Source organism: Pseudomonas palleroniana (assembly GCF_003031675.1).
GTDB classification, from domain to species: Bacteria; Pseudomonadota; Gammaproteobacteria; order Pseudomonadales; family Pseudomonadaceae; genus Aquipseudomonas; species Aquipseudomonas palleroniana.
Map to the genome: position 1 here is coordinate 1 of NZ_PYWX01000053.1, position 56078 is coordinate 56078.

Genomic DNA, 56078 nt, shown 5'->3' on the forward strand with positions numbered 1-56078 from the left:
GAATTTCTTGACGACCATAGAGCATTGGAACCACCTGATCCCATCCCGAACTCAGCAGTGAAACGATGCATCGCCGATGGTAGTGTGGGGTTTCCCCATGTGAGAGTAGGTCATCGTCAAGATTAAATTCCGAAACCCCATTTGCGAAAGCAGATGGGGTTTTGTTTTGGGCGATCGAAAATGCGTAGAGGTCGATGAAGGCTAGAGTTCGGCCATTTCTATGCAATGGCTTTGCGCATGGCTATCATGCGTGCCTCATCGTGAGGCGATATGTGCATGTTGACGTTGTTAGAACTTCTAAAAGATGGCCGATTTCATTCTGGTGAGGCTCTGGGGGCCGCTCTGGGCGTAAGCCGCAGCGCTGTTTGGAAACAGCTTCAACATCTTGAGGCTGAGTTGAATCTGCCCATCCATAAAGTCCGGGGCAGGGGCTATCAACTCGCGTCTCCGCTGGCGTTCCTGAATGCCGAGGAAATTGCGGCGAATTCGGGCTCCACTGTATGGCCTGTCTACATTTCCGACTCTGTTGATTCCACTAATGCTGAAGCTTTGCGTCTTGTTGACGCCGGCAGTGCTGCGCCGTTCCTGGTGCTGGCCGAGCAGCAAACCGCAGGGCGCGGTAGGCGTGGTCGTAAATGGGTCAGTCCATACGCGCAGAACCTGTATTACAGCCTCGTGTTGCGCATTGAGGGCGGGCTGCGGCAGTTGGAGGGCCTCAGTCTGGTTGTGGGGTTGGCGGTCATGCAGGCCCTGCGTGAGGCGGGTGTGCAGCGTGCGGCCTTGAAATGGCCAAACGATGTTTTGGTTGAAGACAAAAAGATTGCCGGTATTTTGCTTGAGTTGGTGGGGGATCCTGCTGACATTTGTCACGTTGTGCTCGGTATCGGTATTAATGTGAATATGCAGAAGGCGGCTGATGTTGATCAGCAATGGACGTCGGTTCAGTTGGAGACTGGGTCTTCAGTCGATCGCAACCATTTGGTTGCAAGGCTGGGTTTGCATTTGCAGGGCTATCTGGACCGACATAAAAGCCTTGGCTTCTCTGCTCTCCAGGAGGAATGGGAGCAAAATCATTTGTGGCAGGGTAGGGCTGTGTCTCTCATAGCGGGCGTCAACCAAATTGATGGGGTGGTGCTAGGTATCGATCGCCAGGGTGCATTGCGCCTGAGTGTTGATGGTGTCGAGAAAACATACAGCGGTGGTGAGTTAAGCCTGAGGTTGCGTGATGATTCTTGAGCTCGACTGTGGGAATAGCTTCATCAAGTGGCGTGTACTTGGGCCGGATAAAGCGGGAGTCTTGGCTGAGGGTGTGGTTGGCTCGGACGCTTCATTGGTTGAAAGTCTGCTCTCACTTCCAGGTCTGTCGCTAACGCGGTGCCGACTAGTGAGCGTTCGAGCTGTCGAGGAGACCGATAAACTCGTGGAGGCGTTGGAGCGGGTGTTTGGCGTCAGCGTGTCGTGTGCGGCTTCTGCGCGGGAAATGGCAGGGGTGCGTAACGGCTATGAAGAATTTGAACGACTGGGGCTTGATCGTTGGTTGGCAATGCTTGGGGCATTCAAGTTGGGCTCAAGTGCTTGCCTGGTACTTGATTTCGGCACCGCAGCGACTGCGGACTTTATTGCGGCCGATGGTGAGCACCTGGGGGGCTTCATCTGCCCGGGCATGCCCCTTATGCGCAGTCAATTGCGCACGCATACGCGAAAGATTCGATACGACGATACCGCTGCTGAGCAGGCGCTGGAGCGGCTCTCTCCCGGCCGTACTACCGTGGAAGCGGTTGAGCGAGGTTGTACGCTGATGTTAAGGGGGTTTGTGCTGACTCAGCTTGAGCTTGCCCGAAGTTATTGGGGGGATGAGTTCTCGGTGTTCCTCACAGGGGGGGATGCGGGCTTGGTTGCGGAAGTCGTTCCGCAGGGGCGGCTCGTTCCTGATCTGGTGTTCGTCGGCCTGGCTATGGCGTGCCCTTTGTCCTGAGGTGTTTATGCGTTGGCTGTTTTTGCTTTTGCTTGTGCTCAATGTCTTCTACTACGTCTGGCATCAGCAAGAAGCTCCGTTGCGTGCGAAAGATGTCACTCCATTGAGTCTTTATAAGGGGTCTCAGCAAGATATTCGTCTGCTGAGTGAGTCTTCCGATGGCGTTGCCCGTCGTGATCGAGCCAAGGCTCAGGAGGCTCAAAATACCTGCTTATACGTGGGCGGGTTCTCAGATATGCGGCAGGCGCAGTTGCTTGAGCAGCGCCTCATGAGCTTGGATATAAAGGCCAAGATCCAAACCTTGAACGTTCCTGATGCTTTCGGTTACTGGCTTCGCGTGTCTCCGGAAAGCAGGCGTCTGGCTGATGATCTGCCGTTTGAAAACCTTGCTAAGGAATTCAATGAGTTAAAACATAAAATAATGTTGTGCGAAGGCGTTGCAAGTCTCGAATAGTTTGCATAGAATGGCGCCCGCTTCGCAGTGAAGACCTTTACGGTCTACAGTGTGAAGCGAAGGTCAACGCAGCTAACCTCATATTTTTAAATGAGAAAATGCTTGACAGAAGGTCGGCGTAATGTAAAATGCCGGCTCGCTTAGGAGGGGTTCCCGAGCGGCCAAAGGGATCAGACTGTAAATCTGACGTCTACGACTTCGAAGGTTCGAATCCTTCCCCCTCCACCATTTTTAGCGTGAGCTGCAAGCTCCGCGGGTATAGTTTAGTGGTAGAACCTCAGCCTTCCAAGCTGATGATGCGGGTTCGATTCCCGCTACCCGCTCCAAGTTTGCAGGTTGTGCAAGGTGTTTCGCTCTTGTAGCTCAGTTGGTAGAGCACACCCTTGGTAAGGGTGAGGTCAGCGGTTCAAATCCGCTCAAGAGCTCCATATAACAAGGCAGATATGAAAATATCTGCCTTTGTTTTAACAGCTTATCTCGGCTTGATTGCGTTGTTTCTGGCTTGGTTGTCAGGGTGTTTTCAAGTCTCTTGGGGTTGGTTGTTGTAAAGTCTTTTTCAGGTCTGCATAATGGTCGGCCTGATTTTGTTTTAGGTCAGTAGCTCAATTGGCAGAGCGACGGTCTCCAAAACCGTAGGTTGGGGGTTCGATTCCCTCCTGACCTGCCAGATTCACGTGGTGTGTCTGGCTTTCTTTTCACAGGATCTTCATAGATGACTCCTAAGGCTGAAGCTCAAAGCTCTCGTTTCGATCTGGTCAAGTGGCTCGCTGTAGTCGCTTTGGTGGTCGTAGGCGTTGTTGGCAATCAGTACTATTCTGCTTCGCCGATCCTGTACCGCGTACTTGCTTTGCTTGCTCTTGCTGCTGTGGCTGCCTTTGTAGGCCTGCAGACTGCCAAAGGCAAGTCTTTCGCAGTCCTGGTAAAGGAAGCGCGCACCGAAATTCGTAAAGTCGTTTGGCCGACTCGCCAAGAAACCACGCAGACCACGTTGATCGTTGTGGCTGTTGTTCTGGTTATGGCGTTGCTGCTGTGGGGGCTTGATTCCCTGCTCGGCTGGCTTGTTTCCTTGATTGTTGGCTAAGGGTGTCCCGTGGCTAAGCGTTGGTACGTTGTGCATGCTTACTCGGGTTACGAGAAGCATGTTATGCGCTCTTTGCTAGAGCGCGTAAAGCTTGCAGGCATGGAAGATGGCTTCGGCGAAATTCTGGTTCCCACTGAAGAAGTGGTTGAAATGCGGAATGGCCAGAAGCGTAAGAGCGAACGCAAGTTCTTCCCTGGCTATGTGCTGGTTCAGATGGACATGAATGAAGGTACTTGGCACTTGGTCAAGGATACTCCTCGTGTCATGGGCTTCATTGGCGGTACTGCTGATAAGCCTGCTCCTATCACTGACAAAGAGGCGGAAGCGATTCTGCGTCGTGTTGCTGATGGTAGTGACAAGCCTAAGCCGAAGACTCTCTTCGAGCCGGGTGAGGTTGTTCGTGTCACAGACGGTCCGTTTGCTGATTTCAACGGTACGGTCGAAGAAGTTAACTACGAGAAGAGCCGGATCCAAGTGGCAGTGCTCATTTTCGGTCGCTCTACTCCGGTAGAGCTGGAGTTCAGCCAGGTCGAGAAGGTCTAGCTGAGCAAGCATCCCAACCCCGCAGCCTTAGGCTGTGGGGTTTTGTCGTCACTGGGATAAACGCGCAAGTAACCGGGGAGCCTTTCGAGGCGTTTGAACCCGTAATTGGAGTGCCTCATGGCCAAGAAGATTACCGCTTACATCAAGCTGCAAGTGAAGGCCGCTCAGGCCAACCCTAGCCCACCCGTCGGTCCAGCTCTGGGTCAACACGGCGTGAACATCATGGAATTCTGCAAGGCCTTCAACGCCCGTACTCAGGGTCTTGAGCCAGGTCTGCCGACTCCAGTGATCATCACTGTATACAGCGACCGTAGCTTCACTTTCGAAACCAAGTCGACCCCGGCTTCGGTTCTGTTGAAGAAAGCTGCTGGTCTGACTAGCGGTTCCGCTCGTCCTAACACCGTTAAAGTCGGCACTGTTACTCGTGCTCAGCTGGAAGAAATCGCGAAAACCAAAAACGCGGATCTGACTGCAGCTGATATGGATGCAGCCGTGCGTACCATCGCCGGTTCTGCTCGTAGCATGGGCCTTAACGTGGAGGGTGTGTAATGGCTAAGCTGACCAAGCGCCAAAAGGCTATCGCCGGCAAAATCGAAGCAGGCAAGGCCTACAGCTTTGTAGACGCTGCTGCCCTGCTGACCGAGCTGTCGACTGTCAAGTTCAGCGAGTCTGTTGACGTTGCTGTAAACCTGGGTGTTGACCCGCGTAAATCCGACCAGGTCGTTCGTAGCGCAACTGTGCTGCCACACGGTACTGGCAAGACTGTACGTGTTGCTGTGTTCACCCAGGGTCCGGCAGCTGAAGCTGCTCTGGCCGCTGGCGCTGACCGCGTTGGCATGGACGACCTGGCTGCCGAAATGAAAGGCGGCGACCTGAACTATGACGTAGTTATTGCTTCCCCGGATGCAATGCGCGTTGTAGGTCAGTTGGGTCAGATCCTCGGTCCACGCGGCCTGATGCCTAACCCTAAGGTTGGTACCGTAACTCCAGACGTAGCCAGCGCGGTTAAAAACGCCAAGGCTGGTCAGGTTCGTTATCGCACCGACAAAAACGGCATCATTCACACCTCCGTTGGCAAAGTCGGCTTTGATGCCGTCAAGCTGAAGGAAAACGTTGAAGCCCTGATCGCTGATCTGAAGCGTATCAAGCCGGCTTCCTCGAAAGGTATCTACGTTAAGCGCGTAACCCTGAGCACCACTATGGGCCCAGGTCTGGTCATCGACCAAGGCTCGCTGGACGTATAAGACACAGATTGGCGCAGGAGACTGCGTCAATTGAAAAAATTGGGGTCCCTGCCTGGCGGGGGCTATCCAAGACCGTAGGCGGCGCAAGTCTTAAACCACAAGCCTACGCAGATGGTGCTCCCGGTTCCTTACCGAATCAGACACCAAAACGACATCCGGCTTCGGCCAGATGAAACGGTAACAAGCAGGAGTTAAACCCGTGGCAATTAATCTCGAAGACAAGAAGGCCATCGTCGCTGAAGTCAACGAGGCTGCCAAAGCTGCTCTGTCCGCTGTCGTGGCTGATGCCCGTGGTGTGACAGTAGGCGCTATGACCGGACTCCGTAAAGAGGCTCGTGAAGCTGGCGTATACGTACGTGTTGTACGTAACACCCTGCTCAAGCGCGCTGTTGCTGACACTGAATACAGTGTTCTCAACGACGTGTTCACCGGCCCGACTCTGATCGCTTTCTCCAAAGAGCATCCAGGCGCTGCTGCCCGTTTGTTCAAAGAGTTCGCCAAGAGTCAGGATAAGTTCGAGATCAAGGCAGCTGCGTTCGAGGGCAAGTTCCTCGCAGCTAACCAAATCGACGTACTGGCAACACTGCCGACCCGCGACGAAGCCATTTCGCAGCTGATGAGCGTGATTCAAGGCGCTACCAGCAAGCTGGCTCGTACTCTGGCTGCAGTTCGCGAGCAAAAAGAAGCTGCCGCAGCCTAAGGCTGAGCGACTTCTCTCGCGTATTTTTGTTTATTTCGATGGCCGCGTAGGCCGTCCCCCAATTCAGGAAATACAGTAATGTCTATCTCCCAAGAAGATATCCTCAACGCCGTAGCTGAAATGTCGGTTCTGCAGGTTGTTGAGCTGATCAAAGCTTTCGAAGAAAAATTCGGCGTTTCCGCTGCTGCTGCTTCCGCCGGCCCAGCCGCTGTTGCTGCTGTTGCTGAAGAGCAAACCGAATTCAACGTCATGCTGACCGAAGCTGGCGAGAAGAAAGTAAACGTGATCAAGGCAGTACGTGAACTGACCGGTCTGGGCCTGAAAGAAGCCAAGGCTGTAGTTGACGGCGCTCCTGCCATGGTTCTGGAAGCTGTTGCCAAAGACGCAGCTGACAAAGCCAAAGCAGTACTGGAAGAAGCAGGCGCTAAAGTCGAGCTGAAGTAAGCATCGACCTTGCGTCTCCAGCCCAAGCGTTAAGCTGAAGGCTGATGGCTGGTGGCTCTTGCCACCGGCCTTTTTCCGTTCTTGGCTGTCGACTCGGTCGCCGCCATTAACGCGCTGTAGCCACCCGATGCGGTGGTGCAAACCATGGGGTTTGCAAGATTTTCTGGCTGCTCCCGTCGGAGGGGCCAAACAAGCAGGTGACCAAGCTGGGGAACGCTGATGGCTTACTCATATACTGAGAAAAAACGTATCCGCAAGGACTTTAGCAAGTTGCCGGACGTCATGGATGTCCCGTACCTTCTGGCTATCCAGCTGGATTCGTATCGTGAATTCTTGCAGGCGGGAGCGACCAAAGATCAGTTCCGCGACGTGGGCCTGCATGCGGCCTTCAAATCCGTTTTCCCGATCATCAGCTACTCCGGCAATGCTGCGCTGGAGTACGTCGGTTATCGCCTGGGCGAACCGGCATTTGATGTCAAAGAATGCGTGTTGCGCGGTGTTACGTACGCCGTACCGTTGCGGGTAAAAGTCCGCCTGATCATTTTCGATAAAGAATCGTCGAACAAAGCGATCAAGGACATCAAAGAGCAAGAAGTCTACATGGGCGAAATCCCATTGATGACTGAAAACGGTACCTTCGTAATCAACGGTACCGAGCGTGTAATCGTTTCCCAGCTGCACCGTTCCCCGGGCGTGTTCTTTGACCACGACCGCGGTAAGACGCACAGCTCCGGTAAGCTCCTGTACTCCGCGCGGATCATTCCGTACCGCGGTTCGTGGTTGGACTTCGAGTTCGACCCGAAAGACTGCGTGTTCGTGCGTATCGACCGTCGTCGCAAGCTGCCGGCCTCGGTACTGCTGCGCGCACTCGGTTATACCACTGAGCAAGTGCTGGATGCCTTCTACACCACCAACGTATTCAGCCTGAAGGGTGAAACCCTCAGCCTGGAATTGGTGCCTTCGCGCCTGCGTGGTGAAATTGCCGTTCTGGATATCCAGGACGATAAGGGCAAGGTCATTGTTGAGGCTGGTCGCCGTATCACTGCGCGCCACATCAACCAGATCGAAAAAGCCGGTATCAAAGAGCTGGAAGTGCCTCTGGACTACGTTCTGGGCCGCACCACCGCCAAGGTCATCGTTCACCCGGCTACAGGCGAAATCCTGGCTGAGTGCAACACCGAGCTGAACACCGAGATCCTGGCCAAGATCGCCAAGGCTCAGGTTGTTCGCATCGAGACTCTGTACACCAACGATATCGACTGCGGTCCGTTCATCTCCGATACTCTGAAGATCGACTCCACCAGCAACCAATTGGAAGCGCTGGTTGAGATCTATCGCATGATGCGTCCTGGTGAGCCACCGACCAAAGACGCTGCCGAAACCCTGTTCAACAACCTGTTCTTCAGCCCTGAGCGCTATGACCTGTCTGCGGTCGGCCGCATGAAGTTCAACCGTCGTATCGGTCGCACCGAGATCGAAGGTTCGGGCGTACTGTGCAAGGAAGACATTGTTGCGGTCCTGAAGACCCTGGTCGACATCCGTAACGGCAAAGGCATCGTCGACGACATCGACCACTTGGGTAACCGTCGCGTTCGCTGCGTAGGCGAAATGGCCGAGAACCAGTTCCGCGTTGGCCTGGTGCGTGTTGAGCGTGCGGTCAAAGAGCGTCTGTCGATGGCTGAAAGCGAAGGCCTGATGCCGCAAGACCTGATCAACGCCAAGCCAGTGGCTGCGGCGGTGAAAGAGTTCTTCGGTTCCAGCCAGCTCTCGCAGTTCATGGACCAGAACAACCCGCTCTCCGAGATCACCCACAAGCGCCGTGTATCCGCACTGGGCCCAGGCGGTCTGACCCGTGAGCGTGCAGGCTTTGAGGTTCGTGACGTACACCCGACGCACTACGGTCGTGTTTGCCCGATCGAAACGCCGGAAGGTCCGAACATCGGTCTGATCAACTCCTTGGCTGCGTACGCGCGCACCAACCAGTACGGCTTCCTCGAGAGCCCGTACCGTGTGGTTAAGGACGCTCTGGTCACCGACGAAATCGTTTTCCTGTCCGCCATCGAAGAAGCTGATCACGTGATCGCTCAGGCCTCGGCCACGATGAGTGACAAGAAAGTCCTGATCGATGAGCTGGTAGCTGTTCGTCACTTGAACGAGTTCACCGTCAAGGCGCCGGAAGACGTCACCTTGATGGACGTTTCGCCGAAGCAGGTAGTGTCGGTTGCAGCGTCGTTGATCCCGTTCCTGGAGCACGACGACGCCAACCGTGCGTTGATGGGTTCCAACATGCAGCGTCAAGCTGTACCCACCCTGCGTGCTGACAAGCCGCTGGTAGGTACCGGCATGGAGCGTAACGTAGCGCGTGACTCCGGCGTTTGCGTCGTGGCGCGTCGTGGTGGCGTGATCGACTCCGTTGATGCCAGCCGTATCGTGGTTCGTGTTGCTGATGACGAAGTTGAAACCGGCGAAGCTGGTGTCGACATCTACAACCTGACCAAGTACACCCGTTCGAACCAGAACACCTGCATCAACCAGCGTCCGCTGGTGAGCAAGGGTGATCGCGTTCAGCGTAGCGACATCATGGCTGACGGCCCGTCCACCGACATGGGTGAGCTGGCTCTGGGTCAGAACATGCGTATCGCGTTCATGGCGTGGAACGGCTTCAACTTCGAAGACTCCATCTGTCTGTCCGAGCGTGTTGTTCAAGAAGACCGCTTCACCACGATCCACATTCAGGAACTGACCTGTGTGGCTCGTGACACCAAGCTTGGGCCAGAAGAGATCACTGCGGACATCCCGAACGTGGGTGAAGCTGCACTGAACAAGCTGGACGAAGCCGGTATCGTTTACGTAGGTGCTGAAGTTGGCGCAGGCGACATCCTGGTTGGTAAGGTCACTCCGAAAGGCGAGACTCAGCTGACTCCGGAAGAGAAGCTGCTGCGTGCCATCTTCGGTGAAAAAGCCAGCGACGTTAAAGACACCTCCCTGCGTGTGCCTACCGGCACCAAAGGTACTGTCATCGACGTACAAGTCTTCACCCGTGACGGTGTTGAGCGTGATGCTCGTGCACTGTCCATCGAGAAGACTCAACTCGACGAGATCCGTAAGGACCTGAACGAAGAGTTCCGCATCGTTGAAGGCGCGACCTTCGAACGTCTGCGTTCCGCTCTGGTAGGCCACAAGGCCGAAGGTGGCGCAGGTCTGAAGAAAGGTCAGGACATTACCGATGAAGTTCTCGACGGTCTTGAGCACGGCCAGTGGTTCAAACTGCGCATGGCTGAAGATGCTCTGAACGAGCAGCTCGAGAAGGCTCAGGCCTATATCGTTGATCGCCGCCGTCTGCTGGACGACAAGTTCGAAGACAAGAAGCGCAAACTGCAGCAGGGCGATGACCTGGCTCCAGGCGTGCTGAAAATCGTCAAGGTTTACCTGGCAATCCGTCGCCGCATCCAGCCGGGCGACAAGATGGCCGGTCGTCACGGTAACAAGGGTGTGGTCTCTGTGATCATGCCGGTTGAAGACATGCCGCACGATGCCAATGGCACCCCGGTCGACGTCGTCCTCAACCCGTTGGGCGTACCTTCGCGTATGAACGTTGGTCAGATCCTCGAAACTCACCTGGGCCTCGCGGCCAAAGGTCTGGGCGAGAAGATCAATCGTATGATCGAAGAGCAACGCAAGGTCGCTGACCTGCGTAAGTTCCTGCACGAGATCTACAACGAGATCGGCGGTCGTAACGAAGAGCTGGACACCTTCTCCGACCAGGAAATCCTGGATCTGGCGAAGAACCTGCGCGGCGGCGTTCCAATGGCTACCCCGGTGTTCGACGGTGCCAAGGAAAGCGAAATCAAGGCCATGCTGAAACTGGCAGACCTGCCAGAAAGCGGCCAGATGCAGCTGTTCGACGGTCGTACCGGCAACAAGTTCGAGCGCCCGGTTACTGTTGGCTACATGTACATGCTGAAGCTGAACCACTTGGTAGACGACAAGATGCACGCTCGTTCTACCGGTTCGTACAGCCTGGTTACCCAGCAGCCGCTGGGTGGTAAGGCTCAGTTCGGTGGTCAGCGTTTCGGGGAGATGGAGGTCTGGGCACTGGAAGCATACGGTGCTGCTTACACTCTGCAAGAAATGCTCACAGTGAAGTCGGACGATGTGAACGGTCGGACCAAGATGTACAAAAACATCGTGGACGGCGATCACCGTATGGAGCCGGGCATGCCCGAGTCCTTCAACGTGTTGATCAAAGAAATTCGTTCCCTCGGCATCGATATCGATCTGGAAACCGAATAACACGTGACGCGAATCGAGAGCGGGGCTGTTTAGCCCGCTCTCTGCTCCGCCAGGAGGAAAGGCCTTGAAAGACCTACTGAATTTGCTGAAAAACCAGGGTCAAGTCGAAGAGTTCGACGCCATCCGTATTGGGTTGGCATCGCCTGAGATGATCCGTTCGTGGTCGTTCGGTGAAGTTAAAAAACCGGAAACCATCAACTACCGTACGTTCAAACCTGAGCGTGACGGCCTGTTCTGCGCCAAGATCTTTGGCCCGGTAAAGGATTACGAGTGCCTGTGCGGTAAGTACAAGCGCTTGAAGCACCGTGGTGTGATCTGCGAGAAGTGCGGCGTTGAAGTTGCGCTGGCCAAAGTTCGTCGTGAGCGCATGGCGCACATCGAACTGGCTTCGCCGGTTGCCCACATCTGGTTCCTGAAATCGCTGCCGTCCCGTATCGGCTTGCTGATGGACATGACCCTGCGTGATATCGAGCGCGTTCTCTACTTCGAGAGCTATGTCGTTATCGATCCAGGCATGACCACCCTTGAAAAAGGTCAGCTGCTGAACGACGAGCAGTACTTCGAAGCGCTGGAAGAGTTCGGCGACGATTTCGATGCCCGCATGGGTGCCGAAGCTGTCCGCGAACTGCTGCACGCTATCGACCTGGAACACGAGATTGGTCGCCTGCGTGAAGAAATTCCGCAAACCAACTCTGAAACCAAGATCAAGAAGCTGTCCAAGCGTCTGAAGTTGATGGAAGCCTTCCAAGGCTCCGGTAACTTGCCAGAGTGGATGGTGCTGACCGTTCTGCCGGTTCTGCCGCCAGACCTGCGTCCGCTGGTACCGTTGGATGGTGGCCGTTTCGCAACGTCCGACCTCAACGACCTGTACCGCCGCGTGATCAACCGTAACAACCGCTTGAAGCGCCTGCTTGATCTGTCCGCTCCGGACATCATCGTGCGCAACGAAAAGCGTATGTTGCAGGAAGCTGTCGATGCCCTGCTCGACAACGGTCGTCGTGGCCGCGCTATCACCGGTTCCAACAAGCGTCCTCTGAAATCCTTGGCTGACATGATCAAGGGTAAGCAAGGTCGTTTCCGTCAGAACTTGCTCGGTAAGCGTGTTGACTACTCCGGTCGTTCGGTAATTACCGTAGGCCCGACCCTGCGTCTGCACCAGTGCGGTCTGCCTAAGAAGATGGCTCTCGAGCTGTTCAAGCCGTTCATCTTCGGCAAGCTGGAAATGCGCGGTCTCGCGACCACCATCAAAGCGGCCAAGAAAATGGTCGAGCGCGAACTGCCAGAGGTTTGGGACGTTCTCGCTGAAGTGATTCGCGAACACCCGGTTCTCCTCAACCGTGCACCGACCCTTCACCGTCTGGGTATCCAGGCGTTTGAACCGGTACTGATCGAAGGCAAGGCTATCCAGCTGCACCCTCTGGTCTGTGCTGCGTACAACGCCGACTTCGACGGCGACCAAATGGCCGTGCACGTACCGCTGACACTGGAAGCCCAGTTGGAAGCGCGTGCGTTGATGATGTCGACCAACAACATTCTGTCGCCAGCCAACGGTGAGCCAATCATCGTTCCGTCGCAGGACGTTGTATTGGGTCTGTACTACATGACTCGTGAAGCGATCAACGCCAAGGGCGAAGGTCGTGTGTTCGCTGACCTGCAAGAAGTTGACCGTGTGTTCCGTGCCGGCGAAGCCGCGCTGCATGCCAAGGTCAAAGTGCGGATCAACGAAACCGTCAACGACCGTGACGGCGGCAGCGTGACCAACACCCGTATTGTCGACACCACTGTCGGCCGTGCGCTGTTGTATCAAGTTGTGCCAAAAGGTCTGTCGTACGACGTCGTCAACCTGCCGATGAAGAAAAAGGCGATCTCCAAGCTGATCAACCAGTGCTACCGCGTGGTTGGTTTGAAAGAGACCGTTATCTTCGCCGACCAGTTGATGTACACCGGTTTTGCTTATTCGACCATTTCCGGCGTTTCCATCGGTGTTAACGACTTCGTTATCCCGGATGAAAAAGCCCGCATCATCGGTGCCGCCACCGACGAAGTGAAAGAAATCGAGAGCCAGTATGCGTCCGGCCTGGTAACCCAGGGCGAGAAGTACAACAAGGTGATCGACCTTTGGTCCAAGGCGAACGACGAAGTTTCCAAGGCGATGATGGCCAACCTCTCGAAAGAGAAAGTCATCGACCGTCACGGCGACGAAGTTGAGCAAGAGTCCTTCAACTCGATGTACATGATGGCCGACTCGGGTGCACGGGGTTCTGCTGCGCAGATCCGTCAGCTGGCCGGTATGCGTGGCCTGATGGCCAAGCCGGACGGTTCCATCATTGAAACGCCGATTACTGCGAACTTCCGTGAAGGTTTGAGCGTACTTCAGTACTTCATCTCCACTCACGGTGCTCGTAAAGGTCTGGCGGATACCGCGTTGAAAACGGCTAACTCCGGTTACCTGACTCGTCGTCTGGTAGACGTTGCACAAGATCTGGTTGTAACCGAGATCGATTGCGGCACCGAGCATGGCCTGCTGATGACTCCGCACATTGAAGGCGGTGACGTTGTAGAGCCGCTGGGTGAGCGCGTACTGGGTCGTGTTATTGCCCGTGACGTATTCAAGCCGGGTACCGAGGAAGTTATCGTTCCTGCCGGCACTCTGGTTGATGAGAAGTGGGTCGAGTTCATCGAACTCAACAGCATCGACGAAGTGATCGTTCGTTCGCCGATCAGCTGCGAAACCCGCTATGGCATTTGCGCCAAGTGCTACGGCCGCGACCTGGCTCGTGGTCACCAGGTGAACATCGGTGAGTCGGTTGGCGTAATCGCTGCCCAGTCCATCGGTGAGCCGGGTACCCAGTTGACGATGCGTACGTTCCACATCGGTGGTGCGGCAAGCCGGACCTCCGCAGCTGACAGCGTTCAGGTGAAAAATGGCGGTACCGTCCGTCTGCACAACCTGAAACACGTTGAACGAGTGGATGGCCACCTGGTTGCCGTTTCCCGTTCCGGTGAGCTGGCAATCGCTGATGACTTCGGTCGTGAGCGTGAGCGCTACAAGCTGCCGTACGGTGCTGTGATTTCGGTTAAAGAAGGTGACAAGGTCGACGCTGGCGCAATCGTGGCCAAGTGGGACCCGCACACTCACCCGATCGTTACCGAAATGAAAGGTACCGTGACCTACGTGGGCATGGAAGAAGGCATCACGATCAAGCGTCAGACTGACGAATTGACCGGTATGACCAACATTGAAGTTCTCGATCCGAAAGATCGTCCAGCTGCCGGTAAAGACATCCGTCCTGCCGTGAAGATGGTTGATGACAACGGCAAGGATCTGTTGCTGCCAGGCACTGACGTAATCGCTCAGTACTTCCTGCCAGCCAACGCCCTGGTCGGTGTAGCGGATGGTGCGAAGATCGCGATCGGTGATGTTATCGCGCGTATCCCGCAAGAAACTTCGAAGACCCGTGACATCACCGGTGGTCTGCCGCGTGTTGCCGACTTGTTCGAAGCTCGTCGTCCGAAGGAAGCGTCGATTCTGGCTGAAGTCAGCGGCACCATCGCGTTCGGTAAAGAGACCAAAGGCAAGCGCCGTCTGGTCATTACCCCGAACGACGGTAGCGATCCGTATGAAGAGCTGATTCCGAAGTGGCGTCACCTGAACGTGTTCGAAGGCGAGCAGGTAAACCGCGGCGAAGTTATCTCCGACGGTCCGAGCGATCCACACGACATCCTGCGTCTGCTGGGTGTGAGTGCGCTCGCCAAGTACATCGTCAACGAGATCCAGGACGTTTACCGCCTGCAAGGCGTGAAGATCAACGATAAGCACATCGAGACCATCCTGCGTCAGATGTTGCGTAAAGTTGAGATCTCCGAGTCCGGCGATTCCAGCTTCATCAAGGGCGACCAGATGGAACTGACTCACGTACTGGTAGAGAACGAGAAGCTGGCAGCCGAAGACAAGTTCGTTGCCAAGTTCACTCGCGTGTTGCTGGGTATCACCAAGGCGTCGTTGTCCACTGAGTCGTTCATCTCGGCGGCCTCCTTCCAGGAGACCACTCGCGTACTGACCGAAGCAGCGGTAACCGGCAAGCGCGATTACCTGCGCGGCCTGAAAGAAAACGTGGTCGTGGGTCGTCTGATCCCGGCGGGTACCGGTTTGGCATACCACAGCGAGCGTAAGCGTCGCCGTGATGCTGACAAGCCGCTGCGCGTTAGCGCCAGTGAAGTGGAAGCTGCACTGACCGAAGCGCTGAACTCTAGCGGTAACTGAGTTCTGCGATAAATAAGTCTGGGCCCTGGCAGCCCCCATTCGTCGGATCGAGGCATTTTTGCCCCGGTTCGATGGAAGGGGAGGTCGGGGCCTTGCCTTGACTGGGGGCAAGATCCTCTTTAGACTCTTGTACCCCTAAATTTGGCGGGAATGCGTTCCTGCCATTTTGCTTTTCTTGCAAGACAATAGCGTCGCAAGACAACAGTGGAGCTAGTAGATGGCAACTATCAACCAGCTGGTACGTCAGCCGCGTAAGCGTATCGTCGAGAAATCCGACGTACCTGCGCTGCAGAACTGCCCGCAACGTCGTGGCGTATGCACCCGTGTGTATACCACCACGCCGAAAAAACCTAACTCGGCACTGCGTAAAGTATGCCGTGTGCGTCTGACCAACGGTTTCGAGGTTTCCTCGTACATCGGTGGTGAAGGCCACAACCTGCAAGAGCACAGCGTGGTACTGATCCGCGGCGGTCGTGTAAAAGACTTGCCAGGTGTTCGTTACCACACCGTACGCGGCTCCTTGGATACTTCCGGCGTTAAAGGTCGTAACCAGGGTCGTTCGAAGTACGGTACCAAGAAGCCTAAGTAGTAGCGGCTTTTTGTAAAACTGAATCATCTTATTTTCTGAGTCGATAAGAGTAAGGTCGGAGGCGTCCCGAAAGGGCACCGATTCCGAGCGAACCTGAAGACCGTTTGAGGGCTTATCCATGCCAAGAAGACGCGTAGCAGCCAAGCGCGAAGTGCTTGACGATCCAAAATACGGAAGCCAAATTCTGGCCAAGTTCATGAACCACGTGATGGAAAGCGGCAAGAAAGCCGTTGCCGAGCGTATCGTTTATGGCGCGCTGGAAAAGGTTAAAGAACGCAAGAACAGCGACCCCCTGGAAATCTTCGAGAAAGCTCTCGACGCCATCGCTCCGCTGGTCGAAGTGAAGTCGCGCCGTGTAGGCGGTGCTACTTACCAGGTTCCGGTTGAAGTTCGTCCGTCCCGTCGTAACGCTCTGGCAATGCGCTGGTTGGTAGACTTCGCCCGTAAGCGCGGCGAGAAGTCTATGGCTCTGCGTTTGGCTGGCGAACTGTTGGACGCTGCCGAAGGTAAAGGTGCTGCTGTTAAGAAGCGTGAAGACGTGCACCGTATGGCTGAAGCTAACAAAGCTTTCTCGCACTACCGCTTCTAATTTTAGCTTCACTAATTTTGCGAGGGCTTTATGGCTCGTACTACTCCGATTAGCCGCTACCGTAACATCGGTATCGTCGCTCACGTGGATGCTGGTAAAACCACCACCACCGAGCGCGTACTGTTTTACACCGGCAAAAGTCACAAAATGGGCGAGGTGCATGATGGCGCCGCGACCACAGACTGGATGGTTCAGGAGCAGGAGCGTGGTATTACCATTACTTCTGCTGCCATTACCGCCTTCTGGAAAGGTTCCGAGAAGCAGTACAAAGACGAGCACCGCTTCAACGTAATCGATACCCCAGGCCACGTAGACTTCACTATTGAAGTTGAACGTTCCCTGCGCGTACTCGATGGCGCTGTCGTTGTGTTCTGCGGTACCTCGGGTGTTGAGCCTCAGTCGGAAACCGTATGGCGTCAGGCCAACAAATACGGCGTTCCGCGTCTTGTTTACGTAAACAAGATGGACCGTGCTGGTGCCAACTTCCTGCGCGTGATCGGTCAGATCAAGCAGCGTCTGGGTCACACTCCGGTGCCAATCCAATTGGCTATCGGTTCCGAAGACAACTTCCAGGGTCAGATCGATCTGATCAATATGGAAGCTGTTTACTGGAATGACGCTGACAAAGGCATGGTTCCTGTTCGCAAGCCTATCCCTGCCGAGCTTCAAGAGCTGGCTGACGAGTGGCGCAACAACATGGTTGAGGCTGCTGCCGAAGCCAGCGAAGAGCTGATGAACAAGTACCTCGAAGGTGAAGAGCTCACCAACGCGGAAATCAAGGCCGCTCTGCGTCAGCGTACTATCGCTGGCGAAATCGTCCTGGCTGTTTGCGGTTCTTCCTTCAAGAACAAGGGTGTTCCCCTGGTTCTCGACGCCGTTATCGACTTCCTGCCTGCTCCAACCGACATTCCTGCTATCAAGGGTTCCAACCCTGATAACGAGGAAGAAGAGATGGAGCGTCATGCTGACGACAGCGAGCCGTTCTCGGCTCTGGCGTTCAAGATCGCTACCGACCCATTCGTGGGTACCTTGACCTTCGTCCGCGTTTACTCGGGCGTGTTGGCATCCGGCGACGGCGTGATCAACTCGGTTAAAGGCAAGAAAGAGCGCGTGGGTCGTATGGTGCAGATGCACGCAAACGCCCGTGAAGAGATCAAGGAAGTTCGCGCTGGTGACATCGCGGCCCTGATCGGCATGAAGGACGTCACCACTGGTGAGACTTTGTGCGACGCTGCCAAGCCAATCATCCTGGTTCGCATGGACTTCCCGGAGCCGGTTATTTCGGTTGCCGTAGAGCCTAAGACCAAGGATGACCAGGAAAAAATGGGTATCGCTCTGGGCAAGCTTGCTCAGGAAGATCCATCTTTCCGCGTCAAGACTGATGAAGAGACTGGTCAAACGATCATCTCCGGCATGGGCGAGCTGCACCTGGACATCCTGGTTGACCGGATGCGCCGTGAGTTCAACGTCGAAGCCAACATCGGTAAGCCTCAGGTTTCCTATCGTGAGCGCATCACGAAGAACTGTGAAATCGAAGGCAAGTTCGTTCGTCAGTCCGGCGGTCGTGGTCAGTTCGGTCACTGCTGGATCCGTTTTGCTCCTGCTGACGAAGGTCAGGAAGGTCTGCAATTCTTGAACGAAGTAGTGGGTGGTGTTGTTCCTAAGGAATACATCCCTGCTATCCAGAAGGGTATCGAAGAGCAGATGAAGAACGGTGTTGTTGCCGGCTATCCGCTGATCGGCCTGAAAGCAACCGTTTTTGACGGTTCTTACCACGACGTCGACTCCAACGAGATGGCGTTTAAGGTGGCTGCTTCCATGGCAACCAAGCAACTGGCCCAGAAGGGCGGTGGTGAGTTGCTTGAGCCAATCATGGCGGTAGAAGTTGTTACACCTGAAGACTATATGGGTGATGTCATGGGCGACCTTAACCGTCGTCGCGGCATGATCTTGGGTATGGAAGACACGGTTTCCGGCAAAGTGATTCGCGCCGAGGTTCCGCTGGGTGAGATGTTCGGTTATGCGACCGACGTTCGCTCCATGTCCCAGGGTCGCGCAAGCTACTCTATGGAATTCAAAAAATACAACACAGCTCCGGCGCACATCGCTGAAACTGTATCCAAAAAACAAGGCTGATTCAGTCCTTTAGGCAAGGAGTTAATTGTCGTGGCTAAAGAAAAATTTGATCGTTCCCTACCGCACGTAAACGTTGGCACCATCGGCCACGTTGACCACGGTAAAACCACTCTGACCGCTGCTCTGACTCGCGTCTGCTCCGAAGTTTTCGGTTCGGCCGTAGTTGAATTCGACAAGATCGACAGCGCACCAGAAGAAAAAGCTCGTGGTATCACCATCAACACTGCGCACGTTGAGTACAACTCGAACATTCGTCACTACGCTCACGTTGACTGCCCAGGTCACGCTGACTATGTGAAGAACATGATCACTGGTGCTGCCCAGATGGACGGCGCGATCCTGGTTTGCTCGGCCGCTGATGGTCCGATGCCACAAACCCGTGAGCACATCCTGCTGTCCCGTCAGGTAGGCGTTCCGTACATCGTGGTTTTCCTGAACAAGGCTGACCTGGTAGACGACGCTGAGCTGCTGGAACTGGTTGAGATGGAAGTGCGCGATCTGCTGAGCACTTACGACTTCCCAGGCGACGACACTCCGATCATCATCGGTTCTGCTCGTATGGCTCTGGAAGGCAAAGACGACAACGAAATGGGTACTACCGCTGTTAAGAAGCTGGTAGAAACTCTGGACAGCTACATCCCAGAGCCAGTTCGTCTGACCGACAAGCCGTTCCTGATGCCAATCGAAGACGTGTTCTCGATCTCTGGTCGCGGTACTGTTGTGACTGGTCGTATCGAGCGCGGTATCGTTCGCGTTCAAGACCCGCTGGAAATCGTTGGTCTGCGTGACACTACCACCACCACCTGCACCGGTGTTGAGATGTTCCGCAAACTGCTCGACGAAGGTCGTGCTGGCGAGAACTGCGGCGTTCTGCTGCGTGGCACCAAGCGTGACGACGTTGAGCGTGGTCAGGTTCTGGTTAAGCCAGGTTCGGTTAAGCCGCACACCAAGTTCACCGCAGAAGTTTACGTTCTGAGCAAGGAAGAAGGCGGTCGTCACACTCCGTTCTTCAAAGGCTACCGTCCACAGTTCTACTTCCGTACTACTGACGTGACTGGTAACTGCCAGCTGCCAGAAGGCGTTGAAATGGTAATGCCAGGCGATAACATCCAGATGGAAGTTACCCTGATCAAGACCATCGCAATGGAAGACGGCCTGCGCTTCGCTATTCGTGAAGGCGGCCGTACCGTTGGTGCTGGTGTTGTAGCTAAAATCATCGAGTAAGCATCTCTCCTGAGATAGCTTCGATGCTTTGAAAAGCCCCCGCTCAGCGGGGGCTTTTTTATTGGGTTGACACCTATCTGGGGCGTCTATAGAATTGCGCCTCCTTTTAACGGGTGCATTGCGCCCGGTGGGAATAGCAGCCGGAGTCTGAAATCCAATGCAAAATCAGCAAATCCGTATCAGGTTGAAGGCTTTTGACCATCGCCTGATCGACCAATCCACCCAGGAAATCGTGGAAACCGCGAAACGTACTGGTGCTCAAGTGCGTGGTCCAATTCCACTGCCTACCCGTAAAGAGCGGTTCACCGTTCTGGTCTCTCCGCACGTCAACAAAGACGCGCGTGACCAGTACGAGATCCGTACTCATAAGCGCGTACTGGACATCGTCCAGCCAACGGATAAAACCGTTGATGCACTTATGAAGCTCGATCTGGCGGCCGGTGTGGAAGTACAGATCAGCCTCGGCTAAGACTTGGGTCTTAGTCGTGTAACGCTCTGAAATGGGCGGCCATAGCGGGTGAAAGCCCCGTACACTCATGAGGTTTACAACATGACTATTGGTGTAGTCGGTCGTAAATGCGGTATGACCCGTATTTTCACCGAAGAAGGTGTCTCCATTCCGGTCACGGTCATTGAGATCGAGCCGAATCGCGTCACCCAGTTCAAAACTGAAGAAACCGATGGCTATCGTGCAGTGCAAGTCACTGTCGGCGAGCGTCGTGCTTCGCGCGTGACTTCTGCTCAAGCAGGTCACTTCGCTAAAGCAAACGTTGCAGCTGGTCGTACTGTCATGGAGTTCCGTCTCGAAGACGGCGACTACCAGGCTGGCGATCTGATCAACGCTGAAATCTTCGCCGCTGGTCAACTGGTTGATGTAACCGGTCAGTCCAAGGGTAAAGGCTTCCAGGGTACGATCAAGCGTTGGAATTTCCGTGGCCAAGACAACACTCACGGTAACTCCGTTTCCCACCGCGTCCCGGGCTCTATTGGCCAGTGCCAGACTCCTGGTCGTGTATTCAAGGGCAAGAAAATGTCCGGTCATATGGGCGCTGAGCGCGTGACCGTGCAGTCCCTCGAAGTAGTGCGCGTCGACGCTGAACGCAATCTGTTGTTGGTCAAGGGTGCTGTTCCTGGCGCTACTGGCGGCAACCTGGTTGTACGTCCAGCGGCCAAGGCTCGCGGTTAAGGGGAAGCTGACATGCAATTAAATGTAAATGACGCTCAAGCGATCGAAGTTTCCGAACTGACATTTGGCGGCGAATTCAACGAGACGCTGGTTCACCAAGCAGTCGTGGCCTACATGGCCGGCGGCCGTCAAGGTAGCAAGCAGCAAAAGACCCGTTCCGACGTTCGTGGTGGCGGTAAGCGCCCTTGGCGTCAGAAAGGTACTGGCCGTGCTCGTGCCGGTACTATCCGTAGCCCAATCTGGCGTGGCGGCGGTACCACTTTCGCAGCTCGTCCGCAGGATCACTCGCAGAAGCTCAACAAGAAGATGTACCGCGCAGCTCTGCGCTCCATCCTTGCTGAACTCGTGCGTACCGACCGTCTGGTCGTGGTTCAGGACTTCGCTGTTGAAAGCCCGAAAACCAAAGATCTGCTGGGCAAACTGAACGACATGAGCCTGACCGACGTTTTGATCGTGTCGGAAGCTGTTGATCAGAACCTGTACCTGGCTGCTCGTAACCTGCCACACGTTGATGTACGTGACGTGCAAGGTTCCGATCCAGTTAGTCTGATCGCATACGACAAGGTGTTGATCACCGTGTCGGCCGTGAAGAAATTCGAGGAGCTGCTGGGATGAACCAGGAACGCGTATTTAAAGTTCTGCTTGGCCCGCACGTTTCCGAAAAGGCTACGGTTCTGGCTGACAAGAAAGGCCAGTTCGTTTTCAAGGTTGCAACTGACGCAACCAAGCTGGAAATCAAGAAGGCCGTCGAAAGCCTGTTCAGCGTGAAAGTAGAGCGTGTTACTACCCTGAACGTTTTGGGTAAGAGCAAGCGCACTGCTCGCGGTCTGGGCAAGCGTAATGACTGGAAGAAGGCAGTTATCTCCCTTCAGCCAGGCCAAGATCTCGATTTCAGCAGCAGTGCTGAGTAAGGAAGGGGTGCATCATGGCAATCGTTAAATGCAAACCGACTTCCCCTGGCCGCCGTTTTGTGGTCAAGGTGGTCAACCAGGAGCTGCATAAAGGCGCTCCTCACGCACCGCTGCTCGAGAAGAAATCGAAGTCTGGTGGTCGTAACAACAATGGTCGTATTACCACTCGTCACATCGGTGGTGGCCATAAGCAGCATTATCGTCTGGTCGACTTCCGTCGCAACGACAAAGATGGCATCGCTGCCACTGTCGAGCGTATCGAATACGATCCAAACCGTACTGCTCACATCGCTCTGCTGCTGTACGCAGATGGCGAGCGTCGCTACATCATCGCCCCTAAAGGCGTGAGCGCTGGCGACCAGCTGATCGCAGGTGCTCTGGCACCGATCAAGCCGGGCAACGCTCTGCAACTGCGCAACATTCCAGTTGGTAGCACCGTACACGGCATCGAATTGAAGCCAGGTAAAGGCGCGCAAATCGCTCGTTCCGCTGGTGCTTCGGCTCAGCTGATCGCTCGTGAAGGTGTCTACGTGACCCTGCGTCTGCGTTCTGGTGAGATGCGTAAAGTGCTGGCTGAATGCCGTGCGACCCTGGGCGAAGTCTCGAACTCCGAGCACAGCCTGCGTTCGTTGGGTAAAGCTGGTGCCAAACGCTGGCGTGGCGTTCGCCCAACCGTTCGTGGTGTTGCCATGAACCCGGTTGACCACCCACACGGTGGTGGTGAAGGTCGTACCTCTGGTGGTCGTCATCCGGTATCGCCATGGGGCTTCCCGACTAAGGGCGCGAAGACTCGTGGTAATAAGCGTACCGACAAAATGATCGTCCGTCGTCGCAAGTAAATAGAGGGATACGACAGTGCCACGTTCTCTGAAAAAAGGTCCTTTTATTGATCTTCACCTACTGAAGAAGATCGAAGTGGCGGCGGAAAAGAACGATCGCAAACCAGTTAAGACCTGGTCGCGTCGTTCGATGATCCTGCCACAAATGGTCGGTCTGACCATCGCAGTACACAACGGTCGTCAACACGTCCCAGTTCTCGTTAACGAAGACATGGTCGGCCACAAACTGGGCGAGTTCGCCGGTACCCGCACTTATCGTGGGCACGTGGCAGACAAGAAAGCCAAGCGTTAAGGGGTTAGGAAATGGAAGTAGCCGCTAAGTTGTCGGGCGCTCGAATCTCCGCCCAGAAAGCCCGCTTGGTCGCCGACCAGATCCGCGGGAAGAAGGTGGGCGAAGCGCTCAACCTGTTGGCTTTCAGCAGTAAGAAAGCCGCCGAGATCATGAAGAAAGTGCTGGAGTCGGCCGTAGCCAACGCCGAGCATAACGAAGGCGCAGACGTTGATGACCTGAAAGTCAGCACCGTTTTCGTTAACGAAGGGCGTTCGCTGAAGCGCATCATGCCACGTGCCAAAGGCCGTGCTGATCGCATCGTCAAGCGGTCTTGCCATATCACTGTCAAGGTTGCTGACAAGTAACGGAGTCGAAGAGATGGGTCAGAAAGTACATCCCATTGGCATTCGCCTGGGAATCGTCAAGGAGCACACCTCCGTCTGGTACGCAGACGGTCGGACTTATGCGGACTACTTGTTCGCTGATCTGAAGGTGCGTGAGTATCTCCAAGACAAACTAAAAAGCGCGTCCGTAAGCCGTATCGATATCCATCGTCCGGCCCAAACTGCACGTATCACCATCCACACCGCTCGTCCAGGTATCGTTATCGGGAAGAAAGGTGAAGATGTTGAGAAACTGCGTCAGGACCTGACCAAGCAAATGGGTGTGCCTGTGCACATCAATATCGAAGAGATCCGCAAGCCGGAGCTCGACGGTATGCTGGTTGCGCAGAGCGTAGCTCAGCAGCTGGAGCGTCGCGTAATGTTCCGTCGCGCTATGAAGCGTGCCGTACAGAACGCAATGCGCATTGGTGCCAAAGGCATCAAAATCCAAGTGAGCGGTCGTCTCGGCGGTGCTGAAATCGCACGTACTGAATGGTATCGCGAAGGTCGTGTGCCACTGCACACCCTGCGTGCCGACATCGACTATGCCAACTACGAAGCTCACACCACTTACGGTGTGATCGGTGTAAAGGTTTGGATCTTCAAAGGCGAAGTAATTGGTGGTCGCCAAGAAGAACTGAAACCACAAGCACCAGCGCCTCGTAAAAAAGCTGCTAAGTAAGGGGTACGCCAAATGTTGCAACCTAAGCGTACGAAGTTCCGCAAGCAGATGACAGGCCACAACCGTGGTCTGGCTCAGCGCGGTAGCAAAGTCAGCTTCGGCGAGTTCGCGCTGAAGTCTGTAGCTCGTGGTCGTCTCACCGCTCGTCAGATCGAGTCAGCGCGTCGTGCTCTGACCCGTCACGTAAAACGTGGTGGCAAGATCTGGATCCGTGTATTCCCGGACAAGCCGATTTCCAAAAAACCTCTCGAGGTTCGGATGGGTAAAGGTAAGGGTAACGTGGAATACTGGGTTGCCCAGATTCAGCCAGGCAAAGTCCTGTATGAAATCGAGGGTGTTTCTGAAGAGCTGGCGCGTGAGGCTTTCGCCCTGGCTGCTGCAAAGCTGCCGCTCGCCACCTCCTTTGTTAAACGGACGGTGATGTGATGAAAGCGAATGAACTTCGTGAAAAATCCGCACAGCAGCTGAACGAGCAACTGCTCGGCCTGCTGCGCGACCAGTTCAATCTGCGTATGCAGAAAGCAACTGGCCAGTTGGGGCAGTCTCATCTGCTCTCGCAAGTTAAGCGTGACATCGCTCGCGTGAAGACTGTGCTCAACCAGCAGGCAGGTAAGTGATCATGGCTGAAGCCGAAAAGACTGTCCGTACGCTGACTGGCCGTGTTGTCAGCGACAAGATGGACAAAACCATCACCGTTCTGATCGAGCGTCGCGTTAAGCACCCGATCTACGGTAAATATGTTAAGCGTTCGACTAAGCTGCACGCGCACGACGAAACCAATCAGTGCCACATCGGCGACAAAGTCACTATTCGTGAAACTCGTCCGCTGGCCAAGACCAAGTCTTGGGCACTGGTTGATGTTCTCGAACGCGCTGTGGAAGTCTAAGGACTAGGGGTCGGAGAAATTATATGATTCAGACTCAATCCATGCTCGATGTGGCCGATAACAGCGGCGCTCGCCGCGTTATGTGCATCAAGGTGCTGGGTGGCTCCCATCGTCGTTACGCTGGTATCGGTGACATCATCAAAGTTACCGTGAAGGAAGCAATTCCTCGCGGTAAGGTGAAAAAAGGCCAAGTGATGACTGCTGTTGTAGTCCGCACTCGTCACGGCGTACGCCGTGCAGATGGCTCCATTATCCGCTTTGATGGCAACGCTGCTGTTCTTCTGAACAACAAGCAAGAGCCGATCGGCACCCGTATCTTTGGGCCAGTGACCCGTGAACTTCGTACTGAGAAGTTCATGAAGATCGTCTCGCTCGCCCCAGAAGTGCTGTAAGGAGATCCGACATGCAAAAGATTCGTCGTGACGACGAGATCATCGTGATCGCCGGCAAAGACAAAGGTAAGCGCGGTAAGGTGCTGAAGGTTCTCGCTGACGACCGTCTGGTCGTTGGTGGTCTGAACCTGGTCAAGCGTCATACCAAGCCTAACCCGATGTCGGGCGTACAGGGCGGTATCGTCGAGAAAGAAGCGCCACTGCACGCTTCTAACGTCGCCATCTTCAACGGCGAAACCAACAAGGCTGATCGCGTTGGTTTCAAAGTAGAAGACGGTAAGAAAATTCGTGTCTTCAAGTCGACCCAAAAAGCGGTTGATGCTTGAACACTGCTAGGTAGATAAGACCATGGCACGACTACAAGAGATTTACCGGAAGGAAATCGCCCCTAAGCTTAAGGAAGAACTTAAGCTTGGGAACGTGATGGAAGTTCCGCGCGTTACCAAAATCACCCTGAACATGGGTCTGGGCGAAGCGATCGGCGACAAAAAAGTCATCGAGCACGCTGTTGCTGACCTGGAAAAGATCACCGGCCAAAAAGTCGTTGTGACCTACGCTCGGAAATCCATCGCTGGCTTTAAAGTCCGTGAAGGTTGGCCGATCGGCGTCAAGGTAACTCTGCGCCGTGAGCGTATGTACGAATTCCTGGATCGTCTGCTGTCGATCTCCCTGCCTCGGGTTCGCGACTTCCGCGGCCTGAATGCCAAGTCCTTCGATGGTCGTGGTAACTACAGCATGGGCGTGAAAGAGCAGATCATCTTCCCGGAAATCGACTACGACAAGATCGATGCTCTCCGCGGTCTGGACATCACCCTGACCACCACTGCCAAGAACGATGATGAAGGTCGCGCCCTGCTGCGTGCTTTCAAATTCCCGTTCCGCAACTGATTGGAGTAGGACCATGGCCAAGATGAGCATGAAAAACCGCGAGCTGAAGCGTCAGCTCACGGTTGCCAAGTACGCCAAGAAGCGTGCAGCACTGAAAGCAATCATCGTTGATCTGAACGCAAGTCCAGAAGCGCGTTGGGAAGCTACAGTTGCCCTGCAGAAGCAGCCACGTGACGCAAGCGCTTCGCGCATGCGTAACCGCTGCCGCCTGACCGGTCGTCCACACGGCGTTTACCGCAAGTTCGGCCTCGGCCGTAACAAACTGCGTGAAGCGGCAATGCGTGGTGACGTACCAGGTCTGGTTAAAGCCAGCTGGTAAGTACTTTCGAAGTCCAGGTGGTTGGCGTCGCAAGATAACGACCACCGGTGACCTTGAATCTGGAACAAGCCCCTTTTGGGGCTTGTTTCATTTCCGGAGTGTGTCTAGAATACCCGGCTCGCCTGAGCCCGTGTTTTCTATGCCCGGAGATTCTCGGCGACATATGTAGCCGCAAGGCTAATTTTTTTGTATTAGGAGCGTCTAGCCCATGAGTATGCAGGACCCGTTAGCGGACATGCTAACTCGTATCCGTAATGCCCAGATGGCTGAAAAGTCCGTCGTAAGCATGCCATCTTCCAAGTTGAAGGTAGCTGTTGCCAAAGTCCTGAAAGACGAAGGCTACATTGCGGGTTATCAGATCAGCAGCGATGTAAAAGCACTGCTGTCCATCGAGCTGAAGTACTTCGAAGGCCGTTCGGTCATCGAGGAAGTGAAGCGCGTTAGCCGTCCAGGCCTGCGTCAGTACAAGTCCGCTGAAGATCTGCCGAAAGTTCGTGGCGGTCTGGGCGTGTCTATCGTCTCCACCAACAAAGGTGTGATGACTGATCGTGCTGCGCGCGCTGCCGGTGTCGGCGGCGAAGTTCTTTGCACTGTGTTCTAAGGGGGGATAAGCATGTCTCGCGTCGCTAAGAACCCCGTTAAGCTGCCGGCCGGTGTCGAAGTCAAATTCGCAGGCCAACAGCTTTCGGTGAAGGGTGCCAAGGGTACTCTTGAACTGAACATCCATTCGTCCGTTGAGATCGTTGAAGAAGCCGGTGAGCTGCGTTTTGCCGCTCGCAATGGCGATCAACAAACTCGCGCAATGGCCGGTACCACGCGTGCGTTGGTAAACAACATGGTCCAAGGCGTAAGCCAAGGCTTCGAGCGTAAGCTCCAGCTGGTCGGTGTTGGTTACAAAGCGCAAGCAAAAGGCACGGTTTTGAACCTGGCCCTTGGCTTCTCGCACCCAGTGGATTACGAACTGCCGGAAGGCATCACCGCTGAGACCCCTAGCCAGACCGATATCCTGATCAAGGGCATCGATAAGCAGCTGGTAGGTCAAGTGGCCGCTGAGATCCGCGACTTCCGTCCACCAGAGCCGTACAAAGGCAAAGGTGTGCGCTACGCGGACGAAGTCGTCCGTCGTAAAGAAGCCAAGAAGAAGTAGGGCATAGCAAATGACCGACAAAAAAGTTACTCGACTGCGTCGCGCTCGCAAAGCACGCCTGAAAATGCACGAACTCGAAGTCGTGCGTCTCTGCGTGTTCCGCTCGTCGCAGCACATCTACGCCCAGGTCATCTCGGCCGACGGCAACAAAGTCCTGGCAAGCGCCTCGACTTTGGATAAAGAACTGCGTGATGGTGCCACCGGCAACATCGACGCGGCCACAAAGGTTGGCCAGCTGGTCGCTACGCGTGCTAAGGCCGCTGGCGTCTCGCAAGTGGCTTTCGACCGCTCTGGCTTCAAGTACCACGGCCGCGTTAAAGCGCTGGCTGATGCTGCTCGTGAAGCTGGGCTGGAGTTCTAAGTTATGTCAAATAACGACCAAAAGCGCGACGAAGGCTACATTGAGAAGCTGGTTCAAGTTAACCGCGTAGCCAAAACCGTTAAAGGCGGCCGTATCTTCACTTTCACCGCGTTGACCGTGGTAGGTGATGGTAAAGGGCGTGTTGGCTTCGGCCGTGGCAAGTCGCGTGAAGTGCCTGCTGCGATCCAGAAGGCAATGGAAGCTGCTCGTCGCAACATGATCCAAGTTGATCTGAACGGCACCACTCTGCAGTACGCAATGAAGTCCGCCCATGGCGCTTCGAAGGTATACATGCAGCCTGCTTCTGAAGGTACCGGTATCATCGCTGGCGGCGCTATGCGTGCTGTCCTCGAAGTTGCTGGCGTTCAGAACGTTCTGGCCAAGTGCTACGGCTCGACTAACCCAGTAAACGTGGTTCACGCCACTTTCAAGGGTTTGAAAGCTATGCAATCTCCTGAGTCCATCGCTGCCAAGCGTGGCCTGACTGTCAAGGAGATCTTCTGATCATGGCTACCGTTAAAGTAACGCTGATCAAAAGCATGACCGGCCGCATCCCTAACCACAAACTGTGCGTTAAAGGTTTGGGTCTGCGTCGCATCGGTCACACTGTAGAAGTCCAGGATACTCCCGAGAATCGCGGGATGATCAACAAGGCTTACTACATGCTGCGTGTAGAGGGTTAATCGATGAAACTCAATGATCTGAGTCCAGCGCCGGGTTCCCGTCGCGAAAAGCATCGTCCGGGCCGTGGTATCGGTAGCGGTTTGGGTAAGACTGGTGGCCGCGGTCACAAAGGTCAGACCTCCCGTTCCGGTGGCACCATTGCTCCAGGCTTTGAAGGCGGTCAACAGCCGCTGCATCGTCGCCTGCCTAAGTTCGGTTTCGTATCCCTGAAAGCCATGGATCGCGCAGAAGTGCGTCTGTCCGAGCTGGCTAAAGTGGACGGCGACATCGTTACTCTGCAGACCCTGAAAGATGCCAACGTGATCAACGTCAACGTACAGCGCGTGAAAATCATGCTGTCCGGTGAAGTGGCTCGCGCTGTCACTATCGGCAAGGGAATCGGCGCCACCAAAGGTGCGCGTTCGGCTATCGAAGCAGCTGGCGGCAAGTTCGAGGAATAAATGGCTAAGCAAGGTGCTCTCTCTGCGCTCGGCAAAGGCGGTATGTCTGAACTTTGGGCACGTCTGCGTTTTCTGTTCCTGGCGATTATCGTCTACCGAATAGGCGCACACATCCCGGTTCCAGGTATCAACCCGGACCGACTCGCAGACCTGTTTCGACAGAATGAGGGGACCATTCTTAGCTTGTTCAACATGTTTTCCGGCGGCGCGCTGGAACGGATGAGCATCTTTGCATTGGGGATCATGCCGTACATTTCGGCATCGATCATCATGCAGCTGATGACCGCCGTCAGCCCGCAGTTGGAGCAGTTGAAGAAGGAAGGTGAAGCTGGCCGTCGCAAGATTAGCCAGTACACCCGCTACGGCACTGTCGTCCTTGCCCTGGTTCAAGCTATCGGCATGTCCGTTGGCCTGGCAGGGCAGGGCGTTGCGTTCACTGGTGACTTTGGCTTCTATTTCGTCGCGGTATCCACTTTTGTGGCTGGTGCGATGTTCATGATGTGGCTGGGTGAGCAGATTACTGAGCGTGGTGTTGGTAACGGTATCTCGATGTTGATTTTCGCAGGTATCGTCGCCGGTCTTCCGAGGGCAATTGGGCAGTCTTTCGAGTCTGCGCGTCAGGGTGATATCAATATCTTCGCCTTGGTTGCCATCGGTTTGCTGGCAGTAGCGATTATCGGTTTTGTGGTGTTCATTGAGCGTGGCCAGCGTCGTATCGCTGTTCACTACGCCAAGCGTCAGCAGGGCCGTAAGGTTTTTGCTGCGCAGACCAGCCACTTGCCGCTGAAAGTGAATATGGCCGGTGTTATCCCGGCAATTTTCGCGAGCAGCATTTTGCTGTTTCCGGCTTCGTTGGGTACCTGGTTTGGTCAGTCTGAAAATATGGGCTGGCTGCAGGACCTTTCTCAGTCGATCGCTCCTGGTCAGCCGTTGAATATTCTGCTGTTTAGTGCAGGGATTATTTTCTTCTGCTTCTTCTATACGGCGTTGATGTTCAATCCGAAAGACGTAGCGGAAAACCTGAAGAAGTCCGGTGCCTTTATTCCGGGCATCCGTCCAGGTGAGCAGTCGGCACGCTACATTGATGGCGTTCTGACTCGTTTGACCCTGTTCGGTGCTCTATATATGACGGCCGTGTGCCTGTTGCCCCAGTTCCTTGTGGTCGCAGCAAACGTTCCGTTCTACCTTGGCGGGACCTCGTTGCTGATCGTGGTCGTGGTTGTGATGGACTTCATGTCCCAAGTACAATCGCACCTCGTTTCGCACCAGTACGAATCCCTGATGAAGAAAGCCAACCTGAAGGGTTACGGCAGCGGCATGTTGCGCTGAGTACCCATAAGGTTCGAGGAGTTGGTGATGAAAGTTCGTGCATCGGTGAAAAAGCTGTGCCGTAACTGCAAGATTATTCGCCGCGAAGGTGTTGTTCGAGTAATTTGCAGCGCGGAACCGCGTCACAAACAGCGCCAAGGCTGAGTGTGATCCGCTTGAAGCCCGGCAGCTAGTGCGCTGCCGGGTTGATTATTTGTTATTACAGCGATATTATCTCGCGCCCTATTTCTTGGCTTCCGGGGCGTAGGTAGCTGTCAATTGGAGTCCCACTGAATGGCCCGTATTGCAGGCGTTAACATTCCAGATAACAAGCACACTGTTATCTCGCTGACCTACATCTATGGTGTTGGTCGCACTACTGCGCAGAAGATTTGCGCAGTTGCTGGGGTAAACCCAGCCGCTAAGATCAAGGATCTGAGCGACGAGCAGATTGAACAGCTGCGTGGCGAAGTGGCGAAGTTCACCACTGAAGGTGACCTGCGTCGCGAAATCAACATGAAAATCAAGCGTTTGATGGACCTCGGTTGCTATCGCGGTCTGCGTCATCGTCGTGGTCTTCCAGTACGCGGTCAGCGTACCAAGACTAACGCGCGTACCCGTAAAGGTCCGCGTAAGCCGATCCGCAAGTAATCGCCCCAGCGAATCGACAGGAAAATTATCATGGCAAAACCTGCTGCTCGTCCTCGTAAAAAAGTTAAAAAGACAGTGGTTGATGGCATCGCCCACATCCATGCTTCTTTTAACAACACCATCGTGACCATCACCGACCGTCAAGGTAATGCGCTTTCTTGGGCTACCTCTGGTGGTTCGGGTTTCCGCGGTTCCCGCAAGTCCACTCCGTTCGCTGCTCAAGTAGCTGCTGAACGTGCTGGTCAAGCTGCGCTGGAATATGGCCTGAAAAACCTCGACGTTAACGTCAAGGGTCCAGGTCCAGGTCGTGAGTCCGCTGTCCGTGCTTTGAACGGCTGTGGCTATAAGATCGCCAGCATCACCGACGTGACGCCAATCCCGCACAACGGGTGCCGTCCGCCGAAGAAGCGCCGCGTGTAATCCAGGAGATTGTAAAGAATGGCTCGTTACATTGGTCCAAAATGCAAACTCGCTCGTCGCGAGGGCACCGATCTCTTCCTGAAGAGCGGCGTGCGCGCGATCGAATCGAAGTGCAACATTGAAGCAGCACCTGGTATCCACGGCCAACGCCGCGGTCGCCAGTCCGACTACGGCACCCAACTGCGTGAAAAGCAGAAGGTCCGTCGTATCTACGGCGTTCTCGAGCGTCAGTTCAGCGGCTACTACAAAGAAGCTGCTGGCAAGAAAGGTGCAACCGGTGAAAACCTGCTGCAACTGCTCGAATGCCGTCTGGACAACGTTGTATACCGTATGGGCTTTGGTTCGACTCGTGCCGAATCCCGTCAGTTGGTATCGCACAAGTCGATCAGCGTTAACGGTCAGACCGTAAACGTTCCGTCCTACCAGGTTCGTGCTGGTGACGTGGTCGCAGTTCGCGAGAAAGCAAAAAACCAGCTTCGCATTGTCCAAGCTCTCGATCTGTGTGCCCAACGTGGCCGCGTAGAATGGGTAGAAGTAGACACTGAGAAGAAGTCGGGCGTTTTCAAGAACGTTCCTGCTCGCAGTGATCTGTCCGCCGACATCAACGAAAGCCTGATTGTCGAGCTCTACTCCAAGTAAGGGCTAGAAAATAGGTGCATCCATGCAGATTTCGGTAAATGAGTTCCTGACACCCCGCCACATTGATGTGCAGGTTGTCAGTCCAACCCGCGCCAAGATCACTCTCGAGCCTCTCGAGCGTGGTTTTGGCCACACCCTGGGCAACGCGCTGCGCCGCATCCTGTTGTCCTCAATGCCCGGCTGTGCAGTAGTCGAGGCCGAGATTGACGGTGTGCTCCACGAGTACAGCGCCATCGAAGGTGTACAGGAAGACGTAATTGAAATCCTGTTGAACCTTAAAGGTCTGGCTATCAAGCTGCACGGCCGTGACGAAGTTACGCTGACCTTGTCGAAGAAGGGTTCGGGGGTGGTTACCGCTGCCGATATTCAGCTGGATCATGATGTCGAGATCGTTAACCCCGATCACGTAATCGCTAACCTGGCGTCTAACGGCGCCCTGAACATGAAGCTCACCGTAGCTCGTGGTCGTGGTTATGAACCGGCCGACTCGCGTCAGAGCGATGAAGATGAAAGCCGCAGCATTGGTCGCTTGCAGCTTGACTCTTCGTTCAGCCCGGTTCGCCGTATCGCATACGTGGTGGAAAACGCCCGTGTCGAACAGCGCACCAACCTGGACAAGCTGGTTATTGATCTGGAAACCAACGGTACTCTGGACCCGGAAGAGGCTATCCGCCGCGCTGCAACCATTCTGCAACAGCAGTTGGCTGCGTTCGTCGACCTCAAAGGTGACAGCGAACCAGTGGTAATCGAGCAGGAAGACGAGATCGATCCGATCCTGCTTCGCCCGGTTGACGATCTGGAACTGACTGTACGTTCGGCTAACTGCCTTAAGGCGGAAAACATTTACTACATCGGCGACCTGATTCAGCGTACCGAAGTAGAACTGTTGAAGACTCCGAACCTGGGCAAGAAATCCTTGACTGAAATCAAGGACGTTCTGGCCTCCCGCGGTCTGTCCCTCGGCATGCGCCTCGACAACTGGCCGCCTGCAAGTCTTAAGAAGGACGACAAGGCGACTGCCTGATCGTCGTAATCACCGAACGTGAGTTTGGTAAGGAATGAACCATGCGTCATCGTAAAAGTGGTCGTCACCTGAGCCGTACCAGCTCGCACCGCAAGGCCATGTTCCAAAACATGGCGGTGTCGCTGTTCGAGCACGAGCTGATCAAAACTACACTGCCGAAAGCTAAAGAACTGCGTCGCGTTGCTGAGCCGCTGATCACTTTGGCCAAGACAGACAGCCTGGCTAACCGCCGTCTGGCTTTCGACCGTACTCGTTCGAAAGCTATCGTTGGTAAGCTCTTCAACGACCTGGGCAAGCGTTACGCTACCCGTGAGGGTGGCTACCTGCGCATCCTCAAGTGCGGTTTCCGCGCTGGCGACAACGCGCCTATGGCGTACGTCGAGTTGGTTGATCGTGCTACTGCTGGCGAAGCTGTAAGCGCCGAGTAAGACGACAAGCTGTAATAAAAAACCGGGCCTAGTGCCCGGTTTTTTTGTGCGTGTAAAAAGCGCGTTGGATACAAGTTTCCACAGGTGGCTCTTGGCACTATAGGGTTGGGGAGGTTGTTAGTAATTTTCTATTGATGCTTACGATTTAATGAATTTGTAGACGTCATATTGATGGTCAATACTTCCTCCAAGCCGATTAGCCAGCAGTTCCAAGTCCGACCTGAGGAAATTGAATATGAGCCAGAACAAAATCCTTACTACCGCCAGCGGGGGCCCCGTCGCGGATAACCAGAATTCCCGTTCCGCAGGCCCGCGTGGCCCGTTGCTGCTTGATGATTTTCATCTGATCGAGAAGCTCGCTCACTTCAACCGCGAAAACATTCCTGAGCGTCGTGTGCATGCCAAGGGCTCGGGCGCTTATGGCACCTTCACCGTTACCAAAGACATCACCCAATACACCAGTGCCAAACTGTTCGAGTCCGTGGGCAAGCAGACTCCCACCTTCCTGCGGTTTTCCACCGTAGGGGGTGAGCGTGGTTCGGCTGATACCGAGCGCGATCCACGGGGTTTCGCCCTGAAGTTCTACACCGAAGAAGGCAACTGGGACATTGTGGGTAACAACACTCCGGTGTTCTTCATCCGTGACCCGCTGAAGTTCCCGGACTTCATCCATACCCAAAAGCGTTTGCCGCAAAGCAACCTGAAAAGCGCGCAAATGATGTGGGACTTCTGGTCGCACTCTCCTGAGGCGCTGCACCAGGTCACCATCCTGTTTTCGGATCGTGGTATTCCTGACGGCTACCGTCACATGCACGGTTTTGGTAGCCACACCTACAGTCTGATCAATGCCAAGGGCGAACGTCACTGGGTCAAATGGCATTACAAGACCCTGCAGGGCATCAAGAACCTGGCGCCGGCAGAGGCTGCTCGCCTGGCAGGTACCGACCCTGATTACGCCCAGCGTGATCTGTTCGGTGCGATCGAGCGTGGAGACTTCCCAAAATGGCGTGTCTGCATTCAGATCATGACCGAGGCCCAGGCAAACGCTCACTACGAGAACCCGTTCGATGTGACCAAAACCTGGTCGCAGAAAGAGTTCCCGCTGATCGAAGTCGGCGAACTGGAACTGAATCGCAACCCGCAAAACTACTTCGCTGAAGTGGAACAAGCCGCATTTGGCCCAAGCAATATGGTGCCAGGCGTCGGTTTGTCGCCAGACCGTATGCTGCAAGGTCGCGTGTTTGCCTACGCTGATGCCCACCGCTACCGCGTTGGCACCAATCACCAGCAATTGCCGGTGAATGCTCCACGCAGCCCGGTGAATAGCTACCAGCGCGATGGCTCAATGGCTTTTGGCAGCAACGGCGGCGCAACGCCTAACTACGAGCCAAACAGCTACGCCGATGCGCCGAAACAAGCCCCTCAGTACGCGGAGCCGGCTTTGGCATTGAGTGGTGCGGCTGACCGTTACGATCACCGTGAAGACACGGATTACTACAGCCACGCCGGTGCGCTGTTCCGCCTGATGAACGATGAGCAGAAAGCATTGCTCACCAACAATATCGCCGGTGCGATGGGTGGCGTTTCCAGCGATGTGGTCCAGCGTCAACTGCAGCACTTCTATAAAGCAGATCCTGCTTATGGAGAAGCAATCGCAAAGGCACTGGGTGTATCGCTTAACTGACTCTAAACGATAAGCAGAACCGCCCTCATTTGGGCGGTTTTTGCGTTATTTCAGCTACTTTTCTCGGAATATCTTCACTTTTCTGCCGTTAGTCCCGTGACCTTCGAGTCATCATGGTTCAAACTACAAACTTTCAAGCAGGGAGATGTAGGGCGATGCAAGGTCACCCCGACGTAATCGATTACCTCAACACGTTGCTGACGGGCGAACTGGCAGCTCGTGACCAATATTTCATCCATTCGCGCATGTACGAAGACTGGGGCTTTACCGAGCTCTATGAACGTATCAACCACGAAATGGAAGAAGAGGCACAGCACGCCGACGCACTGATGCGCCGTATCCTGATGCTCGAAGGCACGCCGCGCATGCGTCCCGACGATCTGGATGTGGGTACCACGGTGCCGGATATGCTCGCCGCCGACCTTCGTCTCGAATACAAGGTGCGTGCTGCGCTATGCAAGGGCATCGAGCTCTGTGAGCAGCACAACGACTATGTCACCCGCGAGATCCTGCGGGTGCAGTTGAATGACACCGAAGAAGATCACACCTACTGGCTGGAAAAGCAGTTGGGCCTGATCAAGTTGGTAGGCCTGGAGAATTACCTGCAATCGCAGTTCTGATTCACCGGCCATGAAAAAGCCCCTGTCACGTTGCCGTGGCAGGGGCTTTTTCATGGTACCGATAAATCAGGCCTTGTCGCGCGCCAACAACGGCTTCAAGTAGTAGCCCGTATGTGACTGCGGCATTTCGGAAACCTGCTCCGGTGTGCCCACTGCAATGATCTGGCCACCCTTGGAGCCGCCTTCCGGCCCCAGGTCTACCAGCCAGTCGGCAGTCTTGATCACGTCGAGGTTGTGTTCGATTACTACAACGGTATTGCCGTGGTCGCGTAGACGGTGCAACACATCGAGCAGTTGTTGGATATCCGCGAAGTGCAGACCCGTGGTCGGCTCATCGAGGATATACAGGGTTTTGCCCGTATCGCGCTTGGACAGCTCGCGAGACAACTTCACCCGCTGCGCTTCACCGCCGGACAAGGTAGTCGCCGATTGCCCCAGCTTGATGTACGACAGGCCCACATCCATCAGCGTCTGGAGCTTGCGCGCCAATGCCGGAACCGCGTCAAAGAACTCCCGCGCCTCCTCGATCGTCATCTCCAGGGTTTCATGAATGCTCTTGCCCTTGTACTTGATCTCCAGGGTTTCGCGGTTATAGCGCTTGCTCTTGCACACGTCGCACGGCACGTAGATGTCCGGCAGGAAGTGCATTTCGACCTTGATCAAGCCATCGCCCTGGCACGCTTCACAGCGCCCGCCCTTGACGTTGAACGAGAACCGGCCAGGCCCGTAGCCGCGTGAGCGGGATTCCGGGACGCCCGCAAACAGCTCGCGAATGGGCGTGAACAACCCGGTGTAGGTCGCCGGGTTGGAGCGCGGCGTGCGGCCAATCGGGCTTTGGTCAATATCGACCACCTTGTCCAGGTGCTCAAGACCCTTGATGCTGTCATGCGCGGCCGCTTCCAGGGTGGTCGCGCCGTTCAGGGCGGTGGCACTCAAGGGGAACAGCGTATTGTTGATCAGGGTCGATTTACCCGAGCCGGAGACACCAGTCACGCAGGTCAGCAGGCCCAGCGGAATCTCCAGGTCGACGTTGCGCAGGTTATTACCCCGTGCGCCTTTGAGGTGCAGCGCCAGCTTCTTGTTGCGCGGTGTGCGCTTGGCCGGGACCTCGATCTTCACGCGGCCGGACAGGTACTTGCCGGTCAACGAGTCCGGGTGGTCCATGACTTCGGCAGGCGTGCCCTCGGCGACAATATGCCCACCGTGCACACCTGCGCCCGGGCCAATGTCGACGACGTAGTCCGCCAGACGGATTGCATCTTCATCGTGCTCGACCACAATCACCGTGTTGCCGATATCCCGCAGGTGTTTCAGCGTGCCCAGCAGGCGATCGTTGTCGCGCTGGTGCAAGCCGATCGACGGCTCATCGAGGATGTACAGCACGCCCACCAGGCCGGCACCAATCTGGCTGGCGAGGCGAATCCGTTGGGCTTCACCGCCAGACAAGGTATCGGCACTGCGGTCCAGCGAGAGGTAGTCCAGGCCAACGTTGACCAGGAACTGCAAGCGCTCGCGAATTTCCTTGAGGATCTTGTCGGCAATTTCCCCACGACGACCCGTCAGCTTAAGCACACCAAAGTACTCACAGGCGTCACCGATCGGCAGGCTGGTCACCGCCGGCAAGGTCTTCTCACCGACCCACACATGCCTTGCCTCACGACGCAGGCGAGTACCCCGGCAGTCCGGGCAGGGTTGAGTGCTGAGGAATTTCGCCAGTTCTTCGCGCACGCTGGCCGACTCGGTCTCGCGATAACGACGCTCCAGGTTCGGCACGATGCCTTCGAACGGGTGAGAGCGTTTGACGATATCGCCGCGGTCATTCAGGTATTTGAAGTCGACGTTCTGTGAGCCGCTGCCATGGAGGATGACTTTCTGCTGCTCCGCCGGCAGCTGGTTGAACGGCACTTCCAGGCTGAATTTATAGTGCGATGCCAGCGACCCCAGCATCTGGAAGTAATAGACGTTACGCCTGTCCCAGCCGCGTATCGCCCCTTCCGCCAAGGTCAGTTCGCCGTTGACCAGACGCTTGATGTCGAAGAATTGCTTCACCCCCAGGCCATCACAGGTCGGGCAGGCACCGGCGGGGTTGTTGAAGGAAAACAGCTTGGGTTCCAGTTCGCTGATGGCATGGCCACAGATCGGGCAGGCGAAGCGCGCAGAAAAGATGATCTCTTCGCCCGGCTCGTCGTCCATCGGCGCCACCAGGGCAATGCCATCCGCCAGCTTCAATGCCGTCTCGAACGATTCCGCCAGGCGCTGTTGCAGATCCGCGCGCACCTTGAAGCGGTCGACCACTACATCAATGGAGTGCTTCTTCTGCTTGTCGAGCTTCGGCGCTTCGTCCAGTTCATAAAGCTTGCCGTTGATGCGCGCACGCACGAAACCCTGGGCACGCAGTTCCTCGAAGACGGAAAGGTGTTCACCCTTGCGCTCACGAATCACCGGCGCCAGCAGCATCAGCTTTGCGCCTTCCGGCTGGGCCAATACCAGGTCGACCATCTGGCTGACGGTCTGGGCTTCCAGGGGAATATCGTGGTCCGGGCAACGCGGGATGCCCACCCGTGCGTAAAGCAAGCGCAGGTAGTCGTAGATTTCGGTGATGGTGCCCACGGTGGAGCGCGGGTTGTGGGACGTCGACTTCTGCTCGATGGAGATCGCCGGCGACAGGCCTTCAATGGTGTCGACGTCGGGTTTTTCCATCATGGACAGGAACTGCCGGGCATACGCCGACAGCGATTCCACATAACGCCGCTGGCCTTCGGCATATAGCGTGTCGAACGCCAGGGACGATTTGCCGGACCCGGACAAGCCGGTGATGACGATCAGTTTGTCCCGCGGCAGGGTCAGGTCGATGTTCTTCAGGTTGTGGGTTCTAGCCCCACGAATCAGGATCTTGTCCAAGATGGCCTCGCACGGCGGGCGTAAATTATGCAGGAGTATACGGCTAAAGACTGGATGAATATACACTGTCAAAGTGCCGGGTGCAGCCTTACATGAAAGCTGCGCGGCAAAGCGCCGCATATACCCTCTCAATCGATGGGACTGGTAGAATCGCCGCCGGTTCACACGAGGTTTTTCCATGCACGATCCCCACAGCGAACGCATGAGTAGCGGCGAGACCCGAGCGGCAAGCGGTCTGGCCCTAGTGTTCGCCTTCCGTATGCTTGGCATGTTTATGGTGTTGCCGGTGCTGGCGACCTATGGAATGGATCTCGCAGGAGCGACCCCGGCCTTGATCGGCCTGGCAATTGGCGCCTATGGCTTGACCCAGGCGATTTTCCAGATTCCATTCGGGATCATTTCCGACCGCATTGGCCGCCGCCCGGTGATCTACCTCGGGCTGATCGTATTCGCCCTCGGCAGTGTGCTCGCGGCCCAGTCCGATTCCATCTGGGGCGTGATCGCCGGACGCATCCTGCAAGGCGCCGGGGCCATTTCCGCTGCCGTCATGGCCTTGCTCTCGGACCTGACCCGCGAACAACATCGCACCAAAGCCATGGCCATGATCGGCATGACCATCGGCCTGTCGTTTGCGGTGGCCATGGTGGTCGGCCCGCTGCTGACCCGCGCGTTCGGCCTGCACGGGTTGTTCCTCGCCACCGGCGGCATGGCGTTGTTCGGGATCGTGATCGTGGCGTTCATGGTGCCGCGGTCCACCGGCACGTTGCAGCACCGTGAGTCGGGTGTCGCACGCAAGGCGCTGTTGCCGACACTCAAGCATCCGGACCTGCTGCGCCTCGATTTAGGTATCTTCGTATTACACGCCATGCTGATGTGCAGCTTCGTCGCGCTGCCCCTGGCCCTGGTCGAAAAAGCCGGCTTGCCCAAGGAGCAGCATTGGTGGGTCTACCTCACCGCGCTGTTGATTTCGTTCTTCGCCATGATCCCGTTCATCATCTACGGCGAGAAGAAACGCAAAATGAAACGAGTTTTACTCGGCGCCGTCACGACCCTGATGCTCACTGAGCTATTCTTCTGGGAGTTCGGCGACAGCCTGCGGGCGCTGGTGATCGGCACGGTGGTGTTCTTCACCGCGTTCAACCTGCTGGAAGCCTCGTTGCCTTCGCTGATCAGTAAAGTTTCACCGGCCGGCGGCAAGGGCACGGCGATGGGGGTGTATTCCACCAGCCAGTTCCTCGGTTCTGCGCTGGGCGGCATCATGGGTGGCTGGATGTTCCAGCATGGCGGTTTGTCGGTTGTGTTCCTGGGATGCGCAGGTCTGGCTGCCCTCTGGCTGGCCTTTGCTGTTACCATGCGCGAACCTCCCTATGTGACGAGCCTGCGTTTGCCGTTATCGCCAGAAGCGATCCGCGAAGCCGGTCTGGTTGAGCGCCTCAAGGCTGTCACCGGGGTTACCGATGCCGTGATTGTTGCTGAAGAAGCCGCCATCTACATCAAATTGGACACCGAATTATTGGATCGCGCGACGCTCGAGCAACTGGTCAACCCAGTGCCGACAGCGCGCCCAGCCTAGGAGAACGTTATGGCCCGTGGGGTTAACAAAGTCATATTGGTCGGTACATGCGGCCAGGATCCCGAAGTTCGCTACTTGCCTAACGGTAATGCCGTGACCAACCTGAGTCTGGCGACCAGCGAACAGTGGACCGACAAGCAGACCGGCCAGAAGGTCGAGAAAACCGAATGGCACCGTGTGTCGATGTTCGGCAAGGTGGCAGAGATCGCCGGTGAGTACCTGCGCAAAGGTTCGCAGGTCTACATCGAAGGCAAACTGCAAACCCGCGAGTGGGAAAAAGACGGCATCAAGCGTTACACCACCGAAATCGTGGTCGACATGCAAGGCACCATGCAACTGCTGGGCGGCCGTCCACAGGGCGACCAACAGGGCCAAGGCGGCATGTCCAACTCGGCGCCGCGCCCACAGCAGTCGCGTCCGCAGCCAAGCCAGCAGCCACAGCGTGAGTCGCGCCCGGCGCCACAACAGGCCGCACCGCAGCCGGCTCCGGATTTCGACAGCTTTGATGACGATATCCCGTTCTAAGGTCTGAAGACCCCAAGCACACAAAACCCCCGATGGCTAAACCCCCCGGGGGTTTTTTATTGCCGCTGATCACGCCTCCGTCGACGCCGCTGTCACCACCATCTCCTTGAACCGGCGCAAGACCGCCGAACCGTCACCGATCCGCGTTGCCAAGTGCAACGGCGCCACCAGGCTCTGGCACTCCGTCAACTCCCGATAGACGATGCCGTCGCCCCGCAGTCGCTGCATCGACGCCGGTACAATCGACACTCCGAGTCCCGCCGCCACCAGGCTCAAGGTCGCGGTCATGCGCGGTGCTTCCTGGACCACCTGCGGGCTGAACCCCGCTTCACGGCAGGCCACCAGGATCGCGTCATACAACCCCAACCCCACGCGACGGCGATACAGCACGAAGGACTCGGTCGCCAATGCCGCCAACGGCAGGGGCGAGGCTGGATCGATTGCCAAGGGGTGGTCTGTCGGCAGCGCCAGCAGCATGGGCTCTACCAGAATCGGTTCGTCCTGCAGCGACTGCGTCCCGCTGAGCGGCGAGCGGATAAACGCCGCGTCGAGTTTCTCGTGCACCAACGCATCCAGTAGTTCGCCGGTGCCCGCTTCCTCCAGCACCACCGAGACGCCGACAAAGGTTTCGCGAAACAGCCGCAATACACTGGGTACAAACGGGTGCAGGGCGGCCGAACTGGTAAATCCGATCGCCAGGCGGCCACGTTCACCTCGCGCGGCACGGCGCACGACGTCGGCCAGCCCCTCTGCCTGAGCCAGTATTTCCCGCGCCTCATCCAACAAGGCCAGGCCGGCAGTGGTGGGGCGCACGCCACGCGGCAAGCGCTCCATCAAGCTCACCCCCAGCTGGGCTTCAAGGCTTTGCAGCATCCGCGTCAAGGGTGGCTGTTGCATGCCCAGGCGTTCGGCGGCGCGGGTGATATAGCCTTCTTCAGCGATAGCGACGAAGGCTTTGAGCTGGCGCAGTTCCAACATTGGGATACTTTCCAGGTATGGGAGGGCTTCAATCCTGGCATTTGTTCTCATGGCTCACAAGATTTAGGCTGTGGCCAACCTCAAAAAGAAGGAAAGCCGCGATGACCTGGTCAGCCAAGCAATACACGATGTTCGAACAACAGCGCACACGTCCGGTGCGCGATCTCGTCGCGGCTATTCCCAATACCCAAGTGCGCAATGCCGTCGACCTGGGTTGTGGCCCTGGCAACTCCACTGAAGTGTTGGCCGAGCGCTACTCGCAGGCTCGCATTACCGGTATGGACAACTCCGATGACATGCTGAAGGACGCCCGTCAACGGCTGCCCGCGCTGAACTTCGAACGGGCGGATATCGGTGATTGGAAACCTGCGCAAACCTTCGATGTGATTTTGGCTAACGCGTCCCTGCAATGGCTGCCCGACCACGCCACGCTTTACCCGCATCTGGTCCGGCAACTGACGCCCGGTGGCACGCTGGCGGTGCAAACACCGGACAACCTCGATGAACCCGCCCACCGGCTTGCCCGCGAAGTGGCGGCAGATGGCCCGTGGTCCGCCAGGATCGGCGCGGTCAAACACAATGAACGCCACACCGCGAGCTACTACTACGAATTGCTGAGCAAACATTGCAGCACAGTGGATGTATGGCGCACCACCTACCAGCACCCATTGGCGGATCACGCCGCAGTGGTGGAATGGTTCAAGGGCTCTGCCCTCAGGCCGTTCCTCGCGCCTTTGAGCGAGGATGAAAGGGCTGACTTCCTCCAGCAATACACGGCGCGGATTACCCAGGCTTACCCAGCCCTGGGCGATGGCACCGTGCTGCTGCCGTTTCCGCGCCTGTTCATTATCGCAACCCGCTGACGCAACCACGCCAAGTGGTGGTCACACCGCCGCCGCTTGCGCCTCCAGGTACTCATCCGCCGACATCACGGCGGCATAACCAAATGCCAGCGACGCCATGTAGGCCCCATGCACCTGCGCCGCTGGAATCAGTTGGCCGTTGAACTCCAGGTCGCGTGTCGCACAGGCGTCATGAATCACTGTGACCTTGTACCCCAGGTCTGCGGCAGCCCGTACCACGCCGTCGATGCACATATGGCTCATGCTGCCGACCACCACCAGTTCGGTGATGCTGCGCTGTTCCAGCAGGGTGCGCAGGTCAGTCTGGCGAAAGGCGTTCACAAAGTGTTTGAGTACCACCGGCTCGTTGCCCTCATTCAGCACTTTGCTGCGCAGGTGGGCACCCTCGGAGCCCGGCGTGAAGAACGGAGCGTCGTCGGAGGTGAACTCATGACGCACATGGATCACCGCATCGCCTTTCTGGCGAAACGCCTGCAGTACCTGTGCGGCCTTGTCCGCCGCAGTCTCCACGCCGTCAAGCGGCCACTTACCCTGGGGGAAATAGTCATTCTGGATATCGATCAGGATGAGTGCTTGCTTGACCATGTATGTTGCCTCGCGATGGATGATGGGCTGCGCAGAATCGTGCAGAACGCCACCACCTTAAAGCGGCGTCGTGCAGAATAAAACAGGCTAACTGCCATCGCTTTCTTTGCAACTGCTTGATTTCACAAACGTCCTTTTTCAGCGCGCCTTGGCGTGATCCCTGCAACCTTATCCCCACATATATGGCGGGATGGCCAAGGGGGACGCATGACCCCGATTCAACGCAAGAGGCTGGTAGTCGCTCACTCCACACGCGAGGGTGCGCCGTTGCACGAGGTGGAAACCAACCGTGCCCTGGCACGCTGGCTGGCGCAGATTCTGGGGCTCAGATTCGGTGGCAGCTACGACCCCGAGTTGCATGCCGGACGAGCCTTGTACCTTTTACCCACACAAACCCTGGTGGGCCAGGCCCAGGCACGCGCACTCAATGTCCATGGCCCGGAAGATCTGTGGGGCGGCTACGTCGATCACGATTTCATCTGCACCAAAGCCATCAGTCATGGTGTGCTCAGCCCGCAAGCCAAAACCCCCGAAGGTTGGTCAACGCTGTTCTGCGAGCGTGTGCGAACCGTCGTATTGGACGGCTTGAGTGTCTTTGCCCTGGAAGACGCACGACCTGCAGCGACCCGTTTGCTCTACAGCGGGCCCATTCGCATGAAACCCGTGCATGCCTGCGCGGGGCGTGGCCAGGAAGTTATCCACAGCGTGGATGAATTCGACGCGGTGCTGGCACGGCCCGACGCCGCGCAACGTTTCAGTGAAGGCATGGTGCTGGAGCAGGACCTGCACGATGTGGTCACCCACAGCGTGGGGCAGAGTTTTATCGCCGGTCACGTGTTGAGCTACTGCGGCGAGCAATACCTGACAACAGACGGGCAGGGCGAAAACGTCTACGGCGGCTCCAACCTGTTGGTGGTACCCGGAGGCTACGACGACCTGTTGCAGCTCGAACTGTCCGATGACGTGCGCGAAGCCATCGTACAAGCCAGGGTTTTCGACACGGCGGCCGATGAGGCGTACCCCGGTTTTTATGCTTCACGGCGCAACTACGACATCGCCCAGGGCCTGGACAACGATGGCCAGCGTCGCAGTGGTGTGCTTGAACAATCCTGGCGCATGGGCGGGGCCAGCAGTGCGGAAGTCGCCGCCCTGCAAACGTTTATCAACGACCCCGGCCTGCGCGCGATCCGTGTGTCCTCAGTGGAAACCTACGAGGACCAACCGCTGCCCGCCGACGCCATCGAGGTGTATCGCGGCCCGGCGCAAAACAGCGAATTTCTTCTCAAGTACGTGACGGTTAAAACTTATGACGGCTAGAAGCGAAAGCATTGCGATCGACATTGACGACGAACAGATGAGCGCTACGTTCCTGAGCCCCAAGTCCAAAGTACCCGGGGTATTGTTTGTGCACGGCTGGGGCGGTAGCCAGGAGCGCGACCTTGAACGCGCCAAAGGCATTGCCGGCCTGGGGTGCGTGTGCCTGACCTTCGACCTGCGCGGCCACGCCGGTAGTGGCATTCCATTGGCGCGAGTGACCCGTGAAGACAACCTGCGCGACCTGCTGGCGGCCTACGATCGGTTACTGGCGCACCCGGCAATCGATACCTCGGCCGTGGCCGTGGTGGGCACCAGCTACGGCGGCTACCTCGCGGCGATACTCACCTCGTTGCGCCCCGTGCGCTGGCTGGCGCTGCGCGTGCCTGCGCTGTACCGCGACCAGGAATGGCTCAAGCCCAAACGCGATCTGGATAAGGCCGACCTGATGGATTACCGCAGTACGCTGGTTCACGCCGAGACCAATCGCGCCTTGCACGCGTGTTCCGTGTTTACCGGGGATGTACTGATTGTCGAATCGGAAACCGATGACCATGTGCCCCACGCGACGATCATGAGCTACCGCGCGGCGTGCCAGCACACGCACTCCCTGACGCATCGCATCATCGATGGGGCCGACCATTCCCTCAGCGATCCGGTGTCCCAGCAGGCCTACACCTCAATCCTGGTGGACTGGGTCACCGAGATGGTGGTGGGCGAACGGTTGAGTATCATCCAGTCCCCGTAGAGCGTTCATGCGGGTGTCTTCTTGACCCTGAGCGCCTTGGCCTTGGCTTCCACGGCGAGGTACATCATCAGCGCGATCAACAGCGGCACAATAAAGTAGATGGCCCGATAGGCGATCAACCCCGCCAGCAAGCTGCCCCGCGACGCCTCATGCTGCATCAGCGCAATGAACACCGCTTCCAGTACGCCCAGCCCGGCCGGTATATGGGTGAGCACCCCGGCAATCGCGCTGATCAGCAGCACGCCCAGTACCAGTGGGTAGTCCAGTTTGGCCGGTAGCAGGGTGAAGATCACCGCAGCCATCAGCGACCAGTTCAGCGCCCCCAACATCAACTGCAAGCACGCCATGCGCAGGGACGGCAGGTTGATTTCCATGCCGCGAATCGTCCAGGCGCGTTTTTTCGAATACCGGCAGGCCAGCAGATACCCGAGGCTGACCAGCACCAACACAGCACCAATGCCTTGCAGCGCAGCACTGCTGACTTTCCAGCCGGGCGGCATGCTGACCAGCCCGCTGCTGAAAATCACCCCGGCTATCGCCATGTAGCCGAACCAGTTGGTCGCCAGGCTGAGGCCGAGGATCTTGGCAATATTGGCGGTGCTGACCCCCAGCCGCGAATACAGCCGGTAACGCATGGCGATACCGCCAACCCAGGCACTCAGGTTGAGGTTGAACGCGTAGCTGATGATGCCCACCGGCAAAATCTGCTTCCACACCAGGGGCTGGCGAATATAGGTGCGGCCGATCAGGTCGAAGCTGGCGTACACCAGGAAACTGCACAGCGTCAGCGCGCTGGCGATCACCAGTGTGCGCACTTTGAAGTCGCCCAGGGTCTGGACCACTTCGCTCCAATCGATACGCCGTGCGAGCAAGGTGAACAGCACGATCAGCAACAGGAAAAAGGCGATGGTCAGCGGTTTTTTCCAGCGCTTGAACCGCGAACCTTGGGCATCAGATGTCATGGTGCTGGACCTCAAAAGGTTCGAGTCGAGGCTTGTGTTTCGGCAACCGGCCTGCCAGCGCCGGGAAATGCCGCATCACATGAAACACCAGGAACCCGACGGTCAAACGCCAGAGCCACAGGCGCTGCTTGCGGTTTTCCGGCAGGGTGCGGCAATGGTTGTTGGCCAGGTTTTCCAGGCGCTCATACAGATGCTGATTGAATGCACGATCGCGGATCAGCACATTGGCTTCCAGGTTCAATGCCAGGCTCAGCGGGTCCAGATTGCTTGAGCCCACGGTGCTCCAGTCGTCATCCACCAGCGCCACCTTGCCGTGCAGCGGGCGCTCGCAGTACTCGTGAATCACCACGCCGTCCTTGAGCAGATAACCATAGAGCGTGCGCGCCGCCAGTTTGGCCAACAGCACGTCAGGCTGGCCCTGCATGATCAGTTGCACGTGCACGCCCCGGCGCGCGGCATTGCGGATTTCGCGCAACAGGCGATAGCCAGGGAAAAAGTAGGCGTTGGCGATCACCACGCGCTGTTGTGCCTGGCTCAATGCGTAGATGTAGGCTTCTTCGATGTCATCGCGGTGCTGCACGTTATCGCGGTAAATCAGGCGCACCTGGCCATCGCCGTTTTCGGTGTGCCACAGCGACGGCCTCTGCTGGCGCCGCCGCCAGCCGCGGCGCGTGCGTACCTGGCGGCCACTTTGCGCAAGCGCGAAATGATGCAGGTCCGCCACCGCCGGCCCGATAATGCGCAGCGCATAATCCTGCTTGGCCTCGGGGCCATAATCACCCAAGTGATCGGCAGAGAAATTGATGCCGCCGATGAACGCGACTTCGGCATCCACCACCACAATCTTGCGGTGCAGGCGACGAAACCAATTGGTGCGAATGCCCAGCGTCTTGGCCGCCGGGTCGAACATCTGCACCACCACTCCGGCCTCGGCCAGTTCCCCCAGGAACGCCGGGCTCAGCTCGCCGCAACCAAATCCATCCAGGCTGGCCACTACCTTCACCCCACGGTTCGCGGCCTCGATCAGCACGGCCTTGAGCTCATGGCCGACCTTGTCTTCGAAGAGGATGAAGGTCTCCAACAGGATCTCCCGTCGGGCGTTACGCAAGGCATCGAAGACCCGTGGAAAGTACGCCTCGCCGTTCTCCAGCAACTCGACCTGGTTACCGCTCTGCCAGCCGTAATCCAGGTCGCGGGCCTTGGCTTCGTCTGGCGGCTGATCAGTGGAAATATGCTCTACGGCCACGTTCATAGTTCGATCTCCACCGACAGCGGCACATGGTCCGACAGGTGGGACCATGGCCGTGTCGTCAGTACCCGGGGGTTATGCACCTTCACATTGCGCACGTAAATTCGGTCCAATGGCAGCAAAGGCAGGCGTGCAGGGAATGTACGCGCAGGCTTGCCCAGGGCTTGTACGAAGACTTCCTGAAGGCCGCTCTGGCTCAGGTCGGCCTTCCGGCGCCAGTCGTTGAAATCGCCGGCCACCACCAGCGGCGCCGTGGCGGGAATCTCGCTGATGCGCTGCTCCAGCAAGCGCAATTGCTGCTGGCGATGCACCTCACGCAAGCCTAAATGAATGCAGATCGCGTGCACTTCCTGCCCGGTGCCCGGCAAGCGCAGCACGCAATGCAGCAGGCCACGGTTTTCATGCCCGCTTTGCGAGATATCGAGGTTGTCGTAGCGCACGATCTGGAATTTCGACAACAGCGCGTTGCCGTGATCGCCATGGGGGTAGACCGCATTGCGCCCGTAAGCGAACTGCGGCCAGATGCTGTCGGCGAGGAACTCGTACTGCGGCATATTCGGCCAGTCGCTGTAGCGCTGGGGGTGGCGTTCGTGCGTGCCGTGGATCTCCTGCAGGAACACCATATCGGCGCCGACGCTGCGCACCGCTTCACGCAGCTCGGGCAGGATGAAGCGTCGATTCAGCGCGGTGAAGCCCTTGTGGATATTCACCGTCAGCACCGTGAAATGCGTGATGGCCGTGGTGGGTGGGGTAGGGACCAGCTCCACTTGGGTCATGGCAACACCCCCGGCTCCGGCAATGTGCCGGGCGTTGTCACCAGGTGTTTGTCCAGCCCGAAACGCTGCAGCAATTGGCGTGCATCAAAGGGCGCGCGCACCTTGATGTCATTGTCGAAAAAGCAGAAGACCTCGCGCTGTTTAAGGGCGCGGGGCTTGCGTTGCGGGGCGACCAGATGCGCATCCGCCGGTTGCTTGCCCTGCGCCCAGCACTCGATGCGATCGCCCCAACGCTTGAGGGCTTCGTCGCTGTAGCCGCTGGCGTACAGCTTTTTGTCGCCGTGCAAGCGCAGGTAAAGGAAATTGGCGGTGACGTCTTCGAGATAGGGCCACTTGCCGGCGGTGTCTGCGACCACCAGCGCTACGCCGTGTGTTGCCAGCATCTGCACGAATTCCGGTACCGCAAAGCTTTTATGGCGAATCTCCACGGCGTGGCGCAACGCTCGCTTGCCATGGGGTTGCATGCTCGCCTTGCCATTCAGGCGCGGCTCATGCTGGCGGGCGAGGGCGGCGGCTTGTTGGGTATCGGTGGGTAATTCGGCCAGGAAGGCTTCGAACAGTGGCGGGTCGAACTGGAAGCTGGGCGGGAACTGCCAGAGGATCGGCCCAAGCTTTTCTTTCAGCTCCAGTACACCTGAGGCGAAGAAATTGGCCATCGCCTTGTGCACCTCGCGCAGGCGCAGGATATGCGTGATATAGCGCGGCGCCTTGACGCTGAACTGGAAGTCTTCAGGTGTCTGCGCATACCACTCGGCGTAGCGCTTGGGTGTTTGCAGCGCGTAGAACGAGCCGTTGATTTCGATGCTGTTGACGGCGCGTGACGCAAACTGCAACTCACGTTTCTGGGTCAGCCCCTCGGGGTAGAAATCCCCGCGCCAAGGCTTGTAGCGCCAGCCGGAAATGCCGATGTGTATCGCCGCCATGGTTGCTCCCGTGAATGATGGGTCGGTTGACCGCTGTTCAGGGATGACTGAGAGACTCGGCGGAAAGTTTCCCCGTTCCTACAGACGGCACATACCCAGGAGGGAGCGAGCAAGCCCGCTCCCCCTGGCGTTTGCGCTGCGACGGCTTCAGTGCCCGGCGACGACAGGGTTCGACGACTCGGCATACACCGGCCCCAACCGGTCCAGTCGGCCACTCCATGCCGTCAGTGCCAATGCCACCAGCACCACCAGGCCACCGATCCAGGCCGTGTGGATCAGCCCCATATGCGCCACGATCAAACCTCCGCCCCAGGCGCCACCGGCGATACCCAGGTTAAACGCGGCGATATTCAGCCCCGATGCCACATCCACCGCTTGCGGGGTGTGATGCTCAGCCTGGCGCACCACATACACCTGCAGGCCCGGCACGTTACCGAAGGCGACCGCGCCCCACACCAGTACGGTGGCCAGGGCCAGCCACGGGCTCGCTGCGGTGAACGTCAGCATGAACAACACCGCCGCGAGCAGGGCGAAGATGATTTTCAATGCACTGATGGGGCCGCGTTTATCGGCAAGCTTGCCGCCCCAGATATTCCCGGCGGCCACCGAAACGCCGTACACCAGCAGCACCAGGCTCACCGTGCTGGCGCTGAAGCCAGAGATATCCTGAAGGATCGGCGCCAGGAAGGTGAACGCGATAAACGAGCCGCCGTAGCCGATGGCGGTCATGGCATACACCAGCAGCAGGCGCGGTTGCTGGAGCACTTGCAGTTGTTGCAGCAGTGACGCGGGTTTGCTGTGGCTGATGTTTTTCGGCACATAGATCAGGCTGCCGATAAACGCGATGACGCCCAGGGCCGAGACGGCCAGGAAGGTTTCACGCCAGCCGAAATGCTGGCCGATGAAGGTGCCCAGCGGTACGCCGGTGACCAGGGCGACGGTCAAGCCGGTAAACATGATGGCGATTGCGCTGGCGGCTTTTTCCTTGGGCACAAGGCTGGTGGCGATGGTCGAGCCGATCGAGAAAAACACGCCATGGGCCAGGCCGGTGACGATCCGCGCCAGCACCAGGGACTCATAACTCGGCGCCTGCCAGGCCAGCAGGTTGCCGAGGGTGAACAGCACCATCAACGACAGCAGCAGCAATTTGCGCGGCACTTTGCCGGTGAGGGCGGTGAGCACCGGCGCGCCGATGGCGACGCCCAGGGCGTAGAGGCTGACCAACAAGCCGGCGGACGGCAGGTCGACACCCAGGTCGGTGCCGATGGTAGGTAACAGGCCAACGATGACGAACTCGGTCGTCCCGATGGCGAAAGCGCTGAGGGTCAGCGCGAGCAAGGCAATGGGCATGGCTGCAACTCCGGTGGGTTTGATTCAGGAGCGCAGTGTCTGGGTTTGGCTTGTGCGGAAAAAGCCAAGGATTGGCATTTGATATTTGCCTCGTGCGCAAAAGTAAGGCGAGGGGAACGATCAGGGCGCAAACCCGTCAGTTCCTTACAGACCCTGCTGAAGGAGCCGCTGTTTTGCCCACTCTCAAGACCGCATTACTGCTCGGTGCGCTGCTGTTGTTCGGCAACGGCGTGCTGCAAGCTGCCACAACTGCGCCGGCTCAGGCGGCGGCGCCTGCCGAACCGGCCAAGCCGGAGCTGTTGGTGGAAGGTGGCTTGCTCGGCGCCATCAGCTCGAGCATCGACGACGTGCAAGACAAACTCGACCTCAATCAAAACCTCATCGACGCCTGGCGCCTTCGCGCCGACCGTGCGGCGGATGAGGTCGGGCGCCTGGTCGACCAGACCGCCCAGCGCTCGCCGTGGAGCGTGGCCGGGGATTTCCTGCTGCTGTCCGGGGTATGGGGCGGCGCCTTTGCGCTGTTGATGCTGCTGGGACGCTTGATCGTACGGCGCTTGAGTCGCCGGCGCTTCATTGAGCGGCGTGGGCGCGTGCAAGCGCTGCTGGGTTACGTGCTGCCCTACACCCTGCCGGCACTGGTGTGCCTGCCACTGACGCTTTACGTCAGCCACTTTCTACCCTCGTCCGTGGGGCGTGCGCTGGCGCTGTGTTTCGCCTATGCCACCAGCAGCGGCATTTTTTCCACCTCGATGTTGTTGTGCGTCATCGTCATGTTCAACGTCGGGCATAAGCGTGCGGCCGTGCGGATTATTCGCGGTTACTCGCCCAGGCCGTTGTTCCTGATCGGCTTTCTGGCCGCCCTCAGCGATGCCTTGACCAGCCCGCAGATCGCCCGGCAACTGGGCGGCAATATCACCAGCAGCATTGCCGTGTTCACTGGGCTGTTTGCCACGGTGATCTTTGGCGTACTGGTGATACGCCTACGGCGACCGGTGGCTCATTTGATTCGCAATCGGCCATTGGCCCAGCGCCTGAAACACCCGGCGCTGCAACAATCGCTGCGAGTGTTTTCCGGCTTGTGGTATTGGCCGATCCTGTTGATGGTGTTGGTCTCGGCGATCAACCTGATCGGTGCCGGCGACGATAGTCAGAAGGCCCTGCGTTGCGCCTTGTTCACCACGATCTTGCTGATTGGCACGGTGTTCCTCAGTACGGTGCTGCAACACCTGTTCAAGTCTCGCAGCCAAGTGGCGATCCAGCGCAGCAGCGCCTACAAGGAGCGCTTCCTCAGCCTGTTGCACGCGATCCTGCGCATTGTCATGGCCATCGCGTTTATCGAAATTCTCGGGCGTATCTGGGGCGTGTCGTTGTTTGAATTTGCCCAGCGCAACTCGGTCGGCCGGGCGATCAGTGACTCCTTGAGCAGTATCGGCCTGATCCTGCTGGTGACCTGGCTGTTCTGGGTGGTCCTCGATACGGCGATCCAGGAAGCGTTGAAGCCACCGGTGAACAAGCGTTCCGGCCGCCAGCCGAGCACGCGGGTCAAAACCATCCTGCCGCTGCTGCGCAATGCGGTGAAAATCATCCTGGTGGTGATCTGCGCGATCACCACCATGGCCAATCTGGGGATCAACGTCGCGCCGCTGTTGGCGGGTGCCGGTGTGGTCGGCCTGGCCATCGGTTTTGGCTCCCAACAATTGGTGCAGGACGTGATCACCGGCCTGTTCATCATCATCGAAGACACCCTGTCGATTGGCGATTGGGTGGTGCTGGACTCCGGCCACGCCGGTACGGTCGAGGGGCTGACCATCCGAACCCTGCGCCTGCGCGACGGTAAAGGCTTTGTGCACTCGGTGCCGTTCGGGCAGATCAAGGCGGTCACCAACCAGTCGCGGCAATTTGCCTATGCGTTCTTCTCGGTGCAGTTCACCTACGACACCGACGTGGATAAAGCCGTGGAGCTGATCCGCGAGGCCGGGCAGTCGATCCGTGATGACGTGTTCCTCAAGTACAACCTGCAAGGGCCGCTGGAGGTCTTCGGCGTCGACAAGATGGACCTCAATGGCGTGGTGCTCACTGCGCAGTTCCGCACGGTGTCGGGCGGCCAATATGCCGTCAGCCGTGCGTTCAACCAGCGCCTGAAAAAGCTTGTGGATAACTGTGCGCAGGTGCACTTCGCGCAAACTTATCCACAGCAGGTCCTGTTGCCCAAGCGCAACGCCCAGGTGGATGAGCCGGATGAAGAGGCACCGGCGTCAGGGGTACTGACCGAACAACCGCGCCCTCAATGACCGGGTCGTTTTTTTCTGACATTCCCCTTGTGGGAGGGGGCTCCCGATGAGGCCCCCCCATTTCAATGCCTGATCAACTTCTCCTGCACCGCCTGCTGATCCGTATCCACCAGCAGTTGCTGCTTGCCACTCACCAGCACCGCTGCGGGCAACCCGTCGCGGTACACGATCCGGTTCCCGCTTAGTGCCGGCACCTTGCTCCCCGGCAACAGGGTACCGACCAGGTTCAACGGGTCCGCGCCACATACGGCAACCAGGCTGCCGTCGTGTGGCCTGCGGCGTACTTCGCGCAGTAACGGGATCGCCTCCGGCAACGCAAACTGTTCCCCCGCCAAGCCACTGACAAAGCGTCCACCACGGATTTCCCCACGCGCCTCCAGCCGGTGAAAGGTGCGCAGCAACTCCCGCCAGCTCGGCAGCCACTCCGCCTCGCGCTCCAGCAAACGCCAGAACACCACGCCATAACGGCGCAGCAGCGTCATCGCCACATGCTCCAGCGTTTCGGCCGAATGCGCGCCGGCGGCGCTGGTTGAACGGCGCACCAAGGCCCAACGGCCGGCATCGTCCATGCCACCGACAAAGGCGCCACGCCCACGCCGGCTGCTGCGCGCCTGGCGTTTGCTGACGGGAGTGGTCAGCGCACGCAGCCCGGCAAAGCTGTCGGCATTCACCAACCCGGCACCCACCAGTTCCTGTAATGCGGTTTCCAGTTCACTGCGCAGCAGGTGAGCTTCATGCACCAGTTCATCAAAAAACAGCGCGCCCTGTTCACGCAGGGCTTGGTGGACTTTCTGCGCCTTGGGCGACAACGTCGCGCTGTCGGTCAGTTCGGTCAGCCCACTCCACAATGGCGCCTGGCTGCGTGGCAACAGCACGACCGGGGTACTGCGCAATGCGCTCGCGGCGGCCTTGTTACTCAAACGCATCCACACCAGCTTGCCGCTGCGGCACAGTTCATCGAGCCAGGTGCAGGTGTAGTCCTTGAGTCGCGCGCTGAGCAAGTCGGTGTCCCAGGCGGATGCGGCTGCGGCATAGCCTTCGAACTGGGCCATGACTTGCGCCAACATGGCGCTGCCCTGGCCGCGTGTGGCGGTGGACAGGTGCTGCCAATCAAACAGAAAACGCATGAAGTCCTGCAACGCCACCGGTTCGATTTCGCGGCGCAGGCGCTTGACCGTGTAGCGATGAATGCGCGCGAGCAAATGCCGTTCGCACCATTGTTCTGCGTTGGCGCCGGGGCTGAAGCGACCGCGCAGCACATAGCCTTCCTGCTCCAGACGCGCCAGCGCCTGGGTGACATCGCTCACCGGCAGTTCCAGGGGCGCGGCGATTTCGCTCAGGCTCAACGGGCCGAAGCCACTCAGGCGTGCGCGCAGCACTTCTACCACCGCTTCATCATAGCTCCAGGGTTCATCGAAGCCCGGCAGCAACGGCCAGTTGCCGGGATAGATCGCCTGCAAGCAACTCAAGCGTTCCACGGCCACCCACAGGCCGTTGGGCAACGGATAGGCGCGCCCAGCCTGGGCCAAGGCCTGCAGCCACGCGGCCCATTGCGGCGTGACTTCACGGGCGGCGATACACGCCAGGCTCATCAGTGCCTCATGCATTTCATCCGGGCCGTTGGGCGCCGGCCAGGCTTCTTCACGCACGCCGGCGATAGCGTCGGCGTCCAGCGCACCGAGGTCGTCGGTACTCTGCGGGTCGCTCCAGCGCCGGTTGAGCACGGCCTGGGTGCGGCGTTCTTCCAGCGGGGCGTCGTCGAGAAAGGTGTAGGGGCGGGCACTGAGGATTTCGGCGGCCATGGGCGAGGGCGCCGGCAGGTCGCGGCTGATCAGGCGCACCTCGCCGCGCTCCATGCGTCGCAGCAGGGCCAGCCAGGCATCGCTGTCCATGGCTTCGTGCAGGCAGTCGTCGAGGGTTTGTTCGACCAGTGGGTGGTCGGGGACTTCGCGCTCCCCGGCCAGGTTCTCCAGGCAGGCGATCTGGTCGGGGAACACGCTGGCGATCAGGTCTTCGCTTTTCATGCGCTGGATCTGCGGCGCCACCTTGCGCCCACCGGTAAACCTCGGCAACGCCAGGGCCACGCCGGCGTTCCAGCGCCAGCGCACGCCGAACAACGGCGCATCCAGCACGGCCTGGATCAGGATGTGCTCGGCGCTGTGGCTGTTGAGATACCGCCACACCTCATCCAGCGCAAAGCTGTGGCTGGTGGACAGCGACAGCACGATGGCATTTTCACTGGCGGCGGCCTGCAACTCGAAATTGAACGTGCGACAAAACCGCTTGCGCAGGGCCAGGCCCCAGGCGCGGTTGAGGCGGCTGCCGAACGGTGTGTGGATGATCAGTTGAGTGCCGCCGGACTCGTCGAAAAAGCGCTCCATGATCAACGTGTCCTGGGACGGCAAGGCACTCAGTGCCAGGCGCGCGCGGGCCAGGTAATCGAGAATCTGCTCGGCGCTGGCGCGGTTCAGGCCGAGGGTGTCGGTGAGCCAGCCCAGCGCGGCTTGCAAGTCGCCCGGGCTGGCGCCGAGCAGGGCGTCCAGTTGCCCCTGCAAGCGCGCCACCGCCGCCGACAGCTCGTTGCTGCGCCCAGGCGCTTCGCCGAGCCAGAAAGGAATGGTCGGTGGCTGGCCGTGGGCATCCTCGACGCGCACCTTGCCGGCGTCCACGCGCACAATTCGGTAGGACGTATTGCCGAGCTGAAAGATATCCCCGGCGATGCTTTCCACCGCGAAGTCCTCATTGACGCTGCCGATATTCAAGCCCTGGGGTTCGAGCAGCACGCTGTAGTCGGCGTTGTCGGGGATGGTGCCGCCGCTGGTGACGGCCGTCAGCCGGGCGCCCCGGCGACCGCGCAGGGTATGGGTGACCGCGTCGCGGTGCAGGTAGGCGCTGCGGATGCCTTGGCGCCCGTTATAGCCGTCGCTGAGCATATGCAGCAGCGCCTGATAATGGCGCTCATCCAGCGCGGCGTAGGGTGAGGCACGACGAACCAGGTCGAGCAGCGCCTGTTCCGGCCATTCCTGGGCGCTGACTTCGGCGATGATCTGCTGGGCCAGTACGTCCAGCGGCGCCACGGGAATCTGCAGCGTATCCAGCTCGCCCCGCCTGACGCAGTCGAGCAGGGCGGCGCATTCGATCAAGTCATCGCGGGTAGTGGCAAACAGACGGCCCTTGGGCGTGCCGCCGACCTGATGCCCGGAACGGCCAACCCGTTGCAGAAAGCCGTTGATCGAACCGGGTGAGCCGATCTGGCACACCAGGTCCACGTCGCCGATATCAATGCCCAGTTCCAGCGACGCCGTGGCAATCAGTACTTGCAACTCGCCGGCCTTGAGCCG

At 57.5% G+C, this 56078-nt stretch carries 60 protein-coding genes, 4 tRNA genes and 1 rRNA gene (1 of these 65 running past the window's edge); 56 read left to right on the top strand and 9 right to left on the bottom strand.

The window, feature by feature from the left end; all coding sequences use genetic code 11:
• Positions 1 to 6: 6 nt before the first annotated feature.
• From rrf to bfr, 50 genes are all read left to right on the top strand, one after another.
• Positions 7 to 122 (top strand): 5S ribosomal RNA (rrf, locus tag C9383_RS17905).
• A 154-nt stretch (positions 123 to 276) separates the two neighbouring features.
• A complete protein-coding gene (gene birA, locus C9383_RS17910; RefSeq protein WP_090365835.1) occupies positions 277 to 1236 on the top strand; it encodes a bifunctional biotin--[acetyl-CoA-carboxylase] ligase/biotin operon repressor BirA in 960 nt (319 codons plus the stop codon).
• Positions 1226 to 1975, top strand: a complete 750-nt coding sequence (locus C9383_RS17915; RefSeq protein WP_090365552.1) for a pantothenate kinase — start codon at positions 1226 to 1228, stop codon at positions 1973 to 1975. Before birA ends, C9383_RS17915 begins: the two co-directional genes overlap by 11 nt.
• A 7-nt stretch (positions 1976 to 1982) precedes the next feature.
• Entirely contained in the window at positions 1983 to 2429 is a 447-nt protein-coding gene (locus C9383_RS17920; RefSeq protein ID WP_090365554.1) for a hypothetical protein, read from the top strand.
• 143 nt (positions 2430 to 2572) lie between these two features.
• Positions 2573 to 2657: transfer RNA gene (locus C9383_RS17925), tRNA-Tyr, on the top strand.
• Positions 2658 to 2681: 24 nt separating this feature from the next.
• Positions 2682 to 2755 (top strand) — tRNA-Gly (locus C9383_RS17930).
• A gap of 26 nt (positions 2756 to 2781) precedes the next feature.
• Positions 2782 to 2857: transfer RNA gene (locus tag C9383_RS17935), tRNA-Thr, on the top strand.
• A 163-nt stretch (positions 2858 to 3020) separates the two neighbouring features.
• Positions 3021 to 3096, top strand: a tRNA-Trp gene (locus tag C9383_RS17940).
• Positions 3097 to 3141: 45 nt separating this feature from the next.
• The gene (secE, locus tag C9383_RS17945; protein ID WP_003194658.1) at positions 3142 to 3510 is read left to right on the top strand and encodes a preprotein translocase subunit SecE; all 369 of its coding nucleotides are present in this window, start codon (positions 3142 to 3144) and stop codon (positions 3508 to 3510) included.
• Positions 3511 to 3519: 9 nt separating this feature from the next.
• Positions 3520 to 4053, top strand: coding sequence for a transcription termination/antitermination protein NusG (nusG, locus tag C9383_RS17950; RefSeq protein WP_003176436.1), 534 nt, complete (start codon positions 3520 to 3522; stop codon positions 4051 to 4053).
• A gap of 117 nt (positions 4054 to 4170) precedes the next feature.
• Positions 4171 to 4602, top strand: coding sequence for a 50S ribosomal protein L11 (rplK, locus tag C9383_RS17955; protein WP_003176435.1), 432 nt, complete (start codon positions 4171 to 4173; stop codon positions 4600 to 4602).
• Entirely contained in the window at positions 4602 to 5297 is a 696-nt protein-coding gene (rplA, locus tag C9383_RS17960; RefSeq protein WP_090365556.1) for a 50S ribosomal protein L1, read from the top strand. The genes rplK and rplA overlap by 1 nt, the downstream gene beginning before the upstream one ends.
• 199 nt (positions 5298 to 5496) lie before the next feature.
• Complete coding sequence (gene rplJ, locus C9383_RS17965) at positions 5497 to 5997, top strand: 50S ribosomal protein L10 (protein ID WP_016969477.1); 501 nt, start codon at positions 5497 to 5499, stop codon at positions 5995 to 5997.
• Between the two features lie 78 nt (positions 5998 to 6075).
• The gene (gene rplL / locus C9383_RS17970; RefSeq protein ID WP_060755290.1) at positions 6076 to 6441 is read left to right on the top strand and encodes a 50S ribosomal protein L7/L12; all 366 of its coding nucleotides are present in this window, start codon (positions 6076 to 6078) and stop codon (positions 6439 to 6441) included.
• A 219-nt stretch (positions 6442 to 6660) separates the two neighbouring features.
• On the top strand, positions 6661 to 10734 hold the full coding sequence (gene rpoB, locus C9383_RS17975) for a DNA-directed RNA polymerase subunit beta (protein WP_090365557.1): 4074 nt from the start codon (positions 6661 to 6663) through the stop codon (positions 10732 to 10734).
• Between the two features lie 64 nt (positions 10735 to 10798).
• Positions 10799 to 14998 carry a DNA-directed RNA polymerase subunit beta' gene (gene rpoC, locus C9383_RS17980; RefSeq protein WP_090365559.1) on the top strand — a complete coding sequence of 1400 codons (4200 nt, stop codon included), beginning with the start codon at positions 10799 to 10801 and terminating at the stop codon, positions 14996 to 14998.
• A gap of 217 nt (positions 14999 to 15215) precedes the next feature.
• Complete coding sequence (gene rpsL, locus C9383_RS17985) at positions 15216 to 15587, top strand: 30S ribosomal protein S12 (RefSeq protein WP_002555494.1); 372 nt, start codon at positions 15216 to 15218, stop codon at positions 15585 to 15587.
• Positions 15588 to 15705: 118 nt separating this feature from the next.
• On the top strand, positions 15706 to 16176 hold the full coding sequence (gene rpsG, locus C9383_RS17990; protein WP_002555493.1) for a 30S ribosomal protein S7: 471 nt from the start codon (positions 15706 to 15708) through the stop codon (positions 16174 to 16176).
• A 30-nt stretch (positions 16177 to 16206) separates the two neighbouring features.
• The gene (gene fusA, locus C9383_RS17995; protein ID WP_060755287.1) at positions 16207 to 18312 is read left to right on the top strand and encodes an elongation factor G; all 2106 of its coding nucleotides are present in this window, start codon (positions 16207 to 16209) and stop codon (positions 18310 to 18312) included.
• Between the two features lie 30 nt (positions 18313 to 18342).
• A complete protein-coding gene (gene tuf, locus C9383_RS18000; protein ID WP_090365561.1) occupies positions 18343 to 19536 on the top strand; it encodes an elongation factor Tu in 1194 nt (397 codons plus the stop codon).
• 157 nt (positions 19537 to 19693) lie between these two features.
• Positions 19694 to 20005 carry a 30S ribosomal protein S10 gene (gene rpsJ / locus C9383_RS18005; RefSeq protein ID WP_003186070.1) on the top strand — a complete coding sequence of 104 codons (312 nt, stop codon included), beginning with the start codon at positions 19694 to 19696 and terminating at the stop codon, positions 20003 to 20005.
• 81 nt (positions 20006 to 20086) lie between these two features.
• Positions 20087 to 20722 (top strand): 50S ribosomal protein L3, encoded by a 636-nt coding sequence (gene rplC, locus C9383_RS18010; RefSeq protein ID WP_090365562.1) that lies wholly within the window; start codon positions 20087 to 20089, stop codon positions 20720 to 20722.
• Between the two features lie 12 nt (positions 20723 to 20734).
• A complete protein-coding gene (rplD, locus tag C9383_RS18015) occupies positions 20735 to 21337 on the top strand; it encodes a 50S ribosomal protein L4 (RefSeq protein ID WP_049711296.1) in 603 nt (200 codons plus the stop codon).
• Positions 21334 to 21633: a 50S ribosomal protein L23 gene (gene rplW / locus C9383_RS18020; protein ID WP_002555488.1), complete on the top strand. Its 300-nt coding sequence runs from the start codon at positions 21334 to 21336 to the stop codon at positions 21631 to 21633. The genes rplD and rplW overlap by 4 nt, the downstream gene beginning before the upstream one ends.
• A gap of 14 nt (positions 21634 to 21647) precedes the next feature.
• Complete coding sequence (gene rplB, locus C9383_RS18025) at positions 21648 to 22472, top strand: 50S ribosomal protein L2 (RefSeq protein ID WP_003186055.1); 825 nt, start codon at positions 21648 to 21650, stop codon at positions 22470 to 22472.
• 16 nt (positions 22473 to 22488) lie between these two features.
• A complete protein-coding gene (rpsS, locus tag C9383_RS18030; RefSeq protein WP_002555486.1) occupies positions 22489 to 22764 on the top strand; it encodes a 30S ribosomal protein S19 in 276 nt (91 codons plus the stop codon).
• A gap of 11 nt (positions 22765 to 22775) precedes the next feature.
• The gene (gene rplV / locus C9383_RS18035) at positions 22776 to 23108 is read left to right on the top strand and encodes a 50S ribosomal protein L22 (RefSeq protein WP_003103908.1); all 333 of its coding nucleotides are present in this window, start codon (positions 22776 to 22778) and stop codon (positions 23106 to 23108) included.
• A gap of 13 nt (positions 23109 to 23121) precedes the next feature.
• Positions 23122 to 23808, top strand: coding sequence for a 30S ribosomal protein S3 (rpsC, locus tag C9383_RS18040; RefSeq protein WP_003176422.1), 687 nt, complete (start codon positions 23122 to 23124; stop codon positions 23806 to 23808).
• Between the two features lie 12 nt (positions 23809 to 23820).
• Positions 23821 to 24234 carry a 50S ribosomal protein L16 gene (rplP, locus tag C9383_RS18045; RefSeq protein ID WP_003176421.1) on the top strand — a complete coding sequence of 138 codons (414 nt, stop codon included), beginning with the start codon at positions 23821 to 23823 and terminating at the stop codon, positions 24232 to 24234.
• On the top strand, positions 24234 to 24425 hold the full coding sequence (rpmC, locus tag C9383_RS18050) for a 50S ribosomal protein L29 (RefSeq protein WP_002555481.1): 192 nt from the start codon (positions 24234 to 24236) through the stop codon (positions 24423 to 24425). The genes rplP and rpmC overlap by 1 nt, the downstream gene beginning before the upstream one ends.
• A gap of 2 nt (positions 24426 to 24427) precedes the next feature.
• Positions 24428 to 24694 (top strand): 30S ribosomal protein S17, encoded by a 267-nt coding sequence (gene rpsQ, locus C9383_RS18055; RefSeq protein ID WP_003176419.1) that lies wholly within the window; start codon positions 24428 to 24430, stop codon positions 24692 to 24694.
• Between the two features lie 23 nt (positions 24695 to 24717).
• Positions 24718 to 25086, top strand: coding sequence for a 50S ribosomal protein L14 (rplN, locus tag C9383_RS18060; protein ID WP_002555479.1), 369 nt, complete (start codon positions 24718 to 24720; stop codon positions 25084 to 25086).
• 11 nt (positions 25087 to 25097) lie between these two features.
• Positions 25098 to 25412 (top strand): 50S ribosomal protein L24, encoded by a 315-nt coding sequence (rplX, locus tag C9383_RS18065; RefSeq protein WP_007896770.1) that lies wholly within the window; start codon positions 25098 to 25100, stop codon positions 25410 to 25412.
• Between the two features lie 22 nt (positions 25413 to 25434).
• Entirely contained in the window at positions 25435 to 25974 is a 540-nt protein-coding gene (gene rplE, locus C9383_RS18070; protein WP_003194642.1) for a 50S ribosomal protein L5, read from the top strand.
• Between the two features lie 13 nt (positions 25975 to 25987).
• Positions 25988 to 26293, top strand: a complete 306-nt coding sequence (gene rpsN / locus C9383_RS18075; RefSeq protein ID WP_003176414.1) for a 30S ribosomal protein S14 — start codon at positions 25988 to 25990, stop codon at positions 26291 to 26293.
• A gap of 208 nt (positions 26294 to 26501) precedes the next feature.
• Positions 26502 to 26894: a 30S ribosomal protein S8 gene (gene rpsH, locus C9383_RS18080; protein ID WP_010206883.1), complete on the top strand. Its 393-nt coding sequence runs from the start codon at positions 26502 to 26504 to the stop codon at positions 26892 to 26894.
• A 12-nt stretch (positions 26895 to 26906) separates the two neighbouring features.
• Complete coding sequence (gene rplF / locus C9383_RS18085) at positions 26907 to 27440, top strand: 50S ribosomal protein L6 (protein WP_003176412.1); 534 nt, start codon at positions 26907 to 26909, stop codon at positions 27438 to 27440.
• A 10-nt stretch (positions 27441 to 27450) separates the two neighbouring features.
• The gene (gene rplR / locus C9383_RS18090; protein ID WP_003186037.1) at positions 27451 to 27801 is read left to right on the top strand and encodes a 50S ribosomal protein L18; all 351 of its coding nucleotides are present in this window, start codon (positions 27451 to 27453) and stop codon (positions 27799 to 27801) included.
• A 3-nt stretch (positions 27802 to 27804) separates the two neighbouring features.
• Positions 27805 to 28305 (top strand): 30S ribosomal protein S5, encoded by a 501-nt coding sequence (gene rpsE, locus C9383_RS18095; RefSeq protein WP_003176409.1) that lies wholly within the window; start codon positions 27805 to 27807, stop codon positions 28303 to 28305.
• A gap of 2 nt (positions 28306 to 28307) precedes the next feature.
• Positions 28308 to 28484, top strand: a complete 177-nt coding sequence (gene rpmD / locus C9383_RS18100) for a 50S ribosomal protein L30 (RefSeq protein ID WP_003176408.1) — start codon at positions 28308 to 28310, stop codon at positions 28482 to 28484.
• Between the two features lie 3 nt (positions 28485 to 28487).
• Positions 28488 to 28925 (top strand): 50S ribosomal protein L15, encoded by a 438-nt coding sequence (gene rplO / locus C9383_RS18105; protein ID WP_060755285.1) that lies wholly within the window; start codon positions 28488 to 28490, stop codon positions 28923 to 28925.
• Positions 28926 to 30254 (top strand): preprotein translocase subunit SecY, encoded by a 1329-nt coding sequence (gene secY, locus C9383_RS18110; RefSeq protein WP_016969470.1) that lies wholly within the window; start codon positions 28926 to 28928, stop codon positions 30252 to 30254.
• A gap of 27 nt (positions 30255 to 30281) precedes the next feature.
• Entirely contained in the window at positions 30282 to 30398 is a 117-nt protein-coding gene (gene rpmJ, locus C9383_RS18115) for a 50S ribosomal protein L36 (RefSeq protein WP_002555468.1), read from the top strand.
• A gap of 129 nt (positions 30399 to 30527) precedes the next feature.
• Positions 30528 to 30884, top strand: coding sequence for a 30S ribosomal protein S13 (gene rpsM, locus C9383_RS18120; protein WP_003194635.1), 357 nt, complete (start codon positions 30528 to 30530; stop codon positions 30882 to 30884).
• 30 nt (positions 30885 to 30914) lie between these two features.
• Positions 30915 to 31304, top strand: coding sequence for a 30S ribosomal protein S11 (gene rpsK / locus C9383_RS18125; RefSeq protein ID WP_002555466.1), 390 nt, complete (start codon positions 30915 to 30917; stop codon positions 31302 to 31304).
• Between the two features lie 18 nt (positions 31305 to 31322).
• A complete protein-coding gene (gene rpsD / locus C9383_RS18130; RefSeq protein ID WP_003176404.1) occupies positions 31323 to 31943 on the top strand; it encodes a 30S ribosomal protein S4 in 621 nt (206 codons plus the stop codon).
• Between the two features lie 22 nt (positions 31944 to 31965).
• The gene (locus C9383_RS18135; RefSeq protein ID WP_003176403.1) at positions 31966 to 32967 is read left to right on the top strand and encodes a DNA-directed RNA polymerase subunit alpha; all 1002 of its coding nucleotides are present in this window, start codon (positions 31966 to 31968) and stop codon (positions 32965 to 32967) included.
• 41 nt (positions 32968 to 33008) lie between these two features.
• Positions 33009 to 33395 (top strand): 50S ribosomal protein L17, encoded by a 387-nt coding sequence (gene rplQ / locus C9383_RS18140; RefSeq protein WP_003176402.1) that lies wholly within the window; start codon positions 33009 to 33011, stop codon positions 33393 to 33395.
• Between the two features lie 235 nt (positions 33396 to 33630).
• Entirely contained in the window at positions 33631 to 35079 is a 1449-nt protein-coding gene (locus tag C9383_RS18145) for a catalase (RefSeq protein WP_090365564.1), read from the top strand.
• A 155-nt stretch (positions 35080 to 35234) separates the two neighbouring features.
• Complete coding sequence (gene bfr / locus C9383_RS18150) at positions 35235 to 35699, top strand: bacterioferritin (RefSeq protein WP_015886133.1); 465 nt, start codon at positions 35235 to 35237, stop codon at positions 35697 to 35699.
• A gap of 66 nt (positions 35700 to 35765) precedes the next feature.
• Here the strand turns inward: bfr and uvrA are convergent, their stop codons facing one another.
• Complete coding sequence (gene uvrA, locus C9383_RS18155) at positions 35766 to 38600, bottom strand: excinuclease ABC subunit UvrA (RefSeq protein WP_060755283.1); 2835 nt, start codon at positions 38598 to 38600, stop codon at positions 35766 to 35768.
• Positions 38601 to 38778: 178 nt separating this feature from the next.
• On the opposite strand from uvrA, the gene C9383_RS18160 reads away from it, so the two are divergent.
• Both C9383_RS18160 and C9383_RS18165 read left to right on the top strand, forming a co-directional pair.
• Positions 38779 to 40173 carry an MFS transporter gene (locus C9383_RS18160; protein ID WP_090365566.1) on the top strand — a complete coding sequence of 465 codons (1395 nt, stop codon included), beginning with the start codon at positions 38779 to 38781 and terminating at the stop codon, positions 40171 to 40173.
• Between the two features lie 9 nt (positions 40174 to 40182).
• Positions 40183 to 40698 (top strand): single-stranded DNA-binding protein, encoded by a 516-nt coding sequence (locus C9383_RS18165; RefSeq protein WP_003232445.1) that lies wholly within the window; start codon positions 40183 to 40185, stop codon positions 40696 to 40698.
• 69 nt (positions 40699 to 40767) lie between these two features.
• On the opposite strand, the gene C9383_RS18170 is transcribed toward C9383_RS18165, so the two are convergent.
• Positions 40768 to 41676, bottom strand: coding sequence for a LysR family transcriptional regulator (locus C9383_RS18170; RefSeq protein ID WP_174554018.1), 909 nt, complete (start codon positions 41674 to 41676; stop codon positions 40768 to 40770).
• A 101-nt stretch (positions 41677 to 41777) separates the two neighbouring features.
• Between C9383_RS18170 and tam the strand changes: the two genes are divergently transcribed.
• Positions 41778 to 42539 (top strand): trans-aconitate 2-methyltransferase, encoded by a 762-nt coding sequence (gene tam / locus C9383_RS18175; protein WP_090365569.1) that lies wholly within the window; start codon positions 41778 to 41780, stop codon positions 42537 to 42539.
• Between the two features lie 21 nt (positions 42540 to 42560).
• Here tam and C9383_RS18180 read toward each other — a convergent pair whose 3' ends face one another.
• Positions 42561 to 43124, bottom strand: coding sequence for a cysteine hydrolase family protein (locus C9383_RS18180; protein ID WP_090365571.1), 564 nt, complete (start codon positions 43122 to 43124; stop codon positions 42561 to 42563).
• Positions 43125 to 43331: 207 nt separating this feature from the next.
• Between C9383_RS18180 and C9383_RS18185 the strand changes: the two genes are divergently transcribed.
• Together C9383_RS18185 and C9383_RS18190 are read left to right on the top strand one after the other, a co-directional pair.
• On the top strand, positions 43332 to 44441 hold the full coding sequence (locus tag C9383_RS18185) for a DUF3182 family protein (protein WP_090365572.1): 1110 nt from the start codon (positions 43332 to 43334) through the stop codon (positions 44439 to 44441).
• Positions 44431 to 45186, top strand: a complete 756-nt coding sequence (locus C9383_RS18190) for an alpha/beta hydrolase family protein (RefSeq protein ID WP_090365574.1) — start codon at positions 44431 to 44433, stop codon at positions 45184 to 45186. The genes C9383_RS18185 and C9383_RS18190 overlap by 11 nt, the downstream gene beginning before the upstream one ends.
• A 5-nt stretch (positions 45187 to 45191) precedes the next feature.
• On the opposite strand, the gene C9383_RS18195 is transcribed toward C9383_RS18190, so the two are convergent.
• From C9383_RS18195 to C9383_RS18215, 5 genes are all read right to left on the bottom strand, one after another.
• Positions 45192 to 46148 carry a lysylphosphatidylglycerol synthase domain-containing protein gene (locus C9383_RS18195; RefSeq protein WP_090365575.1) on the bottom strand — a complete coding sequence of 319 codons (957 nt, stop codon included), beginning with the start codon at positions 46146 to 46148 and terminating at the stop codon, positions 45192 to 45194.
• Positions 46138 to 47400 (bottom strand): cardiolipin synthase ClsB, encoded by a 1263-nt coding sequence (gene clsB / locus C9383_RS18200; protein ID WP_090365577.1) that lies wholly within the window; start codon positions 47398 to 47400, stop codon positions 46138 to 46140. The genes C9383_RS18195 and clsB overlap by 11 nt, the downstream gene beginning before the upstream one ends.
• Positions 47397 to 48173, bottom strand: a complete 777-nt coding sequence (locus C9383_RS18205) for an endonuclease/exonuclease/phosphatase family protein (RefSeq protein WP_090365579.1) — start codon at positions 48171 to 48173, stop codon at positions 47397 to 47399. Before C9383_RS18205 ends, clsB begins: the two co-directional genes overlap by 4 nt.
• Positions 48170 to 49096 carry a DUF72 domain-containing protein gene (locus C9383_RS18210; protein ID WP_090365580.1) on the bottom strand — a complete coding sequence of 309 codons (927 nt, stop codon included), beginning with the start codon at positions 49094 to 49096 and terminating at the stop codon, positions 48170 to 48172. The genes C9383_RS18205 and C9383_RS18210 overlap by 4 nt, the downstream gene beginning before the upstream one ends.
• A 147-nt stretch (positions 49097 to 49243) precedes the next feature.
• A complete protein-coding gene (locus C9383_RS18215) occupies positions 49244 to 50446 on the bottom strand; it encodes an MFS transporter (protein ID WP_090365582.1) in 1203 nt (400 codons plus the stop codon).
• A 173-nt stretch (positions 50447 to 50619) separates the two neighbouring features.
• Between C9383_RS18215 and C9383_RS18220 the strand changes: the two genes are divergently transcribed.
• Positions 50620 to 52737 (top strand): mechanosensitive ion channel family protein, encoded by a 2118-nt coding sequence (locus tag C9383_RS18220; RefSeq protein WP_090365583.1) that lies wholly within the window; start codon positions 50620 to 50622, stop codon positions 52735 to 52737.
• Positions 52738 to 52799: 62 nt separating this feature from the next.
• Here C9383_RS18220 and C9383_RS18225 read toward each other — a convergent pair whose 3' ends face one another.
• On the bottom strand, positions 52800 to 56078 hold the 3' portion of the coding sequence (locus C9383_RS18225) for an Lhr family helicase (protein WP_090365585.1). The gene runs 969 nt beyond the window's last position; only the last 3279 of its 4248 coding nucleotides appear in the window; its start codon lies beyond the right edge, outside the window — the gene reads right to left on this strand; the stop codon is at positions 52800 to 52802.

Coding starts and splice junctions, on each gene's coding strand:
- birA (WP_090365835.1), top strand. CDS start 277: ATGTTGACGTTGTTAGAACTTCTAAAAGATGGCCGATTTCATTCTGGT.
- C9383_RS17915 (WP_090365552.1), top strand. CDS start 1,226: ATGATTCTTGAGCTCGACTGTGGGAATAGCTTCATCAAGTGGCGTGTA.
- C9383_RS17920 (WP_090365554.1), top strand. CDS start 1,983: ATGCGTTGGCTGTTTTTGCTTTTGCTTGTGCTCAATGTCTTCTACTAC.
- secE (WP_003194658.1), top strand. CDS start 3,142: ATGACTCCTAAGGCTGAAGCTCAAAGCTCTCGTTTCGATCTGGTCAAG.
- rplK (WP_003176435.1), top strand. CDS start 4,171: ATGGCCAAGAAGATTACCGCTTACATCAAGCTGCAAGTGAAGGCCGCT.
- rplA (WP_090365556.1), top strand. CDS start 4,602: ATGGCTAAGCTGACCAAGCGCCAAAAGGCTATCGCCGGCAAAATCGAA.
- rplL (WP_060755290.1), top strand. CDS start 6,076: ATGTCTATCTCCCAAGAAGATATCCTCAACGCCGTAGCTGAAATGTCG.
- rpoB (WP_090365557.1), top strand. CDS start 6,661: ATGGCTTACTCATATACTGAGAAAAAACGTATCCGCAAGGACTTTAGC.
- rpsL (WP_002555494.1), top strand. CDS start 15,216: ATGGCAACTATCAACCAGCTGGTACGTCAGCCGCGTAAGCGTATCGTC.
- rpsG (WP_002555493.1), top strand. CDS start 15,706: ATGCCAAGAAGACGCGTAGCAGCCAAGCGCGAAGTGCTTGACGATCCA.
- fusA (WP_060755287.1), top strand. CDS start 16,207: ATGGCTCGTACTACTCCGATTAGCCGCTACCGTAACATCGGTATCGTC.
- rpsJ (WP_003186070.1), top strand. CDS start 19,694: ATGCAAAATCAGCAAATCCGTATCAGGTTGAAGGCTTTTGACCATCGC.
- rplC (WP_090365562.1), top strand. CDS start 20,087: ATGACTATTGGTGTAGTCGGTCGTAAATGCGGTATGACCCGTATTTTC.
- rplD (WP_049711296.1), top strand. CDS start 20,735: ATGCAATTAAATGTAAATGACGCTCAAGCGATCGAAGTTTCCGAACTG.
- rplW (WP_002555488.1), top strand. CDS start 21,334: ATGAACCAGGAACGCGTATTTAAAGTTCTGCTTGGCCCGCACGTTTCC.
- rplB (WP_003186055.1), top strand. CDS start 21,648: ATGGCAATCGTTAAATGCAAACCGACTTCCCCTGGCCGCCGTTTTGTG.
- rplV (WP_003103908.1), top strand. CDS start 22,776: ATGGAAGTAGCCGCTAAGTTGTCGGGCGCTCGAATCTCCGCCCAGAAA.
- rpsC (WP_003176422.1), top strand. CDS start 23,122: ATGGGTCAGAAAGTACATCCCATTGGCATTCGCCTGGGAATCGTCAAG.
- rplP (WP_003176421.1), top strand. CDS start 23,821: ATGTTGCAACCTAAGCGTACGAAGTTCCGCAAGCAGATGACAGGCCAC.
- rpmC (WP_002555481.1), top strand. CDS start 24,234: ATGAAAGCGAATGAACTTCGTGAAAAATCCGCACAGCAGCTGAACGAG.
- rpsQ (WP_003176419.1), top strand. CDS start 24,428: ATGGCTGAAGCCGAAAAGACTGTCCGTACGCTGACTGGCCGTGTTGTC.
- rplN (WP_002555479.1), top strand. CDS start 24,718: ATGATTCAGACTCAATCCATGCTCGATGTGGCCGATAACAGCGGCGCT.
- rplX (WP_007896770.1), top strand. CDS start 25,098: ATGCAAAAGATTCGTCGTGACGACGAGATCATCGTGATCGCCGGCAAA.
- rplE (WP_003194642.1), top strand. CDS start 25,435: ATGGCACGACTACAAGAGATTTACCGGAAGGAAATCGCCCCTAAGCTT.
- rpsN (WP_003176414.1), top strand. CDS start 25,988: ATGGCCAAGATGAGCATGAAAAACCGCGAGCTGAAGCGTCAGCTCACG.
- rpsH (WP_010206883.1), top strand. CDS start 26,502: ATGAGTATGCAGGACCCGTTAGCGGACATGCTAACTCGTATCCGTAAT.
- rplF (WP_003176412.1), top strand. CDS start 26,907: ATGTCTCGCGTCGCTAAGAACCCCGTTAAGCTGCCGGCCGGTGTCGAA.
- rplR (WP_003186037.1), top strand. CDS start 27,451: ATGACCGACAAAAAAGTTACTCGACTGCGTCGCGCTCGCAAAGCACGC.
- rpsE (WP_003176409.1), top strand. CDS start 27,805: ATGTCAAATAACGACCAAAAGCGCGACGAAGGCTACATTGAGAAGCTG.
- rpmD (WP_003176408.1), top strand. CDS start 28,308: ATGGCTACCGTTAAAGTAACGCTGATCAAAAGCATGACCGGCCGCATC.
- rplO (WP_060755285.1), top strand. CDS start 28,488: ATGAAACTCAATGATCTGAGTCCAGCGCCGGGTTCCCGTCGCGAAAAG.
- secY (WP_016969470.1), top strand. CDS start 28,926: ATGGCTAAGCAAGGTGCTCTCTCTGCGCTCGGCAAAGGCGGTATGTCT.
- rpmJ (WP_002555468.1), top strand. CDS start 30,282: ATGAAAGTTCGTGCATCGGTGAAAAAGCTGTGCCGTAACTGCAAGATT.
- rpsM (WP_003194635.1), top strand. CDS start 30,528: ATGGCCCGTATTGCAGGCGTTAACATTCCAGATAACAAGCACACTGTT.
- rpsK (WP_002555466.1), top strand. CDS start 30,915: ATGGCAAAACCTGCTGCTCGTCCTCGTAAAAAAGTTAAAAAGACAGTG.
- rpsD (WP_003176404.1), top strand. CDS start 31,323: ATGGCTCGTTACATTGGTCCAAAATGCAAACTCGCTCGTCGCGAGGGC.
- C9383_RS18135 (WP_003176403.1), top strand. CDS start 31,966: ATGCAGATTTCGGTAAATGAGTTCCTGACACCCCGCCACATTGATGTG.
- rplQ (WP_003176402.1), top strand. CDS start 33,009: ATGCGTCATCGTAAAAGTGGTCGTCACCTGAGCCGTACCAGCTCGCAC.
- C9383_RS18145 (WP_090365564.1), top strand. CDS start 33,631: ATGAGCCAGAACAAAATCCTTACTACCGCCAGCGGGGGCCCCGTCGCG.
- bfr (WP_015886133.1), top strand. CDS start 35,235: ATGCAAGGTCACCCCGACGTAATCGATTACCTCAACACGTTGCTGACG.
- C9383_RS18160 (WP_090365566.1), top strand. CDS start 38,779: ATGCACGATCCCCACAGCGAACGCATGAGTAGCGGCGAGACCCGAGCG.
- C9383_RS18165 (WP_003232445.1), top strand. CDS start 40,183: ATGGCCCGTGGGGTTAACAAAGTCATATTGGTCGGTACATGCGGCCAG.
- C9383_RS18170 (WP_174554018.1), bottom strand. CDS start 41,676: ATGTTGGAACTGCGCCAGCTCAAAGCCTTCGTCGCTATCGCTGAAGAA.
- tam (WP_090365569.1), top strand. CDS start 41,778: ATGACCTGGTCAGCCAAGCAATACACGATGTTCGAACAACAGCGCACA.
- C9383_RS18180 (WP_090365571.1), bottom strand. CDS start 43,124: ATGGTCAAGCAAGCACTCATCCTGATCGATATCCAGAATGACTATTTC.
- C9383_RS18185 (WP_090365572.1), top strand. CDS start 43,332: ATGACCCCGATTCAACGCAAGAGGCTGGTAGTCGCTCACTCCACACGC.
- C9383_RS18190 (WP_090365574.1), top strand. CDS start 44,431: ATGACGGCTAGAAGCGAAAGCATTGCGATCGACATTGACGACGAACAG.
- C9383_RS18195 (WP_090365575.1), bottom strand. CDS start 46,148: ATGACATCTGATGCCCAAGGTTCGCGGTTCAAGCGCTGGAAAAAACCG.
- clsB (WP_090365577.1), bottom strand. CDS start 47,400: ATGAACGTGGCCGTAGAGCATATTTCCACTGATCAGCCGCCAGACGAA.
- C9383_RS18205 (WP_090365579.1), bottom strand. CDS start 48,173: ATGACCCAAGTGGAGCTGGTCCCTACCCCACCCACCACGGCCATCACG.
- C9383_RS18210 (WP_090365580.1), bottom strand. CDS start 49,096: ATGGCGGCGATACACATCGGCATTTCCGGCTGGCGCTACAAGCCTTGG.
- C9383_RS18215 (WP_090365582.1), bottom strand. CDS start 50,446: ATGCCCATTGCCTTGCTCGCGCTGACCCTCAGCGCTTTCGCCATCGGG.